Genomic DNA, 57,671 nt, shown 5'->3' with positions numbered 1-57,671 from the left:
CATGCACTCGACGTGCAACTGGTCCTGCTCGTCGAGGGAGAAATCGAACGCGTGCAGCCCATCGATAATCAGCATGTCGCAGGATTCGAGGGCGTGCAGCAGGGTGTCGGTTACGGCAGTCATGGCGATCAGTCGTTCATTGGGAAAGTCATCATGATAACCCAATGTGGGCGTGGGCCTTGGGCCATAAGGTTCGAAAGCCATTTCGACTGGTAGATCGCCTTCGCGAGCAAGCCCGCTCCCACATGGGAACGCATTCCAATGTGGGAGCGGGCTTGCTCGCGAAGAGGCCGGCACATCCAACTTGAATGTAACAACCTCACCGCAACCCTCAGAGCGCCTCGCGCCCCGGCACGCCATCCACCAACCGCAGGATCCCCAGCGGGTTGGCATTCTTCAACGGCTCGGGCAACAGGCTGTCCGGGTAGTTCTGGAAGCACACCGGACGCAGGAAGCGATCGATCGCCAGGGTGCCCACCGACGTACCACGGGCATCGGACGTCGCCGGGTAAGGCCCGCCGTGCACCATCGAATCACACACCTCCACCCCGGTCGGGTAACCGTTGAGCAGGATGCGGCCAACCTTCTGCTCCAGCAGCGGCGTCAGTTCGCTGAAGCGTTCGAAGTCCGCCGGCTCGCCGATCATCGTTGCCGTCAGTTGACCGTGCAGGCCGCTCAGCGCGGCGGTCAGTTGCGCCTGGTCCGCGACTTCGACAAACACCGTGGTCGGGCCGAACACTTCTTCTTGCAGCACCTCGTCACCGTTGATCAGCAGGCTGGCGTCGGCCTTGAACAACTGCGGCTGGGCCTGGTTGCCCTGCTGTTCGCGCCCGGCCAGGTGTTCGATGCCCGGGTGAGCCAGCAGCTTCTGCAGGCCGTTGCCGTAGCTTTGCAGCGTGCCGGCGTTGAGCATGGTCTGGGGTGCCTGGTCGCCGATCAACGCGGCCACCTGCTGGGTGAAAGCGGTGAACTGCGCCGAACGAATGCCGATCACCAGGCCAGGATTGGTACAGAACTGACCGCAACCCTGCACCACCGAGGCGGTCAGGTCACGCGCGACGCTCTCGGCGCGGGTCTCCAGCGCTTGGGGCAAGACGATTACCGGGTTGATGCTCGACATCTCGGCGAACACCGGGATCGGCTGCGGCCGTGCGGCGGCCATGTCGCACAGGGCGCGCCCGCCCTTGAGGGAACCGGTGAAGCCCACGGCCTGGATCGCCGGATGCTTGACCAGCCATTCGCCAACGCCACCACCGTAGATCATGTTGAACACACCCGCCGGCATCGCGGTCTTTTCAGCCGCGCGGATGATCGCATCGGCCACGTGCTCGGCGGTCGCCATGTGGCCACTGTGGGCCTTGAACACCACCGGGCAACCGGCCGCCAGGGCTGAAGCCGTGTCGCCACCGGCGGTGGAAAATGCCAGGGGGAAGTTACTGGCGCCGAACACCGCCACCGGCCCCAGGCCAATGCGGTACTGACGCAGGTCCGGACGCGGCAACGGCGCGCGCTCAGGCAACGCCCGGTCGATGCGCGCACCGTAGAAATCGCCACGACGCAGGACCTTGGCGAACAGGCGCATCTGGCCGCTGGTGCGACCGCGCTCGCCCTGGATCCGTGCCGCCGGCAGCGCGGTTTCACGGCAGACCACGGCCACGAACGCATCGCCCAAGGCGTCCAGCTCATCGGCAATGGCCTCGAGGAACTCGGCCCGGCGCACCGCACTCAGGCTGCGGTAGGCGGGATAAGCCGCCGCGGCAGCCTTGGCGGCGGCGTCGACTTCTTCTGCCGTGGCCTGGACGAAGTCATGGGGCAAGGCTTCGCCGGTGCTGGCGTCGACGCTCTGCAGGCGAGTCTGGCCGGCGGCGCTGCGCGCCCCGCCGATGTAGTTGTGGCCAAGGATCTGGTTCATCGCAAGTCTCCTTTAAAGTGTGCCGATAGTACCCGGGTTGAACACCGCGTCCACCGGGGCAATGCCGTTGACCAGCGGCGCGCCGAATTCAGCCTGGCTGATTTCGAACACATCCCCCGGCTGCGTGCGGATGCCATCGGCGAACGACAGGGTCGCGGTGCCGAAGAAGTGAACGTGGACATCCCCCGGGCGCAGGAACTGACTGTACTTGAAATGGTGGAATTCCAGGTTTTCGAGGCTGTGGCACATGTTCGCCTCGCCGCTGAGGAATTCGTTCTGCCACAGCACTTCGCCGTTGCGCAGGATACGACTGGTCCCGGACAGATGTTGAGGCAGTTCACCCACGCGAAGTTCCGGGCCAAAACTGCAACTGCGCAATTTCGAATGGGCCAGGTACAGGTAATTCTTGCGCTCCATCACGTGGTCGGAAAACTCGTTGCCCACGGCAAAGCCCAGGCGATAAGGCTTGCCGTCGTGGCCGATGACATACAGGCCGCTGATTTCCGGCTCTTCGCCAGCGTCTTCGGCAAAGGGCGGCAGCGGGAACGGATGGCCCGGGCGGACCACAATGCTGCCGTCGCCCTTGTAGAACCATTCCGGTTGCACACCAGCCTGCCCGGCCTGGGGCTTGCCGCCCTCCACGCCCCACTTGAAGATGCGCATGGTGTCGGTCATGGCCGCTTCGTCACCGGCCTGCTGGTGCATCTTGTCCCGGGCCGAGGCACTGCCCAGGTGAGTCAGGCCAGTGCCGCTGACCAACAGGTGCGCCGGGTCCGGGTGGTCCAGCGGCGACAGGATGCGCAGGTCACCGAGCAACCGGACGTAGTCATGGCTCGTCCCCAGGCCCAGGCTATTGACCTGTTGCTCAAGCTTCACGCCCGCTTCGATAGCCGCCAGAGCCAGGTCGCGCACGGTGCGAGCGCCCTGCACTTCGCGCACCTGATCGCCCTCGACCACACCGACGCGGCGTTCGCCGTTTGGCAATTCGAACTGAACTAAACGCATATCTTTCTCCTTGTAAGCAAAACTTGAATAGGCGTAGCAGGCTTTTGTTGTGTAGGAGCTGCAGAAGGCTGCGATCTTTTGATCTTTCGCTCAGGACTCAATTGTCTGGAACAAGATCGCAGCCTCGTTGCACTCGACAGCTCCTACACGCAGTCGAGCGGGAGCAAGCTCCCTCGCCACAAAAGCTCTCTTCCACAATTGCAATAAGTTCAGGTACGCGTCGCCCCGCGGGCGCTGGCGGCGAACTGGTCCGCCGGCAACACATGCTTGCGCTCCAGCAGGCGATAGACCACGCCGGTCAACACCAGGCCGAACACCATCACACAGGACAGGAAATACAACCCCGAGGCCAGGTTGCCGGTGTACTCCTTCAGCGCGCCGATCACGAACGGGCCGATGTAGCCGCCCAGATTGCCCACCGAGTTGATCAACGCGATACCCGCCGCCGCACTGGCGCCGGCAAAGAAACGCCCCGGCAAGGTCCAGAACACCGCCGTGCAGGAAAACAGCGCGAACGCCACCAGGCACAGCGCCGCCAATTGCAACACCGGCACCGACAACCAGGCGCTGAGGAACAGACCGATGGCGCCCAGCACGTACAACACCGCCAGGTGACCGTAGCGGTCGTTCAAGCGGTCGGAGCTGCGGGGAATGATCAGCAAACCGATGATGCCGAAGATGTACGGCACCGACGACACGAAACCAGTCACCAGGTCGCTGCCGCCGAACTGCTTGATCAGCGTCGGCAACCACAGGCCCAGGCCGTAGATGCTCAAGGTCACCGGCAGGTAGAACAGCGCCAGCAGCAAGACACGCTTGTCCTTGAGGGCATGCAGCGGATTGCCGTGGCGGGTCTGGCCGTATTCCTGCAGGTCTTTTTTCAGTTCACCGGTCAGCCAGTCCTTCTCGGCCTGGTCCATCCATTTCACCTGTTGCGGGCCGTCCGGCAAGTAACGCAACACCGGCCAGGTCAACAGCACCGCCGGCAGGCCGATGACGATGAACAGCCACTGCCAGCCGTGCAGGCCAAGGATCCCGTCCATGCCCAGCAAGCCGCCGGACACCGGGCCGGTGATCATCATCGCGATGGGTTGGGACAGAATGAACAGGCCCAGGATCTTGCCGCGATGGCGCACCGGGAACCACTGGGTGATGTAGTACAGCACGCCCGGGAAGAACCCGGCTTCGGCCGCGCCCAGCAGAAAGCGCATCACATAGAAGCTATGCGGGCCTTGTACGAACGCCATGCCGATGGTGATCGCGCCCCAGGTGATCATGATCCGGGCGAACCAGCGCCGGGCACCGAAGCGCTCCAGCATCAGGTTGCTGGGGATCTCCAGCAGGAAGTAACCGATGAAAAACAGCCCGGCACCCAGGCCGTAGGCGGCGTCGCCGATACCGAGGTCGGCACCCATGTGCAACTTGGCAAAGCCCACCGCAGAGCGGTCCACGTAGGCGATCAGGTACAGCAGGATCAGGAAGGGAATCAGTTTCAGCGTGATGCGACGTATAAGCCGCAATTCCTGGCTCATGGGACCGGTCTCCGATTGTTGTTGTTATGGAACCTCGGGGGATTTCTCTCGCGAATGACCGCCAGGACAATCCCTCCATTGAATCGGACTATATAGTAATACTATTTACCCAACAACACTTCCAAACCGCACAAATAGCGCTTATTTTACCCTTCAGCTAGAACAATATAGTCATACAATAAGAGAATCGATCATGTCTGATAAGAAACCCTTCCTGCGCTCGGCCCAATGGTTTGGCACCGCCGACAAAAACGGCTTCATGTACCGCAGCTGGATGAAAAATCAGGGCATCGCCGACCATCACTTCCACGGCAAGCCGATCATCGGCATCTGCAACACCTGGTCGGAGCTGACGCCGTGCAACGCGCACTTCCGGCAAATCGCCGAACACGTCAAGCGCGGTGTGATCGAGGCCGGGGGCTTCCCGGTGGAATTCCCGGTGTTCTCCAACGGCGAGTCGAACCTGCGCCCCACCGCCATGCTGACCCGCAACCTGGCGAGCATGGACGTGGAAGAGGCGATTCGCGGCAACCCGATTGACGGCGTAGTGCTGCTCACCGGCTGCGACAAGACCACCCCCGCCCTGCTGATGGGCGCCGCCAGTTGTGACGTACCGGCCATCGTTGTTACCGGCGGGCCGATGCTCAACGGCAAGCACAAAGGCCAGGACATTGGCTCCGGCACCGTGGTCTGGCAATTGAGTGAACAGGTCAAGGCCGGCACCATCACCCTCGACGATTTCCTTGCGGCCGAGGGCGGCATGTCCCGCTCGGCCGGCACCTGCAACACCATGGGCACGGCCTCGACCATGGCCTGCATGGCCGAAGCCCTCGGCACCTCCCTGCCGCACAACGCGGCGATTCCGGCCGTGGACGCGCGGCGCTATGTGCTGGCCCACATGTCCGGCATGCGCGCCGTGGAAATGGTCCGTGAAGACCTGAAACTGTCGAAGATCCTTACCAAGGAAGCGTTCGAAAACGCCATCCGCGTCAATGCGGCCATCGGCGGTTCGACCAACGCGGTGATCCACCTCAAGGCCATTGCCGGGCGCATCGGCGTGCAACTGGACCTGGACGACTGGACCCGCATCGGGCGCGGCATGCCGACCATCGTCGACCTGCAGCCATCCGGACGCTTCTTGATGGAAGAGTTCTACTACGCCGGCGGCCTGCCTGCCGTGCTGCGGCGTCTCGGCGAAGCCAACCTGATTCCCCATCCGAACGCCTTGACCGTCAACGGCAAGAGCCTCGGCGAAAACACCAAGGACGCGCCGATCTACGGCCAGGACGAAGTCATTCGCACCCTGGACAACCCGATCCGCGCCGACGGCGGTATCTGCGTGCTGCGCGGCAACCTGGCGCCACTGGGCGCGGTGCTCAAGCCGTCCGCCGCCACCGCCGAACTGATGCAGCATCGCGGTCGCGCGGTGGTGTTCGAGAACTTCGACGAGTACAAGGCACGGATCAACGACCCGGAACTGGACGTCGACGCCAACTCGATCCTGGTGATGAAAAACTGCGGGCCGAAGGGTTATCCGGGCATGGCCGAAGTCGGCAACATGGGCTTGCCCGCCAAGCTGCTGGCCCAGGGCGTGACGGACATGGTGCGGATTTCCGATGCACGCATGAGCGGCACCGCCTACGGCACGGTGGTCCTGCACGTGGCACCGGAAGCCGCCGCCGGCGGCCCCCTGGCGGCGGTGAAGGAAGGCGACTGGATCGAACTCGATTGCGCCAGCGGCCGCCTGCACCTGGACATCCCGGACGCCGAACTCGCCGCGCGCCTGGCCGACCTGCCGCCACCGCAGAACCTGTTGGTGGGCGGTTATCGCCAGTTGTACATCGAGCACGTGCTGCAAGCGGACCAGGGCTGCGACTTCGACTTCCTGGTCGGCTGCCGCGGCGCCGAGGTGCCACGCCACTCCCACTGATCCACCCATCCCCTGTGGCATCCCCCTGTGGGATGCAAGCTTTTGTGGGAGCTGAGCTTGCTCGCGATAGCGGTGTAACAGACAACAGAGATGTTGACTGGAAGGACCTCATCGCGAGCAAGCTCAGCTCCCACAAAAAGCTCACTCCCACAATGGGTCTGTATCTCCCACAATGGGTCTGTATCTAAATCAAAAATCGCACTAGCGACCCGCCATCGCCGCGCCTGCTATCATGCGCAGCACTCCCCTCGCACAGGATCGCGCCGCGTCCCATGGATTACCGTAAACCTTCCGACCGCAAAAGCATGCACGCGCGCATCGTCCAGGAACTGGGCATGCAGATCGTTTCCGGGCGCTTCAAACCGGACGATAAACTGCCCGCCGAAGCCCTGTTGTGCGAAGAGTACGCGGTCAGCCGCCCAGTGCTGCGCGAAGCCACCCGGGTGCTGGTCGCCAAGGGCCTGGTGTATTCGCGCCCGCGCGTGGGCACGGTGGTCAAGGCCCGGCGGGAATGGCACATGCTCGATCCGGATGTGCTGCATTGGCTGATGCAGAGCAGCCCGCAGAATGAGTTCTTCAACCTGCTGACCAGCGTGCGCAGCATCATCGAGCCGGCCGCCGCCGCCCTCGCCGCACAGTTCGCCAACGAGGCCGACATCGCGTCCATCCGCGAGGCCTACCAACGCATGGAAGCGGCACCGACCCCCGAGGCCGTGCTGCAACCGGACCTGGACTTCCACAGCCGCATCGCCGACGCCACCCACAACGACCTGCTCGCCAACCTCTGCAACATGTTGTCGGTGGCCATCGCCGAGGCGCTCAAGCATTCCAACCAGCGGCCCAACCTGCATGAGCTGGCGATGCCACGCCACAAGGCGATCCTCACCGCCATCGAGAACCGCGACGCCCTCGGTGCCCGCCATGCCACGCTGGTGCAACTGGACGATGCCCGCAGCGCGCTGAATGTGGTGCTGGGCAGCGATCCCGACCAGGCCTGACATAACGCAGGCCCAACGGGTGGTATCTATATACCGCCCGCAGAGCAAGGAAATCCCGACACTTGACTCTCGCCGTCATCCCGACGGCCATGAGTTCAGGAAAAGGACTTCTTATGACCTCGCCCACACCGGCCGACACCCCCTCCGAGTTGGCACAAAACGTCAGCCAGCAATTCGCCAGCCGCCCGACCTTCGAGCAGGTCGCGCAACAAATGCTTGAACAAGCCATCACGGCAAAATACCCCTCGCTGACCATCGACCTCTCCAAGACCCAATTGGCAACGCCGAATGCAGCCGTTCACGCCTGGAACTTCCAACCCTTCATGCCCCTCGTGCTTGACTACCTGGCCCTCGACACACCCGTGGATTTCAGTTCACGGGGTCATCTTGACTGTTATCTTTCCGACTCGATTCCACACCGCCTTTGGTCAGGCGATGAAAAGCTGGACATGCAGGTCATCAAAAAGCTGTTGCTTGAACTGCCCTGGACCCTACCGATCGGGCTGGAGGATGCGCTGACCCGCTATTGGAACACCGACATCAGCACCCACGCCCAAACCGACACCCGTACCAGCCGCTGGCAATGGCTCAGCGACACCCTCAAAAACCTGCTGCATATCCGTGGGCTGCAACAGCCAGGCCTCACGGAACCAGCACGCGAGACCCTGGAGCAGATCGTCCGCTGGCCGGACCGTGAGCAACGCTTCAGCCGCAATACGCCCCCCGTCTACGCCTACAGCCTGGAAAGTACCGTCACCCAGGGCACCTCCAGCACCGTACTGCCCAGCAACGAGATCCTCCTGCTTCATTACACACGCTACGGGCTCATCATTCTGCTTTGCAGCCCCGGCAGCGCCGTGCAGTCCTTCGCATCGATGGACGCCTTCAATCGCCATTGGGGCGAACGGATCGCCAGCCGCTACATTGTCGACACCGTCACCTGCCAACGCTACGAGATCGGCGGCAATGCCTTCGACACCCAGGCCGCCCTGATATTGGAGCAGCAATTGGCCGACCTGAAGGCGGTGCAATTGCCCTCCCGAATTGGCCTGCAAAACCTCAAGACGCTCTACAACGAGTTAAGCGACCCGGCCCGCTCTCTGCGCGACGCGCCAGGCCTCACGCCTGAAACATCGACACGACTCGAGCCGCTACTGCCCGAATGGTTGAAACAGGCGTCCCTGGCCGATCAAACAAGGTTCCAGCGCTACAGCCTGGCGCTGGCCAGTGCCAAGAAACGCGATCAAGGGCGAACCTCTCTCAGTGACCTCAAGACTTTTACGGCTGACGCTTTACTCACGCTGATGAGCAAAACCAATGACAGCAGCCCGGCCAAGGCTCCCCCCAGCCAGTTCCAACCCGACGATGTGACGCTGGTTTTCACCGTCTCCGCGGGGTATCCGGGGACCGTCGGCATCAGTGAGAAAAGAACGATGAGCCTGACTCAGCTGGCCATCGACAATCTCGTTGCACGCCCCAGTGGGCACCTGACACTCAGCCATCGCCTGGGCCTGGCGTTGCCTGCCTGGTTAACGCCGGACTTCATTACCCGCAAGGACGGGCTGATCGAACAGGCGGACATCGGCATGACCTATCCGCGTTATCTGCAACAGGAACTGTTGAGCGACTCGCCTCAAGCGCAGGAATACCAGCGAATGTTTGCCGAACAGCTCCCGGCGCAGTTGCCGCTTGAGGCACTGCAGCAAACGCTCAACGACGAAAACGGCATGACCCGCCAAGGGCTGCGTCTCATTGAGGCCCTGCTGCAACCCGACACGGCTGGTCGGCAGGTTGACGGCCGCCCCGTGGTCATTCGACACCTGGCCTTCCTGCGCAAGCCCCTGGCCCGGCCCGACATCGTGACCAACATGTTCATCGTCGAGGCACAGGACGTCGAAACGGGTCCACACCTTTTGTATCGCCCCCTGTACGCGCCGTCGCTGCTGGCGTTCCCGACGCGCCAGGCCCTGTTGCAGGCCGTCGCCGCCAAAGGGGATTTGCAAGACAGCATCCTGACCTGGATGTCCGACAGCGCACGCCCGGTGTATGCCAATGGTGGTTTCGCGGAGCCACACATTGTGCGTTTTTTCCAGGGTGACGAATTCAATCGTCCCGAAAAACCCGCTCCGGCGACACTCGCCACCCATGGCGCCAACGACGAACTGCTGCAATACCTGCACAAAGGCGAACTGATGCAGTACCTCTATGGCTGCAACGCCCAAGCGCTGGTCACCCAGGCCGACCGCCATTCAGTTTCCAACAGCGAAAGCCGCTGGGCGGTGTTTCTCCAGGGCGGCAGCCTGCTGTTCAATACGCTGCTGTTTCCGTTGCTGCGTGGCCCGGCCATGACCGTCGCCTGGCTATGGAGCCTGATGGCCAGCGCCAGTCATGATATCCCGGCCCTGAGCAGTGAAGATCCGACGACACGGGAACTCGCCGCCGTCGACTTGCTGGTCAACCTTGCCATGCTGGTGAGCCAATTTCCCTCCGCCCGTGCGCCCTCTCGTGCATCCGTGCCCACATCGGTCAAGGAACAAGCGATGCGCTCCCCCGCACCGCGTGTTGTCGAGCAGCAGTGGCCCGCACCCGCCTCGCCGAGAATCTTGGAAGGGTCCGTTGCCTTGCCTGGCGAACAATCCGAAGTCGCCAGCAGGACCCTCGATCTCAGGTACTCCACTCCCCGTTTCAATTTGACGCCAGAGCAACGCACCCGCATAAGGCGCATGCAGGTACTGCGCCCTGCGTCACTGCCTGAGCCGATTCAATATGGTCCTTTCAAGGGCTTGTACGTGATCGGCAACAAATGGCACGTATTCATGCAAGACAGCCTGTATCAGGTCAGCCCGGATCCGGACGGCAGCACCACGATTGTCGATCCGCTCGACCCCGCACGAACGGGTCCTGCGCTGCAATCAGACATTGACGGTAACTGGTCTATGGACCTGCGTTTACGCCTGCTGGGAGGCTCTCCCCCCAAACGCGTGGCGGACCAGCGTCGTCTCAATGCCCAAAGAGCCGCCGATTTGACCGGTGAGTTAACGGAATACCTCTCCCAGGAGTCCGGACGGGGAAAAGCCCTGGACATCGCCCAGCAAGTGATGACGAGGCTCGAAGAAGCAAGCGCTTATACCGAGGAGCAGCGCGCACCCAAACGAAAGGTGTTTTATGACCTGCTCAACGAGCAGACCGACATCTATTTGAAACTGCTGGACAGTGCGCCCGAACGCGCAAGGCTGGGCATTGGTTTGCCTTCCGCAAGCGTCCGCGGGCTGATGGAGAATGTCGTCAACAATGCCCGCAAGGCCTTCCTGATGGTGGAAATGGATCAACGGGCCCTCAATACCGCTCACCCGCAGTTTTTCGGAACGTTTGTGGAAGAAGACGTGGCTCGCGACATGCAGCGCTACGTGGTGTTCCTCGAAGCCATGAGCGACATCAATGATCGCGCCATCCATTGGCTGCAACTCAAGGATGAGTACCTGGAGAAGCTATTGAACCTGGATTCGGTGGGGGCCCAAGCGTTCGACCGCCTGACCCGCGGCCGTCCGCAGAATGAAAGGAATGTCATAGGCACCAAGGCCCTGCAGTTGGCCGCCCTGCCGATACTGGCCATCAAACACCCGGAAACCGACTTGCCCGATAGCCTGTATCGCATTGTCAAGCCATTGGCCGAGCAAGTACGCTCCCACGCCGACCTGCAACTGTACGACCTGAGCGCCTCTGAGCAGCTTGAGGTACTGACCAGCCTGACCGAGCATTATGGCGAAGCCCTCGACGCCTTGCAGGGCATGAAAACCCTTTATGCCGACGATATCAACGACGCCTATTTCGAGAAGCTGACCACGCTGCTTGACAGCCTGTACCAGGATGCGTCCGGCAAACTGGCGGCAGAAGTCAAACCCGAACCGACACCGCGCAAGCGCGCGCCCAAACGTCCCAAAGCACCTTCCGGAAGCCCTCAGAAAAAGGTGATCAAGACCCGAAGGAGTGGCGTTCTGATTGGTGACCTGAAACCTGCCGGCACCTCCTTGCCGATTGAAGTCGTCGAGTTGCGCTCCCAAGTCGACGATCAGGTGCTGTCCACCTATTCGCGTCACGACGACGTCTGGGACGTTGTCGACGTACGCCGACCGGCTCGAGCCCCCAGGACCCGATCGGTCAACGCGATCAAGGGCGATGCGCGAACACTGCTGGAGGAGCTGGAAGAACGTCTTCGCCGCGCTGAAAGCTATAAAAAGCGTTGCCGTCATCCTCAGGAAATCGAAGAGATCATGAACAATGAGGCCAGTCGCTTCCGTACGCTTTCTGAAGAACTCGACAGGGCCTTCTCAGCCTCACAAACGCCACGCACGCCGGCCGATCAAGCGCTGGGCAGGCAGTTGACCGAGGCCATTTCCAGACTGACGTCCAGGGGCAGCGCCCTGCGTGTCGAATTGAGCCTGCACCTGCCGCCCACCGACGGCAACCTCCAGTACCTGTTCGAACAGAACCTGATACAAGTCGCGCGACTGGGTGAGCGCAAAGCGTTGAAAGGCGCCCGCAAGGACTTCCTCCAGGAATATGCCATCAACAACCGTGACGGCTTCCCCCTCTGGTACGCGCATTTTCACTACGAAAAAATCGATACGCCGAAAGCCGACTACAGCGTCGCCCACCTGAAAACCAAGGCACAACGCCGGGAAGACTATCACTCGCTGCTCGCCAAGGCGGATAGCCCCTACGCGGTGGTGAATGTGCATCGAGGGAACATCGGCAAGCTCATGGCGCAGAGCAAGTTCTTGCCGTTGGCGACCTGATGACAACGCAAGCGTAAGGGTTGTGATGCCGCTCACCCAAGGCGGGGTCATTCATTGTGGCGAGGAATGATCAGCGTCTGAGCACCAGAAAAACCTGTGGGAGCGAGCTTGCTCGCGATTACGCACTGACATTCAACACCGTCATTGACTGTCACACCGCTATCGCGAGCAAGCTCGCTCCCACATTGGGCAGGTTCTATCGTCGATCAATGAGCAAACAATGAATTGCCCTTCTGCCCCGCCAGTTTCTCAGGCTTGATCAGGAACCGCGCCAGCGCCGGCAACAGCCACAACGCGCCGAACATGTTCCACAGCAACATGAACGTCAGCATCAACCCCATGTCCGCCTGGAACTTGATGGCCGAGAAGATCCAGGTGCACACGCCGATCGCCAGGCACAAACCGGTGAACAGCACCGCCTTGCCGGTGGATTTCAGTGTCTGGTAGTAAGCCTCCTGCAACGGCAACCCGGCCCGCAGGAAACTTTCCAGGCGGCTGTAGATGTAGATGCCGTAGTCCACGCCGATGCCCACACCCAGGGCCACGACTGGCAAGGTCGCGACCTTCACGCCAATGCCCATGAACGCCATCAGGGCGTTGCCCAGCACCGAGGTCAGCACCAGCGGCAGCACGATGCACAGCGTCGCCGCCCAGGAACGGAAGGTGATCATGCACATGGTCGCCACGCAGATGTACACCAGGACCAGGATGGTCAGCTCCGATTCCTTGATCACTTCATTGGTGGCCGCCTCGATGCCGGCGTTACCGGCGGCAAGGATGAATTCCAGGCCATCGCGGTTGTTTTCCTTGGCAAAGTCCTGCACCGCCTTCACCGCGCGGTCCAGGGTCTCGGCCTTGTGGTCGTTGAGGAACACCAGCACCGGCGCCAGGGAGCAACTGTTGTTGTACAGGCCATCGGCCCGGGCAATGGAGTTGTTCAGCACGTCAGGGTTGCGCGACAGGGTCTCCCATTTCAGGTTGCCCTCGTTCATGCCCTTGATCATTTGCTTGGACACAGTCACCAGGGAAATCGCCGACTGCACCCCCTCGGTGTTCTGCATCTTCCACATCAGCTCGTCGATGGGGGCCATGGCTTCATAGCGCGAGCAACCTTCGGTCTTGGTCTTGACCATCACCACAAGTACATCGGAGCTGGTGGAATAATTGCTGATGATGAAATTGTTGTCCTGGTTGTAGCGCGAGTCCGGACGCAATTCCGGCGCGCCCTGGTCCAGGTCACCGATCTTCAGGTTCTGGCTGTACCAGAGGCCACCGCCAAAGGCGACCACCGCCAGGGCAATGGACACCGGCGCGACCTTGGCGCTGGCGAAGTTCGACAGCAGGCGCCAGAACGGATGTTCGCGGGTCGCGTCTTTCTTGCTGCGCTCGACCGCACGCTTGCTGATGCCGGCGTAGGAGATCGCCACCGGCAGCAGGATCAGGTTGGTGAACACGATCACCGCCACGCCGATGGAGGCGCCGATGGCCAGTTCGCGGATCACGCCGATGTCGATGATCAGCAAGGTGATGAAGCCCACGGCGTCCGCCAGGATCGCGATCATCCCCGGCAGGAACAGCTGCCGGAAGGTACGCCGTGCCGCCGTCAGGGCATTGTCCGCCTCGCTGGACTGCAAGGCGATGCCGTTGATTTTCTGCACCCCATGGGAAATGCCAATGGCGAAGATCAGGAACGGCACCAGCATCGAGTACGGATCCAGGCCGAAACCGGCCGCATGCATCAACCCCAGTTGCCAGACCACGGCCACCAGGGTGGTGGTCAACACCGCCACGGTGCTGCGCATGCAGTTGGTGAACCAGTACAGCAGGACCAGGGTGATGACGAAGGCCACGCCGAAGAACAGCACCACCATGATCAGGCCGTCGATCAGGTCGCCGACCTTCTTGGCGAAACCGACGATGTGGATCTGCACGTTGGGGTTCTGGGCTTCGAACTTGTTGCGGATCTTGTCTTCAAGCTCGTGGGAGAACTTCTGGTAATCCAGGGCGAGCAACTTGCCCTGGTCCTGCGGGTCGGGATAAGACTCCAGCAGCGGGATGTCGATGATGCTCGACTTGAAGTCGTTGGCCACCAGGCGCCCGACCTGGCCGGACTTGAGCACGTTGTTGCGCAGCAGGTCGAGGCTGTCGGCCGAACCGTTGTAGCTCTGGGGGATCACCTCACCACCGGCGAAGCCCTCCTCCGTCACTTCGGTCCAGCGCACGCTGGGGCTCCACAACGACTTGAGCCCGGACCGGTCGACGCCGGAGATGTAGAAGACCTCGTCGTGGATCTGGCGCAGGGTCTCCATGTATTCCTTGGAGAAGATGTCGCCGTTGGTGGCTTCCACGGAAATGCGCACCGTGTTGCCCAGGTTCGCCAGGTCGTTGCGGTGCTCGAGCATCTTCTGGATGAAGGGGTGCTCGAGGGGGATCATTTTTTCGAAACTGGTGGAGGGCCGGATCAGCGTGGCCTGCCAGAACAGGAAAACGCTGACCAACAGGCAAATGATGATCACTGCCGGGCGGTTGTTGAAAATCAGGCGCTCGAGGAACGTCGCCTTGTCTTGGTGATGACTGCTCATGGGTTCCGCCTTCTTGTTTTTGTGCCCGTCTTGCAGGACTGACTCATTTGCTCAGTTCGGCGCCGGTGGACGTGGTGGCACGCACGCCGCCTTGCCCCGCCAGGATCAGGTTGCCGTTGCCTGCCGCCGTGACGGCTGCCACGGAAATCCGGTCCGGGCGGTTGAACACGCTGAAGGTCTCGCCGTCGTCGGTACTGCGCACCACGCTGCCGCCGTTGCCGACAATCACGATGGAACCGTCCGCCAGCAGCGTGGCGCCTGACAGGCCGAACTCCAGGGCACCGCGTGCGGCCTTGAGCTCGACCTGCTCCCACGTGCCGCCGAAGTCAGTGGAACGATACAGGTTGCCGCGCAAGCCGTAGGCCAGCAGCGTCGACGGCTGGGCGGTGCCGATGACCCCGAACAGCGAGCCTTCGTACGGGCCTTCGACTTTTTCCCAGGTCTGGCCCCCGTCGGCGGAGCGGAACATGCTGCCGGCCTCACCGACAATGAACAGCCCGGCGTCTTTCACGGCGGCTATCGCATTGAGGTGGAACTGGTCTTCGTTTTCGAGGCGGTCGCTGGCGTCTTCCCAGTGCTTGCCGCCGTCGGTGGTTTCCAGCAGTGCGCCGTAGGCACCCACGGCGAAACCGTTGCTGGCGTCCTTGAACCAGACATCCAACAGCGGCGCTTCACGGGTGAGGTCTTCGAATTGCTTGGTCCAGGTGCTGCCACCGTCATCGCTGGCGAGGATCTGCGCGTCGTGCCCCACGGCCCAGCCGTGTTTGTCATCGACGAAAAATACCGCGGTGAGCAGTTGGCGAGTCGGCACCTTGGCCTGGGTCCAGGACGTGCCCTGGTCGTCGGAATAGACAATGTGCCCACGGTCACCGACCGCCACCAGGCGCTGGCCGGCGTGGACCACATCGAGCATCAGGGTTTTGCTGGCCTTGGCCGACTCGACGGAATAGATGACATCGGACGTCGACGCCGCAACAGCCATCACCGGTGCCGACAATACCGCAGAGCCCAGCAGCGAGAGCGCCGAAGCCAGCAACGCAACTCTGCGCAGCATCGGCGGCCGGCTGCGGCCCACAGCCATGACAGGCTCATTCATAGACCTTTCCCCCATTATTATTGTTATGGCTTGGTGTGTTGCCAGTCCTGGAGCATAGTCCTGAAACCTGCAATCTAGAGCCACTTCGGAAGCTGATCTATCCTATCGGGCTTTCGAAAGGTCTGACAATCGACGCCGCGTTATCTTTTGTTAACCACGGGGCTATTGGCCAAGGGTGAATCAGAAGACATTCGCGAAGGTGATGAATGTGGCGAGGGGATTTATCCCCGTTGGGCTGCGCAGCAGCCCCAAAGCAGTGAACTCAGTTTTCCTGACACACCGAGTTGCATGGTTTGGGGGCTGCTTCGCAGCCCAGCGGGGATAAATCCCCTCGCCACAAAAAGGCAATGCGCAGCCCGGTCACGCCAGGCTCTTGCTCACCACTTCGAACACATCGGCGGAAAGCGCGCCGGAGGCCAGGATGCGCTCCAGCTCGGCTTTCATCAGCGCCTGGCGGGCGCTGTCGTATTTGCGCCAGCGAGTCAGCGGCGCCAGTTGCCGGGAGGCGATCTGCGGGTTGAAGCCATTGAGCTGGATGACCAGGTCCGCCAGGAAGCGATAACCCGAGCCGTCAGCGGCGTGGAAGTTGATCAGGTTCTGCCCGGCAAACGCCCCCAGCAGCGCCCGCACCTTGTTCGGGTTCTTGATATTGAACGCCGGGTGCTCCATCAATGCCTTGACCCGCGCCAGGCCACCCGGCAACGGGCTGCCGGCCTGGACGCTGAACCATTGGTCCATGACCAGTGGGTTGCCCTTGAAGTTTTCCGCAAACACTTCCAGGGCCTTGGCCTTCTCGGCTTCGAATGGCGAGTTGACCAGCACCGCCAGCGCGGTCAGGCGCTCGGTCATGTTGTCGGCGGAGTCGAACTGCTCAAGCGTCGCACTCAGCACCTCAGGCTTGCCGGTGAGCATCAGGTACGACAGCGCGATGTTCTGCAATGCGCGGCGGGCGAAATGCTCGGCCTCGGCCACGTAAGGCGTTTTCTTCGACAGGTCGCGGTTGGCTGCATAACGCAGCCAAAGGGCTTCGAACAGGTTCTCGGCCAACTGCTGACGGGCGAAGTCACGGGCGACATGAATCGCCTCGACGTCGGCCACTTCGCTGATCTCCGTCAGGTAGGCTTCGCTTGGCAGCGAGAGCATTTCGGCGACCATGGCCTGGTCCAGGGACTCGTCCGACAGCACGCTGCGCAGTGCACTGACCAGGCGCGGATCCAGCGTCAGGCTGGCGCCCTGCTGATGCTGGGCGATCAGTTCCTGCAGCACCTGTACCGACAACTGCTGGCCGGCATCCCAGCGGTTGAAACCGTCGCTGTCGTGTTGCATGAGGAACATCAACTGGTCGCGGTTGTACGGGAAGCTCAGCTTCACCGGCGCCGAGAAACCACGCAGCAACGAAGGCAGCGGCTGTTCAGCGACATCGACGAAAGTGAAGGTCTGCTCGGCTTCGGTCACCGAGATCACTCGGGACGTGCCATCTGCCGCGGCTTCACCGACCAGGCGCAGAGGGATTTCAGCACCCTTGCTGTCCAGCAGGCCGAGCTCCACGGGAATCACGAACGGCAGCTTTTCCTGCTTGTCCGGGGTCGGCGGGCAACTCTGGCTGAAGGTCAGGCTGTAGGTCTTGGCAGCGGCGTCATAAGACTCGCTCACCGCCAGCCGTGGTGTACCGGCCTGGCTGTACCAGCGCTTGAACTGGGCCAGGTCGACGCCGTTGGCATCTTCCATGGCCTTGATGAAGTCGTCGCAGGTCACGGCCTGGCCGTCGTGGCGTTCGAAGTACAGGTCACTGCCCTTGCGGAAACCCTCAGGCCCCAGCAGGGTGTGGATCATGCCAACCACTTCCGAGCCCTTTTCGTACACGGTCAGGGTGTAGAAGTTGGATATCTCGATAAAGCTGTCCGGACGCACCGGGTGCGCCATGGGGCCGGCGTCTTCGGCGAACTGGTGGGTACGCAGGTACGCCACGTCCTGGATGCGCTTGACCGTGGCAGAGTTCATGTCGGCCGAGAACCCGGCGTCGCGGAACACCGTGAAACCTTCCTTGAGCGACAATTGGAACCAGTCGCGACAGGTCACGCGGTTGCCCGACCAGTTATGGAAGTATTCGTGGGCAACGATCGCCTCGACCCGCTGGTGCGCGGCATCGGTGGCGGTTTCGGCGCGGGCCAGCACGGCGCTGGAGTTGAAGATATTGAGGCCCTTGTTCTCCATGGCACCCATGTTGAAGTCGTTGACCGCGACAATCATGAAGATGTCCAGGTCGTACTCGCGCCCGTATACCTCTTCGTCCCAGCGCATCGACTTCTTCAGGCTGGTCATGGCGTGCTGGCATTTGTCGATGTTTTCCGGCTCGACATAGATGCGCAGCGCTACGGTGCGCTCGCTCAGGGTGGTGAAGGTGTCTTCGACGCACCACAGGTCGCCGGCCACCAGGGCAAACAGGTAGGCAGGCTTCTTGAATGGGTCTTCCCAGGTTGCCCAGTGCCGGCCGTCTTCGCCGGGGCCGCTGGCAATCGGGTTGCCGTTGGACAGCAGCACCGGATAGCTGTGCTGCTCGGCCACCACGGTGGTGGTGAACGTGCTCATCACATCCGGGCGGTCGAGGTAATAGGTGATCTTGCGGAAACCCTCGGCCTCGCACTGGGTGCAGAACATGCTGCCGGATTTGTACAAACCTTCCAGGGCGGTGTTGGTTTCCGGGTGGATCCGGACGGTGGTGTCGACCGTGAAGGCCTGGGCCTTGGGGTGAACGGTCAGGTGACTGTCGTCCAGTTGATAGTCGCCCTGCCCCAGGTCGGCGTCGTCGAGCTTGAGCGAGAGCAGTTCCAGGTGCTGGCCATCGAGCACCAGCGGCGGCAGCCCGGCACCGCGCTCGGGGTTGCGGCGCATCACCAGTTGCGCATGGACCAGGCTGTGGTCCTCGAACAACTCGAAGGTCAGGTGTGTTTCGTCGATCAGGTACTCGGGCGCCTGATAGTCCTTGAGGTAAATCATCTTCGGTTGTTCGGTGCGCATGGGTCGAATCCTTCTACTGATGCACGGCGAGCTGGTAGGCCGTGTATTTACGAATGTTGATCACGCCGGTGTCAAAAATCAGGTACTGGCCCTTGACCCCCAGCAGCGTGCCTTCGGCAATCGGGTTCTTGTCCAGGTTGAAGCTGACGATCTTGGCCGGGTATTGCTCCACCGGATAACGGATCTCGATGGGTTCGACGTCCGCTATGGTCTGGATCGCTTGCAGGCCGAATCGTTCCTGCAAGCCCTGCAATCCCTCGGCGCAGCTTTCGAACAGCGCGTCGCGGATCGCCGGCAGGTCCACCGCCACGGCGTCGCCCTTGAGCAAGGCGCGCCAGTTGGTCTTGTCCGCCACCTGGCTGCGGAACAGGTCCTCGACAAACCCCGATTGCTGGCGGGTGGCGACCCGCAGGATCGGCAGCGCCTGGCTGGCGCCCTGATCCAGCCAACGGGTCGGCAACTGCGTGGCGCGGGTGATGCCGACTTTCACGCCCGAGGAATTGGCCAGGTAGACCACATGATCGGTCATGCAGAACTGCTCGCCCCAAGCTGGATCACGGCAGGTGCCGGCGTCGAAATGGCAACGCTCGGGGCTCATGATGCACAGGTCGCACTGGGCCAGCTTGGTCATGCACGGGTAGCAATAACCCTGGCTGAAGCTGGTCTTGGTCCGGCGTCCACAGTGGGTGCAGTGGATCGCACCGAGGTACTCCAGGCGTATCGTGCTGCCAATCAACGGGTTGACCGGCACCTCGACGTCGTCCAGGCGAAAGGCGTATTGAACGGTCGGCCCGTCAAGGCGCGCCGACATCTTGCTGATTGCACCGCGGCCAATCTCGATCAATGGATGGCGTCCGACTTGAACAGGATATTTGGCACTTCGGTCGATTTCGAATGGCATTCCTGCGCGCCCATGTAACCGGTGCGCTCGTCTTCGGGCAGGTTCTGGATTTCCCAGGCGATCATAGCCTGCAGCGACAGCTCGCGCTGCTCGGCGGTGAGTTTGTTGCCATCGGCCCATTTACCGATTTCCACCGCCTGTTTCAGGCTCTGGTAGATGTCGGGGGTGATGTTCTTGATCATTTCGTTGAAGGAAGACATGGGTTCTCCGCGCAATCGCGCATTTTCAAAAGGCACAGGCGCCGGTCAAAGGGCCATTTTACGGCGAGCGAACAGTCCGCCCAACAACCCCGTGAAGCAGCCGACGAGCAGCCCGCCGACGTGAGCCGCATTGGCGATTTCACCGAAACCGATCAGCGAAACCAGCCCGGACAGGCACAGCAGCAACCACACCAGCATCATCACCAGCACCCCACGGGGCAAGTGATAGGCCGGGTTCGGTGCAAGCAGTTGGTAGATCCAGCAATGGCCCAGCAGGCCGTACAGCACCCCCGACAAGCCGCCGAACAACGTCGGGCCGCTGAAAAAGTACTGGGCGAAATTGGAGACGAGGCTGAACAGCAGCGTCAGCCCCAACAAGTTGATACCACCCTGGCGCGCTTCGATCCGTCGTCCCAGTTCCCAGTACCACATGCCGTTCATGGCGATGTGCAGGAAGCCAAAGTGAATCAGCATCGGCGTTACCAGCCGCCACCACTGCCCCGCCGCCAGGCTATCGGCCAACGGTGTGAACTGGATGTAGTCGCCAACGATGCGAAATTCGAGGAAGGTCAACCAGCGCAGGGTCTCGAGATTATCCCCCAGCAGGGTGACCGCGCTGACGATCAGGCTCAGCAACAGCACCAGGGCCGTCACTGGACTGCGGGTCAGTTGCTGGACGAACCCCGCTCGCCGGGAAGTGCCGCCCGTGTCCGGCAGTTCCAACTGCTGATCGGGATCGCCGGCGGGAAAACGTGCGTACAACGAACGCACATCCTCACTGATTTCATCCGGCACCCAGAGCACCTGCTCGCCCGCCTCTTCGCTGACACGATGGGGGACCTGCATGCGTTGCAGCAGCTTGACGAAGCCGCTCAGGTCGACTGCCAGGGGCAGGCGCAGAACCGCGACGACACTCATTGCACCACCTCCGGCCGCTCGACATCGACCCAGACAAACTTGTGCGGATCCAGGCGGGTTTCCTGGTCGAGGCGGTAGGCGACCAGCTTGCCGTAGAGCACCGCACTGTAATCCAGGCAGGCCAGGTTCAGGCGAATGGGCGCGGGCTTGCCGCTGCGCCAATAGTGGCCGACGAACAGCAACGGTTCATGGACGCCATAGCGCAGCAGGTTGTTTTTTTCATCCGGCGACAGTGGCGTGCGGGCCACCGGTTCCGGCAAGGCGTCGGGCTGGAACACGATGTCGCCGTAGGTCTGCGGGTTGTCTTCCCAGAACTTGGTGCGGAAAAACGAACGGGTCAGGCCATCGCCACCGGTCAGCGTCAGGCCATGGGGCAGGCGCATGTCCGTGCCGCGCAGCAAACGGTCGAACACCGTGCAGGCAAAACTGCCCGGTTGCGCCGAGGCCTGGAGGAAATGTTCGTCGACACAACCATCCGGGAACAGGCCACGCAGCGGTTCGATCAGGCCCGCATCCCAACAGGCATGCACCACCCGGAACCGGCCGGCGTCGACAAACAGCGGCAGCTCATAGAACCACTTGAGAAAGTCATGCCAGTCGCCGGGATGCTGCTCGAACTGGGTCAGGGTTTCGTTGAGCAGGCGGGCGTGGCGTGGCGTGTGTTCGCGCACGTAGCGCTGGCCGCTGCCCGGCAACGCCGGTGTGCTCCAGCCCAGGGCGTTGAACTCGTGGTTGCCCATGATGCACAGTGCCTGGCCGGCCACGACCATGTCGTGGACGATGTGCAGCGCCTCGCGAATCCGCGGGCCACGGTCGATGATGTCCCCCAGGAACACAGCCATGCGCGACGGATGCCGCCAGACCCCGCCCTGCTTGTGGTAACCGAGTCGGTCCAGCAGGTGTTCCAGGGTCAGGGCGCATCCGTGCACGTCACCGATCAAATCGTAACTGCGCGCAGGATCGAGCATCAGTCGCCTCCACCCCCCAACCGACTGCCCCAGCCGAGCTTGGTCCGGCAGACTTCATAGTAATTGTGATCCAGCGGATGGATCAGACGCAGCTTCTGCGCTTTTTTGCTGACGGTGATGGTGTCACCCGGCGCGCAGGTGAAATGGTTCTGGCCGTCACAGGACACTTGCGGGTAGATCTGCATATCCTTGGACACGACGATTTTCAGCTCACTGTTGCCATCGACCACAATCGGTCGCCCAGACAAGGTATGGGGGTACATGGGCACAATCACAATAGCGTCGAGCTTGGGGTGCATGATCGGTCCGCCGGCCGACAGCGCGTAGGCCGTGGAACCGGTCGGGGTCGCGACGATCAGGCCGTCGGCCTTCTGGCTGCAGACGAACTGGCCGTCGATGTACAGCTCGAACTCGATCATGCGCGTGGATTTACCAGGGTGCAGCACCACGTCATTGAGGGCATCGCCCTGGCCGATGGCTTCGGCGTGACGACGGACCTCGGCCTGCAGCAGGAAGCGGTTTTCCACCAGGTAGTGGCCGTCCAGCACCTCGGCGACCTTGGTTTCCAGCTCATCAGGACGAATATCGGTAAGGAACCCCAGGCTGCCCCGGTTGATCCCCAGCACCGGGATATTGTGCCGCGCCAGGGCCCGGGCGGCCCCCAGCAGGCTGCCGTCGCCGCCGACCACGATGACCATGTCGCAGACCTCGCCCAGCATCTTGCGCGACGACGTCTGCAAGCCATGGCCCGGCAAGACTTCGGCGATGGTATCTTCGAGGATCACATGCAGGTGCCGCTCCAGGAGGAAACGTTTGAGACGGCGAACGGTGTCCAGCACCTGCGAACTGCCCAGGCGACCGATGATGCCGATATTGCGAAATTGCTCCATGAGGCTCCTGCGAGGGTCTGCGGCGGGCGAAAAACACGATTATGGGCGAAAGCGCTCCATAGACAAAATCCTTTAAGCCTTCGTCGCAGCAGCTATGCTCGCAAAATGATCCTGTTCCCTGAATTGCTGGACTTGCCCCGCCGCCTTCGCCATCCCGAAGTGCGCGACCTCGCGTGGGCGATCATCGCCCCGCCGATGCTCATCGACACGCCCTGGCCCCAGCGCCATCCCCTGGCCGGCAGTGACTGGGTACAGGAGCCTGGTCGACTGGAGCACTGGCTGCGGCAACTGGACCGTGACAGCTACCCACTGCTGCACTGCCTGTCCCAAGGGCGGACACGCCGCCTGGGCCTGTATTACGAAAGGCTGTGGCAGTTTGCCGTGCAGCAGGCCCCGGGTATCGAGTTGATCGCCGCGAACCTGCCGATCCGACGCGAAGGCCATACGCTAGGTGAATTGGACCTGCTGCTGCGTGATCGCGACGGCATCCATCACCTGGAACTGGCCATCAAGTTGTACCTCGGCCCCCAGCACGGTAACGGCCTGGACGCCGCGCAATGGCTGGGCCCGGGTTGCCATGACCGGCTCGACCGCAAGCTGGCGCATCTGCGCGAACACCAATTACCAATCTCGGCCCGCCCGGAAAGCCGCGACGCCCTGGCGGCACTGGGTATCGAGCCCTCAGGCATCGAACTGTTTCGCTCCGAACTCTGGCTGGGCGGGTATTTGCTGTACCCCTGGCCGGGCGAGGCCGAACCGCCGGCCGGCGCCCACCCCAGGCATTTGCGCGGTCACTGGCTGCATCAACGGGACTGGCTTGCGTTCATCGCCCAACATCCGCCGGGTCGCTGGCAACCCCTGCCCCGCGCCGCCTGGCTGGCCCCGGCGCATTATCCGGCCGAGCAGACCTGGAGCACTGCGCAACTGGAGGCCTGGCGACTGGACCTGGACCCGATGGCGCCGGCACAACTGATGGTGCGCCTGACTGAAAATACCGAGGGCGAGTGGGAAGAAGCTGAGCGGGTGTTCCTGGTGGCCGATCTCTGGCCGAATGTGCCGGGTAATGGTTGAGTCTTGTACTGCCTGAACGGCCGTCTTCGCGAGCAAGCCCGCTCCCACATTGGAATGCACTCTCCTGTGGGAGCGGGCTTGCTCGCGAAGGGGCCGCTACGGTTTAGAGTGACAACCGCACCGCCAGCGCCGCCAAGGTCACCAGCAACACCGGCAGCGTCAGCACAATCCCGACCTTGAAGTAATACCCCCAGCCGATCTGGATGTTCTTGCGTTCCAGCACATGCAGCCACAGCAAGGTCGCCAGGCTGCCGATCGGGGTGATTTTCGGGCCCAGGTCGCTGCCGATGACGTTGGCGTAGATCATCGCCTCCTTCACCACCCCGGTGGCCTGGCTGGCGTCGATGGACAGGGCGCCGATCAGCACCGTTGGCAAATTGTTCATGACCGACGAGAGCAACGCCGTCAGCAGGCCTGTCCCCATGGCCGCACCCCACACGCCATATTCGGCGAAACCGTCGAGCCATTGGGCCAGGTAGCCGGTCAGCCCGGCATTGCGCAGGCCATAGACCACCAGGTACATGCCGAGGGAGAAGATCACGATCTGCCAAGGCGCTTCCTTCATCGCCTTGCGGGTGGAAATCTTGTGGCCACGGGCCGCGACGGCCAGCAGCAGCGCAGCGCAGACCGCCGAGATCGCGCTGATGGGAATCCCCAGTGGCTCCAGGGCAAAGCAGCCCAGCAGCAGGATCACCAGCACCACCCAGCCGGCATAAAACGTTGCCTTGTCGTGGATCGCCGTCGCCGGATCGTCCAGTTGCTCGGGGTCGTAGTCACCCGGAATGTCGCGACGAAAGAACCACATCAATATCGCCAGGCTCGCCGCCACGCTGACCAGGTTCACCGGCACCATGACCGCCGCGTAGCGGTTGAAACCAATGCCGAAGAAGTCCGCCGAGACGATGTTCACCAGGTTCGACACCACCAGCGGCAGGCTCGCGCTGTCGGCAATGAAACCGGCACCCATCACGAATGCCAGGGTCGCCGCCGGGGAAAACCGCAACGCCAGCAGCATCGAAATCACGATGGGCGTCAGGATCAACGCCGCCCCGTCATTGGCAAACAGGGCCGACACCAGCGCCCCCAGCAGCACCATGAACGCAAACAGCTTGTGCCCGCTGCCCTTTCCCCAACGGGCCACGTGCAAGGCCGCCCAGGCGAAAAAGCCGGCCTCGTCCAGCAGCAGGCTGATGATGATCAGCGCGACAAACGTACCGGTGGCGTTCCAGATGATCTGCCAGACCAGCGCAATGTCGCCGACCTGCACCACCCCGCTCAACAACGCCAGCAGCGCGCCGAGCGTCGCGCTCCAGCCGACGCCAAGCCCCTTGGGCTGCCAGATCACCAGCGTAATGGTCAGCAGGAAAATCAATGACGCGATGAGCATGCACAACAGCCTTGGAAGGTTGATTGAAAAGAGGGAGTCAGACGTGACAAAGAACGGTCTGGTGGTGCGACGGGGCGAATATATCCCACTGTGGGAGCAAGGCTTGCCCGCGATGAAGATATCGCGGTTCGACTGTTAAACCGCGGTGCGGCCATCGCGGGCAAGCCTTGCCCCCACAGAACATCACTTCGCCACAGAAGTGATTGGCTTGAAGTTGCGCAAAGGTATCAAACCTTCTTGTGTTGCTCGACCCACTTGCCGTAGGCATCGATGAATTTCTGCAGGATGGGCCGTACCGAGTCCGACAGGTTGCCCGCCTCGTCAAATGCCGTCCCGGCACCGCTCAGGTAGGCTTCCGGCTGCTGCATGCAGGGCACGTCAAGGAATACCAGCGACTGGCGCAAATGGTGGTTGGCACCGAAACCACCCATGGCGCCCGGTGAAGCACTGATCACCGCGCCCGGTTTACCGCTCAGGCAACTCTGGCCGTAGGGACGCGAGCCGACGTCGATGGCGTTTTTCAACGGCGCCGGCACCGAGCGGTTGTACTCAGGCGTGACGAACAACAAAGCATCAGCCGCACCCACCTGCTGACGGAATGTGGTGTAGGCTGCCGGCGGTGTCACATCAATGTCTTCGTTATAAAGTGGCAACTCGCCGATCTCGACAATGTTCAGCTTGAGGTTGGCGGGCGCCAGGTCAGCCAGTGCCAGCGCGACCTTGCGGTTGATCGATGCCTTGCGCAGGCTGCCCACCAAAACGGCCACTGTGTAGACATTACTCATGAGAGGCTTCTCGACTATCGGCTCAAAGGAGCCTGTAGTTATAGATGATCGGGGTGACAATTGGACCAGTGGAGCGACGAAAACCTGTCGGCTGGACTATTTTTTTCATGTAGGAAAACTTACCACGCTTGACCAGGGTCTACAGAACCGCAAATCGAGTGATTTATTTCCAGAGGTTCTAAGCAATGGCAGCAGTACTTGTCGGACAATTTCATGCGCGGGACGCCGAAGGTCGCGTCTATTCGGTGCATGAGTTCCAGGAATCGACCCCGTCACCCGACGGAAACGGCAAGGAGCCTGTCACCACTTACAAGCTGGCGATCGGTGATCGAGTCAAGAAACTCAACGAGGACGAGTTTGAATTGGTGCAGACCGGCATCAAGTTGACGCGCGAACCCGAAACACAAATAGCGCTATAACCTGTTGGTTATTAGCAGAAGTCATGCCCGGACTTGGGTTAGGATTCAGCCACTCAATGGCTCACCCGCCGAACATGGACTTCTTGCATGCGTTTACGCCACATCGAAGTGATCCAGGCGCTGCTGCAGACCGGTCACCTCGGCACGGCGGCCGAATGGCTGCAACTGCCGGTGACAGAGGTCGAGGCGATCCTGCGCGATGCCGAGGCCCAGCTGGGCTTCATGCTGTTTGCCAGCGTGCGCGGGCGCCTGCAGGCCACCCGGGAAACCCTTGAACTGCGCGACGGCATCACGCGGGTGTACGACACCCTCGAACCGGTGCAGCGCCTGGCCAGCAGCCTGAAACACTATCAGGCACCACCCTTGCGCATTATCTGCACCCCGCCACTGGCCCAGCAGTTGTTGCCCCAGAGCATCGCCGCCTTGCGTCGCCGCCATCCGGATGCGCCTTGCACCCTGCTCAGCCAACCGACCCGCGACATCGTCCACAGCCTGCTGTTGCGTGAAAGCGACCTGGGCCTGAGCCTGCACGACCCTGAACACCCCGACATCCATTGCCAGATGATCGCCCAGGGCAAACTGCAATTGCTGGCACCTCACGGCTGGCTGCAACCACGACAAAAATACATTTCGCTCCAGGACCTGGCGGGCCAGCCGTTGGTAGGCCTGGATGGCCATGACCCGTTGAGCCCTGCGTTCGAGCATAAATTGGCGGCACTGCGTCCGGCGCCGATGATCCAGATCCGCGTCCAGACCCATCAGATGATGCGCGCCATGGTCGAGGCCGGCGAGGGCCTGGCCATCGTCGACCCGTTCACCGCCTCGGGGGCCAAGGGCAGTGGCCTGGACGTCTGCCCGGTATCGCCCGCCATCGCGATTGGCCTCTATGCCCTGAGCCTGAACGGCACGCCGCCCTCACCCACCCTCCAGTCGCTGCTGGAACGGGTTACGGAACAAGCCGAGGCGTTGTTGAACCACTGATCGACATGCCCAGCGGATCGTCGAACAGTCGGTACCAGAACAGCGCCACTTCGGCGGTATGCCGGTCAATGCCGCGATAGCGCAGGTGATCGATACCGCCGAGCACGTAACCGCAACGCTCATAGAGTCGGCAGGCGCCCAGATTGTTGTTCTGGGTCTCGAGCATGATGCCCGGCAGCTTTTTCTTGCGGCTCCAGAACTGGGCGACATCGAGCAATGCCTTGGCTACTCCGTGGCGACGGGCTGGGGCGTGTACCGCCAACTCGTCGATGTGGGCATAGCCGTTCCAGTTGGTACTGACCACCAGATGCCCCACGGGCTGATCATCGAGATAAGCCATGAAGATCTCGCTGTCCGGGGCATCGCGGAAGCTGCTGAACTCCTCGGGATCGATGCCATAGCACTTGCGATAGGGAACAATAGGTGTCACCGCCCACTGGCTGACGGGCCGGCCGATCTGCGCCGTCCCGTAGTCGTTGACTTCGAAGCTGAAGTCACTGCCCCAGATATAGGCGGCAAAGCCGTCATCGACGACGCGCACCGACAACCCGGGGTGCTTGGGATTCATGACCGGTTGCATACTGGGGAAGGTCCTCATTCCTTGAGACAACCAACGGCGTGGTGCCATCCATTGCCCTTGCCTTTCAAATCTTCACACATCAAGCGGGATCCGTAGCCTGCCCGTTACCTCAGGGTAGAAGGTCGTGGCGATTGTGGCGAGAAATGAACGATGGATAACCTTGTGGGAGCGAGCTTGCTCCCACAGGAAGGGTTTCATCAGTGCGTGGCGGCCTGCGCCTCGGCCAACTGCGTCCACAATGCCGGAGCACCTGCGGACTTGGCGATGGCTTCCAGACGCGCGGCATGTTCGGCCAGGTCGCTTTCGCTGGCGCGGATAATCCGCGATGGCTGGCGCTCAGCGGGCAAACGGCGAATCTCCGAGGCCTGGTTGCCGGAGCCTTCGCCAGTACCGTTGCCGTCCGAGGCGTTGCCGGCCAGGGACAGGCTGGTCTGGCCGCCGGTCATGGTCAGGTAGACGTCGGCCAGGATCTCGGAGTCGAGCAAGGCGCCGTGCAGTTCACGACCGGAGTTGTCGACGCCGTAGCGCTTGCACAAGGCATCGAGGCTATTGCGCTGCCCAGGGTGGCGTTCCCGGGCCATCATCAGGGTATCGAGAATGGTGCAATGCTGGGTAATGTCGGCCCGGTCGTGCTGGCCCATCAGGGCGAATTCGTTGTTGATGAACCCGACGTCGAACGCCGCGTTGTGGATGATCAACTGCGCGCCCTGGATGAATTCGAAGAACTCATCGGCCACTTCGGCGAAACGCGGCTTGCCCACCAGGAATTCGTTGGTGATGCCGTGGACGCCAATGGCGCCCTCGTCGCTTTCGCGGTCCGGTTGCAGGTACACATGGAAATGGCGACCGGTCAGGCGTCGGCCGATCAGCTCGACACAACCGATTTCAATAATCCGGTGACCATCGGTCACCGGCATGCCGGTGGTTTCGGTATCCAGTACTACAGATCTGTTGGCCATCAGTGTTCAGCTCTCAGCGGGCAGTCTTGCAAAAGCGCGGATGTTAACACGCTCTTGTCGCAAGGGGATTTACCTGGGAGCCAGGCTCTTGCAAGCAAGTGATGAACGAGAGCAAACACTGTGGGAGCAAAGCTTGCTCGCGATGAAGATCATGCGGTCTTTCAGGAAAACCAGGGCGCCTGTGTCGCGAGCAAGCTTTGCTCCCACACAAGCGCCCTGGCCACAGGGGCGCAACCGAGAATCAAGCCTGCTTGTAGCCCCGCACCTCATCGACCCCACGATTGGCCAACTGGTCGGCCCGTTCGTTGCCGTGGTGGCCGATGTGGCCGCGCACCCATTTCCAGGTGACGTTGTGGCGGTTGACCTGTTCATCCAGCAGCTTCCAGAGGTCGGCGTTTTTTACCGGCTCCTTCGCCGCCGTCTTCCAGCCACGTTTCTTCCAGTTGGCCATCCACTCGTTGATGCCTTTCATGACGTACTGCGAGTCGGTCACCAACAACACATCGCAGGACCGCTTGAGCTCTTCCAGGCCTCGGATGGCGCCCATCAGCTCCATGCGATTGTTGGTGGTATTGGCTTCGCCGCCCCAGAGTTCCTTCTCCACGCCCTTGCACACCAGCAACGCGCCCCAGCCGCCCGGACCGGGGTTGCCCTTGCAGGCGCCATCAGTGAAGAGTTCTACGCTATCGCTCATGCCAATCTATCCAGAAAAAATGCAAAGGCCCGCCGATCGGGCCCGACAACACCCGCAGCCCATTACCGGCAAGAACCCTCGAAAAAGGTTACGGCTCGATGTGGCGACGATTGACCTTGGCCATTGGCAAGGGAATCAACTTGCCCATCGGCTCGCGTCGCACCTGACGCACCGGGCGCAGTCCGACCGCGATCTTGCGCGCCACCAGCAGGTAGAAACCGCCGCCGGACAGCTGCCAGTCACCGGCCTTGCGCTCCCAGCCGGCCAGGCGCGCCTGCCACTTGGGCGACGCAAGCGGCGGACGATAGCACCCGAAGCGGCGTTTCTCCAGCGCAAAACCCAGCAGGTTGAGCCAGTCACCGACCCTCGACGCCGAGATGCAGCGGGCCTGGCGCAAGGCGTCGTGGGCAAACACATGACGCAACCCCCAAGTGCTCCAGGGGTTGATGCCGATGATCAACAGATGCCCGCCGGGGCGCACGCTGCTGGCGGCTTCACGCAACAAACCGTGGGGTGACAGGCAGAAATCCAGGCCGTGCTGCATGACCACCACATCGGCGGCATGTTCGCTCAACGGCCAGGCCTGCTCCTCGCAGACGATTTCCACCCCGGGCAACGGCGCCCCCAGGCGTACGTTGCGCTGGACTTGCGGTGCCGACGGCGGGGTTTGCGCCGAGGGCCCGTAGTGCACCAGGTAGCCGCCGAAGAACCGGCCCAACTCGTCTTCGAGCATGCGCCGTTCTTCATCCAGCAAAAATTGCCCGACAGGGCCGGACAGCCATTCACGGGCGGCGCTGATCAACGCCAGCCAGTCAGGATCAGCCTGAGCGAACGCTTCATCGGTCATTGCATTCTCCAACGCGTCAGGAAGTTCTAAGATGCGCCTTTGTTTTCCGCTTGGCGAATTCCACGATGATACAGATCAGTGCCCTGCCCGCATTCACCGATAACTACATCTGGTTGTTACAGGACCACGCCACCCAGCGCTGCGCCGTGGTCGACCCGGGTGACGCCGCACCGGTGCAGGCCTGGCTCGAGGCCCATCCGGGCTGGGTCCTGAGCGATATCTTGATCACCCATCATCACCATGATCATGTCGGCGGCGTCCAGGCGCTGAAGCATGCGACGAACGCCACCGTTTACGGCCCGGCCAGCGAAAACATCCCGGCGCGGGACCAGGCCCTGCATGACAACGACCAGGTCAGCGTGCTCGGCTGGGACTTCGATGTCTACGCCGTGCCTGGCCATACCCTGGGGCACATCGCCTACTACCACCACGGCCTGCTGTTCTGTGGCGATACCCTGTTCGCCGCCGGTTGCGGTCGGCTCTTCGAGGGCACGCCTGCGCAAATGCACCACTCGCTCAGTCGCCTCGCCGCCCTGCCTGAAGATACGCTGGTCTACTGCACCCACGAATATACCCTCAGCAACCTGAAGTTCGCGGCCGCCGTGGAGCCCGGCAACCCGGACATCGTCGCCCGCCTGGAAAAAGTCAGCCGGCAACGCAGCGAAGGCATCATGACGCTGCCCTCGACCCTGGCCCTGGAAAAACTCACCAATCCGTTCCTGCGCACGACTGAAACATCCGTTAAACAAAAAGCAGACGAACGGAATGGCCAGCGAAACCAGACGCCGAGTGAGGTTTTTGCGGCCTTGAGGGCTTGGAAAGATACGTTCTAAGGCAGCTATCGATTGATACAAAAATTCTGAAAGGTTGACCTGTTGGGGTGCGCTTCCTAGAATCGGCCGACATTTTTGCCCGGAACTTACTTCCAGCCAATGTCGTCATCTATACGCAGGTCCGTCCAGTCAGACACATTGACCCGCTTGGCTCAAGCCATCGCGGTGGCTGTGTCCGCCACCTTGGCGGGCTGCCAGAGCACGAGCCAGCCGCCGCAGACCGACGCGGCGCACACCCCGAATATCGCCGCTCGCGCCAAACAGAAGCCGGTATGGCTCACCGAGAAACCCAGCCCCCAAGTACCCCAGGACGTCTGGGAACGCATGCGCCAGGGCTTCCAGCTGCAGGAAACAGCCGGCGTCAACCCGCGTATCGAGCAACAGCGCCTGTGGTTCGCCAGCAACCCCTCCTTCCTGGAGAACGCCGGTGAGCGCGGCAGCCTGTACATCCATTACATCGTCGAACGCCTCGAAGAGCGCAACATGCCGCTGGAGCTGGCGCTACTGCCGGTGATCGAGAGTGCCTACAACCCCATGGCCTATTCCCGGGCCAACGCGGTGGGCCTGTGGCAATTCATCCCGTCCACGGGGCGTTACTTCAACCTGCGCCAGACCCGCTTCTATGACGGGCGTCGCGACATCACCGCTTCCACCACGGCCGCCATGGACTACCTGACGCGCCTGCACGACATGTTCAACGGCGACTGGTTGCTGGCGCTGGCGGCCTACAACGCCGGCGAAGGCACGGTCAGTCGCGCCATCGAGCGCAACGAGAAGCTTGGCCTGCCCACCGACTACTGGAACCTGCCGCTGCCCAGCGAGACCCAGGCCTATGTGCCGAAGCTGCTGGCGCTGTCCCAGGTGGTGCTCTCGCCCGATGCCTATGGCGTGAACCTCAACCCGATCGCCAACGAACCCTATTTCCAGGTCGTCGAGATCAACCAGCGCATGGACCTGTCCAAGGTCGCGGCGGTGGCCAACATCGATGAAGACGAGCTGTTCCAGCTCAACCCGGCCTTCAAGCAGCGCACCACCATCGACGGCCCGCAGCACCTGCTGGTACCCACCTCCAAGGCTCAATTGCTGACCGCCAGCCTGTCGACCATGCGCCCGGAAGAGCTGATCAGCCAGCGCTCGCTCAAACCGGTCTTCGAATCGGCCGATGACAGCGACGTGGCAGGTGCGAAGCGCACCTACCGCGTCAAGCGCGGCGACAACCTGGCCCAGATCGCCAAGGCCAACAACGTCCAGACCAAGGACCTGCAACGCTGGAACAGACTCAGCGGCAACAAGCTCAAGGTCGGCCAGACCCTGGTGATGCAGGATGCCAAGGCCAGCAAGGCCACTGGCAAGCGCATCAGCACCGTGGTGGCCGCCAATAGCAAGGACCCGAAGAAGCAGACCCAGTACAAGGTCAAGCAGGGTGATTCGCTGTACGTCGTCGCCAAACGCTTCAACGTGGAAATGCAGCACCTCAAGCGCTGGAACCCGCGGATGGGCAAGGCACTCAAGCCTGGGCAGATGCTGACGGTCTATTCCCCGCACTGAGATGACCGGGGAGCTTTGTGTGGTGAGGGGCCCCATCTGTGGGGGCAAGGCATGTGGGAGCAAGGCATGTGGGAGCAAGGCTTGCCCGCGATGGCCGCACCGCGGTTTAACAGTTGAACCGCGATATCGTTCATCGCGGGCAAGCCTTGCTCCCACAGGTATCCGCTTAGCTGACTGGCATCCCCTCTAAACCCCGCCTTTTTCCTGCCGATACAAGCTGTTACTGTACAGGCCATAAAAGCCCAAGCCGCCTGGATCGGATCTCATACTTGATACGTCCCCTCCTCCTGCTCCTGATCAGCCTGGCCTTGAGCTCTCCCGCCAGCGCAGCCATCAGCGAAAGCCATGGCTATGCGCAGTTCGGCACGCTCAAGTACCCGGCCAGATTCACCCACTTCGACTGGGTCAACCCGCAAGCGCCCAAGGGCGGAGTCTTGCGGGTCATGGCATTCGGCACCTTCGATACGCTCAACCCCTACACGTTCAAGGGCAGCAGCCCGGTTTCCACGCCCAACTTCCTGCAGTACGGTATCAATGAGCTGAACGAACCATTGATGGTCGGCACTGGCCAGTACGCCCCCTCCGGTGACGAACCGACGTCGAGCTATGGCCTGATCGCCCAGTCGGTGGAATACAGCGAAGACCGCAGCTGGGTGGTTTTCAACCTGCGCCCCGAAGCGCGGTTTCACGATGGCGTGCCCATCACCGCCTATGACGTGGCGTTCTCCTACAGGACGCTGCTCAAGGACGGCCACCCGCAGTACCGCACCAACCTGCAGGAAGTGCTGCGGGTCGACATTCTCAACCCGCTGAAAATCCGCTTTGTCTTCAAGCGTGCGGGCAATCCGCTGCTGATCCTGCGCCTGGGTGAACTGCCGGTGTTGCCCCAGCATTACTGGAAAGACCGCGATTTCAAGGCGACGACCTTCGAACCGCCCCTGGGCAGCGGGCCGTATCGCATCATCAAAGTGCAACCAGGCCGCCAACTGGTGTTCGAGCGGGTCAAGAACTACTGGGGCAAGGACCTGCCGGTCAATCGCGGCAAATACAACTACGACCGCATGGACGTGGAGTTCTACCGTGACAGCGAAGTCGCCTTCGAAGCCTTCAAGGCTGGCGAGTTCGATATCTACATCGAACACCAGGCCAAGAACTGGGCCAACGGCTATCAATTCCCGGCGGTCAACCGGGGCGATGTCATCAAGGCGCAAATCCCCCACCAGATCCCGACCCAGACCCAGGGCCTGTTCATGAACACCCGGCGCAGCACGTTTGCCGAGGTCAAGGTACGTGAAGCCTTGGGGCTGATGTTCGATTTCGAGTGGACCAACCGCACCCTGTTCAGCGGCGCCTACAAGCGCACCCTCAGTTACTACCCCAACAGCGAATTCTCCGCCACCGGCCTGCCGGTGGGCCATGAATGGCTGTTGCTCAAGCCGTATCGGGAACAATTGCCGCCCACACTGCTCACCGAGCCCTTCAGTTTGCCCAAGACCGACGGGCGCGGCATCCCCCGGGAAACCTTGCGCAAGGCCCTGGGTCTCTTGAAGGAAGCCGGCTGGAGCCTTAGCGGCCAGCGCCTGCTCAATGCCGACAGCCAGCCCCTGAGTTTCGAAATCCTGCTGGTGAACCCGAACCTTGAGCGCATCCTGCAGCCCTACGTCGAAAACCTCGCCAGCATCGGCATCCAGGCCCGGTTGCGCACAGTGGATCGCGCCCAGTACAAACAGCGCCTGGACCAGTTCGATTTCGACATGATCCTGCTGACCTTGGGCCAGACCCTCAGCCCGGGCCTTGAGCAATGGCAGTACTTCCACTCCAGCCAGGTCGGGGTCAAGGGCAGCAAGAACTACGCGGGGATCGCCAACCCGGTGGTCGACCACCTGCTGGAAAAATTGCTCGCCGCCCAGACCCGCGACGAACAGGTCGCCGCCGGCAAAGCCCTGGATCGCGTGCTGTTGTGGCAGCATTACTGCATTCCCAACTGGTATCTCAATTATCATCGCCTGGCGTACCGCAACCGGTTCGCCTTCGTCACCACGCCGCCCTACACCCTGGGCCTGAGCGCATGGTGGCTGAAATCTTCGGAGAAAGATCAATGAAGCCTCTACGTGCCCTGCTTCTGCAGGCCAGCAGCCTGTTATTCGCCGGGTTGGCCTGCGCCGCGCCACAGCACGCCTTGACCTTGTACAACGAGCCGCCGAAATACCCGGCGAACTTCAAGCATTTCGACTACGTCAACCCGGATGCGCCCAAGGGCGGCATCTTCCGCCAGGGCGGCTTTGGGGGTTTCGACAGCCTCAACCCATTCATCAGCAAAGGCGTGCCGGCCGATGACATCGGCCTGATCTACGACACCCTGGCCAAGCAGGGCCTGGACGAACCTTTCACCGAATATGGCCTGATCGCCGAAAAAATCGAGAAAGCCCCGGACAATGCCTGGGTGCGCTTCTACCTACGCCCCGAAGCCCGCTTCAACGACGGCCACCCGGTACGGGCAGAAGACGTGGTCTTCAGCTTCCAGACCCTGACCAGGGACGGCGCGCCGATGTTTCGCGGCTATTACAACGATGTTGCCGACGTCATTGCCGAAGACCCACTCAAGGTCCTGTTCAAGTTCAAGCACACCAACAATCGCGAACTGCCGTTGATCCTCGGCCAACTGCCGGTATTGCCGAAGCACTGGTGGGCCGAGCGCGACTTCAGCAAGGGCAACCTGGAAATCCCCCTGGGCAGCGGCCCCTACAAGGTTGCCGAAGTGAAGGCCGGTCGCTCGATCCGCTATGAGCGGGTGAAGGACTATTGGGGCAAAGACCTGGCGGTCAATCGCGGCTTCTACAATTTCGACGTACTGGTCACCGACTACTACCGCGACAACACCGTCGCGGTCGAAGCGCTCAAGGCCGGTCAATTCGATTTCTGGTTGGAGATGACCGCCAAGAACTGGGCCAATGCCTACAACATCCCGGCCGTGACCGAGGGCCGGCTGATCAAGGAACAGATCCCCAACGGCAACCCCACCGGCATGCAGGGCTTTATCTACAACCTGCGCCGGCCGATCTTCCAGGATGTCCGGGTACGCAAGGCCTTGAGCCTGCTCCTCGATTTCGAGTGGACCAACAAACAACTGTTCAACGGCGCCTACGCTCGCACCCGCAGCTACTTCGAGAATTCGGACATGGCCGCCACCGGCCTGCCCGGCGAAGACGAACTGAAGATTCTCGAGCCCCTGCGCGGCAAGATTCCCGAGCAAGTCTTCACCGACGCCTTCCAGCCTTCAATGTGCGACGGCAGCGGCATGATCCGCGACCAGCAGCGCAAGGCCTACCAATTGCTGCAGGAAGCCGGCTGGCGCATCGTCGACGACAAGATGGTCGATGCCCAGGGCAAACCGGTGGTGCTGGAGTTCCTGCTGGCCCAGACCGAGTTCGAACGGATACTGCTGCCGTTCAAGCGCAACCTGAGCGACCTGGGCATCGAGCTGATCATCCGCCGAGTCGACGTCTCCCAGTTCGTCAACCGCGTACGCTCCCGAGACTTCGACCTAGTGGTGGGCAGCTTCCCGCAATCCAGCTCGCCGGGTAACGAACAGCGCGAGTTCTGGATGTCGGCCGCCGCCGACAAGCCCGGCAGCCGCAACACCATGGGCCTGAAGGATCCGGCCGTGGACCAACTGGTGGAACAACTGATCAACGCCGATTCGCGCAAGAGCCTGGTGGCCCACGCCCGAGCACTGGACCGGGTTTTGCAGTGGGGCTACTACGTGATTCCCAACTGGCACATCAAGACCTGGCGCGTGGCCTACTGGAATCACATCGGTCATCCGGAAATCACGCCAACCTATGACATCGGCACCACCACCTGGTGGGTCAAGCCGGAGGTCAAGCCGGCCGATGAAGTTGAGAAGCAGGTCATCGAGCAGCAAATCGCCGCCCCTGCGAGCGTGGAGTAACAAGATGCTGGCTTATATTTTTCGGCGACTGCTGCTGATCATCCCGACCCTGTTCGGCATTCTGCTGATCAACTTCGTCATCATCCAGGCCGCGCCCGGCGGGCCGGTGGAACAGATGATCGCCAAGCTCGAGGGCTTCGAAGGCGCCACCAGCCGCATTGCCGGCGGCGGTGCCGAAGTGGCGGTGGCCGGCTCCTCGTACCGCGGTGCCCAGGGCCTGGATCCGGCACTGGTCAAGGAAATCGAGCACATGTACGGCTTCGACAAGTCGGCGCCCGAACGCCTGTGGATCATGATCAAGAACTACGCCCACCTGGACTTCGGCGACAGTTTTTTCCGCGATGCCAAGGTCATCGACCTGATCAAGGAAAAGATGCCGGTGTCCATCTCCCTCGGGTTGTGGAGCACGCTGATCATGTACCTGGTGTCGATCCCGCTGGGGATCGCCAAGGCCACGCGCCACGGCAGCCATTTCGATGTCTGGACCAGCTCGGCCATCATCGTCGGCTACGCGATCCCGTCGTTCCTGTTCGCCATCCTGCTGATCGTGGTGTTTGCCGGCGGCAGCTATTTCGACTGGTTCCCCTTGCGCGGGCTGACCTCCAACAACTTCGACGAATTGAGCATGGGCGGCAAGATCCTCGATTACTTCTGGCACCTGGCCTTGCCCGTGACCGCCCTGGTGATCGGCAACTTCGCCACCATGACCCTGCTGACCAAAAACAGCTTCCTCGACGAAATCAACAAGCAATACGTGGTCACCGCCAAGGCCAAGGGCCTGACCCGCCATCGGGTGCTCTACGGCCACGTATTCCGCAACGCCATGCTGCTGGTGATCGCCGGCTTCCCTTCGGCCTTCATCGGGATCTTCTTTACCGGCTCCCTGCTGGTGGAAGTGATCTTCTCCCTCGACGGCCTGGGCCTGATGAGTTTCGAAGCGGCGATCAACCGCGACTATCCGGTGGTGTTCGGCACCCTGTTCATCTTCACCTTGCTGGGGCTGGTGGTGAAACTGATCGGCGACTTGACCTACACCTTTGTCGATCCGCGCATCGACTTCGAAAGCCGGGAGCATTGAGATGAACCTGTCCCCTCTCAATCGCCGCCGCTTCGAACTGTTCAAGGCCAACAAGCGTGGCTGGTGGTCACTGTGGCTGTTCCTGATCCTGTTCGGGCTGAGCCTGGGCGCCGAGTTGATCGCCAACGACAAGCCGCTGGTGGTGCATTACGACGACGGCTGGTACTTCCCGGCGCTCAAGCGCTACCCGGAAACCACGTTCGGCGGCGAGTTCCCGCTGGAAGCCAACTACAAGAGCCCCTACATCCGCGAACTGCTGGCGACCAAGGACGCCTGGGTGCTGTGGGCACCGATTCCGTTCAGCTACCAGAGCATCAACTACGACCTGAAGGTCCCGGCCCCGGCGCCGCCCTCTTCGGTGAACTGGCTGGGCACTGACGACCAGGGTCGCGATGTCCTGGCCCGGGTCATCTATGGCTTCCGTATCTCGGTACTGTTTGCCCTGACGCTGACCGTGCTCAGCTCGATCATCGGCGTGATCGCCGGCGCCCTGCAGGGCTTCTATGGCGGCTGGGTGGACCTGGCCGGCCAACGTTTCCTGGAAATCTGGTCGGGGTTGCCGGTGCTGTACTTGCTGATCATCCTGGCCAGTTTCGTGCAGCCCAACTTCTGGTGGCTGCTGGGCATCATGCTGCTGTTTTCCTGGATGAGCCTGGTGGACGTGGTCCGTGCCGAGTTCCTGCGCGGGCGCAACCTGGAATACGTGCGCGCCGCCCGGGCCCTGGGCATGCAGAACGGCGCGATCATGTTCCGCCACATCCTGCCCAACGCCATGGTCTCGACCATGACGTTCATGCCGTTCATCCTCACCGGCGCCATCGGCACCCTCACCGCCCTGGATTTCCTCGGCTTTGGCCTGCCGCCGGGCGCGCCGTCGCTGGGCGAGCTGGTGGCCCAGGGCAAATCCAACCTCCAGGCGCCGTGGCTGGGCATCAGCGCGTTCGCCGTGCTGGCCGTGATGCTGAGCCTGTTGGTGTTCATCGGCGAGTCCGCTCGCGATGCCTTCGATCCGAGGAAGTGATATGAACCAGGATAATCTGATCGAAGTGCGCGACCTGGCAGTGGAGTTCATTGTCGGCGAGCGTCGCCAGCGCGTGGTCGAGGGCGTCAGCTTCGATATCAAGCGCGGCGAAACCCTGGCCCTGGTGGGTGAAAGTGGCTCGGGCAAATCGGTCACCGCCCACTCGATCCTGCGGTTGCTGCCCTACCCGCTGGCCCATCACCCCACCGGCACTATCCAGTACGCCGGCCAGAATTTGCTGGGTTTGAAGGAAAAAACCATCCGGCATATCCGTGGCAATCGGATCGCGATGATCTTCCAAGAGCCGATGACCTCCCTCAACCCGCTGCACTCCATTGAAAAACAGATCAATGAAGTGCTCGGCATCCACAAGGGCCTGAGCGGCAAGGTCGCGACCCGCCGCACCCTCGAGTTGCTGGAACTGGTCGGCATCCCCGAGCCCCACAAGCGCCTCAAGGCCCTGCCCCACGAGCTGTCCGGCGGCCAGCGCCAGCGGGTGATGATCGCCATGGCCCTGGCCAACGAGCCGGAACTGCTGATCGCCGACGAGCCGACCACCGCGCTGGATGTCACCGTCCAGCTGAAAATCCTCCAACTGCTCAAGGAATTGCAGGCGCGATTGGGCATGTCGCTGCTGCTGATCAGCCACGATTTGAACCTTGTGCGAAGAATTGCGCATCGCGTATGTGTCATGCAGCGCGGTTGCATCGTCGAACAGGCATCGTGCGAAGAGTTGTTCCGCGCACCGCAGCATCCGTACACTCGGGAGCTGCTGGGCGCCGAGCCCAGCGGCACCCCGGCGAACAACGTTGTCGGCCCGCCGTTGTTGCAGGTCGAGGACCTGAAAGTCTGGTTCCCGATCAAGAAAGGCCTGTTCAAGCGCACGGTAGACTACATCAAGGCCGTGGACGGTATCCGCTTCAGCCTGCCCCAGGGCCAGACCCTGGGCATCGTCGGCGAAAGCGGTTCCGGCAAATCCACCCTGGGGCTGGCAATCCTGCGGTTGATCGGCAGCCAGGGCGGGATCCGCTTCGAAGGCAAGCAGCTGGACAGCCTGACGCAGCAACAAGTCCGGCCGCTACGCCGGGAGATGCAAGTGGTGTTTCAGGACCCGTTTGGCAGCCTGAGCCCACGGATGTGTGTAAGCCAGATCGTCGGCGAAGGCCTGCGGATCCACAAGATCGGCACCGAAGCCGAACAGGAACAAGCGATAATTGCGGCATTGAAGGAGGTAGGCCTGGACCCGGAAACCCGGAACCGCTACCCCCATGAATTTTCCGGAGGGCAACGGCAGCGTATCGCCATTGCCCGGGCCCTGGTGCTCAAGCCGGCGTTGATTCTGCTGGATGAACCGACGTCGGCCCTGGACCGTACCGTGCAACGCCAAGTGGTGGAGCTGTTGCGGTCGTTGCAAACCAAGTACAACCTGACGTACCTGTTTATCAGCCATGACCTGGCTGTCGTCAAAGCGCTGAGCCACCAGTTGATGGTGGTCAAGCATGGCCAAGTGGTCGAACAAGGTGATGCCCGCAGCATATTCGCCGCGCCGCAGCACCCCTATACACAGCAGTTGCTGGAGGCCGCCTTCCTGGCCCCAACAACTGCCGAATAACCTGAAAGAGGAGCAACACATGGGTTTTCTCGCCGGTAAGCGCGTACTGATCGTCGGTGTCGCCAGCAAGCTGTCCATCGCATCCGGCATCGCCGCCGCCATGCATCGCGAGGGCGCTGAGCTTGCCTTCACTTATCAGAACGACAAACTCAAGGGTCGTGTCGAAGAGTTCGCACAGGGCTGGGGTTCGAGCCCTGAGCTGTGCTTCCCGTGCGACGTGGCCAGCGATGAAGAAATCGCCAAGGTCTTCGAACAACTGAGCAAGAAGTGGGACGGCCTGGACTGCATCGTGCACTCCGTGGGCTTCGCCCCGGGCGACCAACTGGACGGCGACTTCACCGAAGCCACCACCCGTGAAGGTTTCCGCATTGCCCACGACATCAGCGCCTACAGCTTCGTGGCCCTGGCCAAGGCCGGTCGCGAAATGATGAAAGGCCGCAACGGCAGCCTGCTGACCCTGTCGTACCTGGGCGCCGAGCGCACCATGCCGAACTACAACGTCATGGGCATGGCCAAGGCTTCCCTGGAAGCCGGCGTCCGTTACCTGGCCGGCTCCCTGGGCCCGGACGGCACCCGCGTCAACTGCGTATCGGCAGGCCCGATCCGCACCCTCGCCGCTTCCGGCATCAAGAACTTCCGCAAGATGCTGGCCGCCAACGAAGCGCAAACCCCGCTGCGTCGCAACGTCACCATCGAAGAAGTCGGCAACGCCGGCGCCTTCCTGTGCTCGGACCTGGCATCGGGCATCAGCGGTGAAATCATGTACGTGGACGGCGGCTTCAACACCACCGCCATGGGCAACATCGAAGAGTAATCTTCACGTTGCAGCAAAAACGCCGCTTGCCCTGGAAAGGCCAAGCGGCGTTTTTTTATGCCCACTACAAATCCCTTGTGGGAGCGAGCCTGCTCGCGATTGCGGTGGGTCAGTTGACATAAATATTGAGTGTGACTCGGTCATCGCGAGCAGGCTCGCTCCCACAGGGATAGGCGGTGGCCTGATCAGTCTATGTTAGCTGCGTAACGCCTGTTTCTGCGTGTACATCGCCGCATCCGCGTCCGCCAGTAGCGTGTCGATCGACTGATGGCGCTGGGCGTCGTACTCGATCTGGCCGACACTGAAACGAATGTCATAGCCACGCTGCAACATCGCATTGCGCTCATCAAGGATTTCCTTGAGCCGCACCATGATCGCCGCTGTCTCGACATGGGAAGAACCGGTGAGCAGTGCCACGAACTCATCACCGCCCAAGCGCCCGATCACGTCACTTTCGCGAAAGGCGATACGCAGCACATCGGCGAAGGTTTTCAGCGCGCTGTCACCCTCGGCATGCCCATAACGGTCGTTGATCGGCTTGAAGTCGTTGAGGTCGAAGAACAGCAACGTCGCCGGCCGCGACAAGCGATCACATACATTCAAGGCATGCTGGGCCAACGTCTTGAAGCCGCGCCGATTGGACAACAGCGTCAGCTCGTCCATGCTCGCCATCTGCACCGCGACCATTTCCTGCTCGGCCATGCGCGCCAGGTCGCGCAGCAGCTCGCGCTCTTCGTCATTGAGCTTGCGCGGCCGGGTGTCGAGCAGGCACAACGTGCCGAGCTTGCTGCCGTCCTCGAGCCCCAGCGGATACCCGGCGTAGAAGCGAATGCCTGGCTTGTCCGTGACCAACGGGTTGTCGTGGAAGCGCTCGTCCTGTTCCGCGTCGCAGATCTCCAGGATCTGATCCTGCAAAATCGCATGCCCACAAAACGAAACGTCCCGCGGGGTTTCGCTGGCTTCCAGGCCGGCGCTGGACTTGAACCATTGCCGGTTGGCGTCCACCAGGGACACCAGGGCGATGGGCACGTCAAACAGGCGTCGGGCAAGGCGGGTCAGGCGGTCAAACCGCTCTTCGGGTGCGGTATCCAGCAGCTTGAGCGAGTGCAGATTCTTGAGGCGATCGGCTTCGTCGTCCGGTTTGCGTGGCACAAGCATCGGAAACTCCATTGGCAGGACTTCATGAAGTCTAGCCCAGGACCAATGCCGTTCAAACCGAACGGCTAAATCCCACGGGCATTTGCCGGCCAGGGCTAATACACTGCCACTCAAGGTTCAAGACGAGGACGCTGACCGATGAAGCACGCCCCCCATGACGACGCCCCACGCTTCTGGCGCGACGCGGCCCTGCCCTTCATCGAAGCCCGGGCCATCGGCGACGGGCGCAAGGTCTGCTACTCGCGCCATTCCCATGACCACTTTTCCATCGGCGCGATCACCGCCGGGCGCAGCACCTACCTTCACGAACGCTCGAACTTCCAGGTGGAGAGCGGCACGGTGGTGCTGATGAACCCCGGCGACGTCCACGCGTGCAACCCGATCGACGATCAGCCGTGGTCCTACGTGATGCTGTACGTCGACACCCAGTGGCTCAGAGACTTGCAGCGCCGTATCGGCTTTGACGAAAACCTGGATTTCCAGGGCTTCGCCACCACGCACAGCCGCGACGTGGAACTGTTTGCCGCGCTGGGGAAGCTGTATGAGCAATTGGTGGACGCGCAACTCGACACCGCCCACAAACACGCCGCCGCCGAGGCGTTTTTCATCGACCTGCAACAGCGGCTCAACCCAGCCGGTCGTCCGGACCGGGGCAGCCATCCGGGGCTGATGCGTGCGGCGCAATTCATCCACGACCATTGCAGCGAAGCCTTGAAGCTCGAAGACATCTGCACCGCCGCGCAACTGTCGCCGTCCTACCTGAGCCGAGCCTTCAAGCGCCATTACGGGATGACGCCCCACGCCTTCCTGGTCAACCGCCGGATCCAGTTTGCCCGGCACCAATTACGCGAAGGCAAGCTGATCGCCGACGTGGCGCTGGACAGCGGGTTTGCCGACCAGGCGCATTTCCAGCGCGCATTCAAGCAACACCTGGCGGCTACGCCCGGCCAGTATCGCGGCTGACCACCTCGCCGTTGTGGCTAGGGGGAGTTATCCCGCTGTTGTGGCGAGGGGATTTATCCCCGCTGGGGCGCGAAGCGACCCTAAAACCTGACAACTCGGTGCATCAGATAGATCCAGGGGCTGCTGCGCAGCCCAGCGGGGATAAATCCCCTCGCCACAACAGCGTTCCAACCGCAAGGACGGGTTGGCTCACGGCAACAACAGATACACCGCACTGGCCACCAACAACACCGCCATCGCCCGATTGAACAGGCGCATGGTCGCCGGATTACCCAGCCAGGTGCGCAGAAAACTCCCGGCATAGGCCCAGCAGCCCACCGAGACGTAGCAGATCACCAGGTAGATCGCCGCAAACTGCCACACCAGCCGCGCCTCGCCATCGGCCACGAATGCCCCCATCCCCGCCACGCAGGCCAGCCACGCCTTGGGATTGAGCCATTGCATCAGCGCGCCATAGAACATCGAAGGCGCCCGCCCCTCGTCTTCGCCGCCCAGGTGCCCGCTGTCCATCGCCAGTTTCCAGGCCATGAACAACAGGAACGCCACGCCGCCCAGTTGCACCACTCGTGTGAGACCAGGCCAGCGCTGCAACACTTCATGCAACCCCAGCCCCATCAGCACCAGCAGCAAGACAAACCCGAGGGTGGCGCCGGCCACATGGCGCAGGGTGGCACGAAACCCGTACCGGGCCCCAGAGCTGAGGGCGACGATATTGACCGGGCCGGGTGTAATGGAAGCCACCAAAGCAAAAGTGGCCATGGAAAGTATCAAGCTCATCACTTATCTTCTTCATTCCAGGAAAGAGCCCCCAAGGTAATGGGCCCGGCTTCGGTGGTATTGAAGAAAACTGCCTTGTCGACGAGCGCGACCGCTCATTTTTTTACGCAAACTTTACGCGCCAGTCGATTCACCAAATCGATACTGTGCGGCTCATTGAATCAGGCGTTATTCATGTCCATTGCGGTTCTGCGTCTCATCGGTTTCATCCTCGGCATTTTCCTGATTACCCTGGCGATCAGCATGGCGATTCCGCTGTTCACGCTGATGCTCTACGAGCGCAACGATGACTTGTCGGCGTTTCTCTGGTCGAGCCTGATTACCTTCGTCTGTGGTATCGCGCTGGTCGCCCGTGGACGACCGGAACATGTCCAGATGCGCCCCAGGGAAATGTATCTGCTGACCACCGCCAGCTGGGTTATCGTGTGCGCGTTCGCCGCCCTGCCGATGGTGTTCATCCAGCACATCAGCTATACCGATGCGTTTTTCGAGACCATGTCCGGTATCACCACCACGGGCTCGACCATCCTGACCGGGCTGGACACAGCGTCTCCCGGCCTGCTGATCTGGCGCTCGATGCTGCATTGGCTCGGCGGGATCGGCTTTATCGGTATGGCCGTGGCGATCCTGCCGCTGCTGCGGGTCGGCGGTATGCGGCTGTTCCAGACCGAATCATCGGATTGGTCGGAAAAAGTCACGCCGCGCTCCCATGTCGCGGCGAACTACATCCTGTGGATCTATATCGGATTGACCGCCCTTGCCACCCTGGCCTTGTGGTTGGCCGGCATGACGCCCTTCGAGGCGATCAACCACGCAATGTCGTTGATTTCCACCGGGGGCTTCTCAACCTCCGATGCGTCCCTGGCGCACTGGCCTCAACCGGCTATTCATTGGGTATCAGTCGTTGTCATGATGGCCGGATCGCTACCCTTTACGCTGTATGTAGCGACACTGCGGGGAAACAGGCGCGCGTTGCTCAAGGATCAGCAAGTTCGGGGCTTCATCGGATTTCTGGTCATTACCTGGCTCGTGGTAGGTACCTGGCTGAGCCTGAACAGCGACCATGAGTGGTGGGACGCGGTCCGCATCGTGGCCGTCAACGTTACCTCTGTCGTCACGACCACCGGCGTGGCGCTGGGTGACTACACGTTGTGGGGCAGTTTCGCCCTGTTGCTGTTCTTTTACTTGACGTTCGTTGGCGGCTGTTCGGGATCCACGGCCGGCGGGTTGAAAATCTTTCGCTTTCAAGTCGCCGGGGCGCTGCTGATGGGCAGCCTGAAACAACTGATCCACCCCCGGGCGGTGATCCGAAAAAAATACAACAACCACCCCATCGACGAAGAGATCGTCCGCTCGCTGCTGACGTTTTCGTTTTTCTTCACCATCACCATCGGCGCTATCGCCCTGGGGCTGGCGCTGATCGGCCTGGACTGGACAACCGCCCTGACCGGCGCGGCCACCGCCGTGTGCAACGTCGGTCCCGGACTGGGTACGATCATCGGGCCAGCGGGTAACTTCTCGACGCTGCCAGATTCGGCCAAATGGCTGCTGACCGTTGGCATGCTGCTGGGTCGACTGGAAATCCTGACGGTACTGGTGTTGTTCACGCCGGTGTTCTGGAAGTATTGAAGACTTCGGGCACAAGAACAAAAAAAGCCGCGATGCCCTGAACAGGCGTCGCGGCTTTTTTTTCAAGCGATCAGCGGTCGTTCTTGATCGAAGAACTGGTCGCGTTGGTCAGGCCCTTGGTGTTGTGGGTACCTGGCGTAGCGGTGGAAATCGCCGACGCCTTGGTCAGGCCGCGTGTATCACGGTCCTTGGCGATGGTCGAAGTCAGCGAGGACTTGCTGGTGCGATCGGTGCGGGTGGTGCCGGTGTGCTTGCCGCTCAGGCCATGATCGCGGGTGCGGGTGCCGACATGGTCGCTGGCCAGTCCCTTGCCAAGGCCGCTGGAGTCACTGGACTTGCCATTGCCCTGGCCTCCACCGATGCCACCACCATGGCCGCCGCCGTTTCCTCCACCGTGACCGCCACCCCCACCATTGCCACCACCGCCACCACCGCCGCCGCCATTGCCTGCGGCATAGCTCGAACCGATAGGCGACAGGTCGGCAGGCAGCAAGGCCGAGGCACCCAAGGCCAAGGCACAGACAGCAACGGCAATGAGGGATTTCTTATGTTTGGACATGATGTCTCCGAAAGACAAAAACAACGGTGAACCTTTAAGACTCAAAGGTTCCACTTTTGTTCGTGAGCATCCGACCAAGTGCGCGGAAATTCCCTGTCGATTTTTCGGTGGAGTCGTTCCGGGCACGGTTCTATGCTCAGCCCCATGAACCTACACGACTCGCTGCTCCCGCCCCATGCCGAGATGGTCCGCGCCATGCTCGAACGAGACACCGCCTATGAGGGGGTGTTCTTCACTGCGGTCAAGACCACCGGCATTTTCTGCCGCCCCAGTTGCACCGCGCGCAAGCCGAAGCCGGAGAACGTGGAGTTCTTCGCCCATGCCGACGAAGCCATGTCGGCCGGCTACCGGGCCTGCCTGCGCTGCAAACCGCTGGACGCCGCCGCCATCGCACCCGACTGGATCCAGGCCCTGCTCAAAACCGTGGACGCCGAACCCGACCTGCGCTGGACCGACGCCCTGCTACTGGAGCAAGGCATAGAACCGCTGAAATTGCGCCGCTGGTTCAAGCAACACTTCGGCATGACCTTTCACGCCTACCTGCGCACCCGCCGCCTGGGCATTGCCTTGGGCGGCATCAAGGACGGCACGTCCATCGATAATGCCGCGTTCGATTCCGGCTATGAATCGTTGAGCGGGTTTCGTGACGCCTTCGTGAAATCCTTCCACATCACCCCGGGTCGTGCGGCCCTCAGCGAGCCCTTGCTGTTCACCCGCCTGACTACGCCATTGGGACCGATGCTGGCCATGGCCGAGCGACGGGGCCTGGTGCTGCTGGAGTTCCTTGACCGCCCGGCCCTGACCAAGGAGCTGGAAGAGCTGCAGCAACGCTACGGCTACACGGTTGCGCCGGGCCACAACGCTCATTTGCAGCAAATCGAAACCGAACTGGCCGAGTATTTCGCCGGCAAGCTCACGGCCTTCAACGTCCCGTTGCACATGCCTGGCAGCGCCTTCGCCGTGCGGGTCTGGGCTGAACTGCAAAAGATCCCCTACGGCGAAACCCGCAGCTATGGTGGCGTCGCCACGGCCCTCGGCAGCCCTGGCGCCAGCCGCGCCGTGGGCCTGGCCAACGGGCAGAATCGCCTGGCCATCGTCATTCCCTGCCACCGGGTGATCGGCGCGGATGGCTCGTTGACCGGCTATGGTGGCGGACAACCACGCAAGGCGTTTCTGCTGCGGCTGGAAAAAGCCGCCGTGCAGGTGTCGCTGCCCCTGGCGTTTTGAACGCCCCGGAGAACGAACCCCTGATGCCTGTGCCCTACCACGACGCCAGCGCCTTGCTGGCAAGCCTCGATGAAGACTGGCGACGTCACGTCGAGACGATCGGCCCTTGCCTGCTGCAGCCCAAGCCGGCCCGCGATCCCCATGAAGCCTTGGTGCGGGCGATTGCCTACCAGCAACTGCACGCCAAGGCAGGCGATGCCATCCTCGGTCGGCTGCTGGCGTTGTTCACGCCGGGCCCGTTTCCCAGGCCTGAGCAGATACTGGCAACGGACTTTGCGCAACTGCGCAGCTGCGGATTTTCCGCCAGCAAGATCGCGACTATCCAAGGCATCGCCCAGGCGACGCTGGACGCAATCGTGCCGGATTACGCCACAGCACGGGCGATGGAGGACGAAGCGTTGATCGAGCGCCTGATCAGCTTGCGTGGCGTCGGACGCTGGACCGTGGAGATGCTGTTGATCTACAGCCTGGAGCGGCCAGACATCCTGCCGGCCGATGACTTTGGCGTACGCGAAGGCTATCGACGGCTCAAAGGGTTGGAGCAACAGCCCAGCCGCAAGCAGATGGTGGAGATCGGCCTGGCCTGGAGCCCTTATCGGACGGTGGCGGCGTGGTATTTGTGGCGGGTGCCCGGCCGCTAGACCGTGTCATCGTTCATCGCGAGCAGGCTCGCTCCCACAGGGGATTTCCTGTGTAGATACAATGTGTGGACACTGAAGATCAACTGTGGGAGCGAGCCTGCTCGCGATGGCGCCCGCACATTCAGCATAAATCCAACTGCCAAAAAAACCCGACCGTCTAGGCTGCCCAGAGTCATTACAGTCCCCAATCGGAGGTTCCCCATGCAACTAGAAGGATCCTGCCACTGCGGCGCGGTGTCGTTCACCCTCGACAGTGCCCACCCCTACCCTTACCAGCGCTGCTACTGCTCGATCTGTCGCAAGACCCAGGGCGGCGGCGGTTTTGCGATCAACCTGGGAGGCGACGCCCGAAGCCTGAAGGTTCACGGTCGCAAGCACATCTCGATCTATCATGCGCGGCTCAAGGACGAAGGCGATAAGCGCGCCCACCGCAGCAGCGCCGAACGGCACTTCTGTTCCTTGTGCGGTTCAGGACTATGGCTGTTCAGTCCTGAATGGCCGGACCTGATTCACCCCTTTGCCTCGGCCATCGACACACCGCTGCCGGTACCGCCGGAGCACACCCACCTGATGCTCGGTTCCAAGGCACCGTGGGTGGAAGTCGAGGTGCATCCCGGCGACCAGCCGTTCGAGGTCTATCCCGAGGAATCCATTGCCCAGTGGCATGAACGCCTGGGTTTGAGTCGTTAGGTCGCTTCACACTCTTTGACAATTTCCCGACAAAACTGTCAAAGATTGCCCGCCAGCAACTGCCTAGCATGGGCGCATCCAACTTCCATCCGGGTGCTCCCATGTTTCGTTCGCTGTGTCTGTCGTTGACTTCATCTGGCCTGCTTCTGCTCTGCGACTCATCGCAAGCCGAAGACTGGCGTTACAGCTTGCGGGCCGGCGCCGCCAGCGTGCCCCGCTACAGTGGCAGTGACGAACGCGTCGTGGCGCCACTGTTGGGCGCGAAGATCGTCAGCCCCTATGGCGTTTTTCTCGATACCGACAAGGGCGTGGGCTGGGTGTTTGACGAAGAAGACTTCGGTTTGCGCGTGTACATCGGTGCCAGCGATGTGCGCAAGGATCGCAAGAGCGGGTTCAAAGGCTCGGATGAACTCAACGGCATGGGCTCGATCAAGTCCAGGCCGGTGCTGGGGCTGGATGGGACCTATCAAATGGGGCCTATCGTCCTTGCGGCCAGCTTCGAACATGCGCTGGAAGAAAATGACGACAACCGTGATACCGGCTCCGCCTGGAACCGGCTGAAACTGAGCATCAGCATGCCGTTTTACGAGGGAAGCCATGGCAAGCTCATGGGCAGCCTCAACAGTCAGTTCGGCGACGGCGACTATGTCCGCACCTGGTATGGCGTCAGCGCCGCCCAGGCTTCGCGCAGTCAGTTCCGGGCCCACGACACCCATGGCGGGCGGGTGAGTCGCGGGGCGGATTTGACCTGGTCATTGCCGTTCAACGAACAGTGGAGCGTATCGACGGTGCTGGCCGTGCAGTACCTGGCCGGCGACGCAGCTCGCAGCCCGATTGTGGCTCGACGGATGCAAGCGTCGTTGGTCGGACAAGTGGCTTATGCCTTCTGAAGAGAAGGCTCCCTCGCGAATGCGCCCGATCTAATCGAGGTGCGACCAGGTCATGCGAAACGATGCTCCGCCCCAGGGCGAGTCCGCCACTTCCACGTGCCCGCGGTGAGATTGCGATACTCGTCGCACCAGCGCCAGGCCCAGGCCAAAACCCCCGGTGCGACGGTCGCGGCTGGCGTCCAGGCGCGCGAACGGCTCGAAGATCTTCTCCCGACCGTCCAGCGGCACACCCGGCCCGTCGTCGTTGACCCGCACTTCATAATGATCACCCGCACGCGTCAATGACACCTGCACTCGCTCATCAGCGTAGCGAATGGCATTGCGCAGCAAATTGATCACCGCGCGAGCCATGAAACGTGGCTCGATACGGACCACCTCGACCGGACACTCGCAAATCAATAGCTGTACCCCGGCGGCCTCCGCCTCCAGCGCCACACTGCCCACCACGCTGTCGAGCCAATCGCGAGCGCGGATGTCCTCCCGGACAATCACCGTGGCGCCCTGTTCAAGGCTGGCGTAAGTCAGCAGCTCGGAGACCATTTCTTCCAGCTCGCCGAGATCGGCGTACATGTCGGCAATCAATTCGCAGTTCTGGCTCGGATCGGGCTGCTGCTTGAGTTGATCCAGTTCAAACGACAAGCGTGCAATGGGCGTGCGCAGCTCATGGGACACCGCATTGGTGAGCTCGCGTTGATTGGCGATCAGGCCCTCGATGCGCGCCGCCATCAAATTGAAATGCTCGGCCAGGTCGCGAATGTTCGAACGCTTGGACAGCTGAATACGCACCGACAGATCGTTGCCGCCAAAGCGCTCGGCCGCCAGGCGCAGCTTCTCCAGGTCGCGCCAGTGAGGTCGCACCCAGAAAAACAGCACGAAACCGATCATGATCGCGATCATCAGGTAGGCCACGGCGAGATAGAACGTCATCAGGCTCGGCTCTGCCGGCAGCTTGATGCTCAGCAACTGCGAACCGTCGTCAATGCGCGAGATGAACTGTGTGTACTGCTCACGCATCACCACACGCCCCTGGGCCAACTCGGCTTGCTCCTGAGGGGTCAGGGCCACCTGATCGCGCTCGACCAAGGCCAGGCCCAAGCCGTAGTGAGGCCGCACGGTTTCCAATTGTCGCTCCCGGGCCGAACCGTCCAGGCCACGCAGTTGCTCGACCAATGACCAGGCCTGACCACGAACCGCCTCTTGGTTGTAATGCTGCATCTCACCGTCAAGAAGCGCTGCGAAGGTGCGATCAACCGTTTGCAACGCCAGCACCAAGCCAATCGTCATGACCAGGAACAATCCCAGGAATAACCGCAGCATCTACAGCTCCCACCCAAACGGATTGAACAGGTAACCCTTGCCCCAGACGGTTTTGATCCGCATCGGCTCCCGGGGATTGTCGTTGAGCTTGGCCCGCAGCTTGCTGACATAGACATCGACGCCACGGTTGAGACCATCGAAGGCAATGCCACGCATGCGGTTGAGAATGTCATCGCGCGACAGGATCTTGCCTGCCGCGCTTGCCAGCAGCCACAACAGCTCGAACTCCATGGTGGTCAGCTCGACCAAGTCACCGGCCAGTCGCACCTCCCGACTGCTGCGGTCGAGGGACAATCGTCCGAATTCAAGGGCACCGCGCACGGTGGTATCTGGCAATTGCCGACGTTGCAGCGCCCGCAGGCGGGCCAGGAGTACCGCAGGCTTGATGGGTTTGATCACGTAGTCGTCGGCACCGGATTCCAGGCCGAGGATATGGTCCACGTCATCTTCCTTGGCCGTCAGGATCACGATCGGGGTATCAGCAACGTTGCGAATCCCGCGGCACACCTGCAACCCACTCTGCCCCGGCAGCATCAAGTCGAGCACCACCACTTTGGGCTCGAATGCCAGAAACGCCGCCAGCGCCAGGTCGCCTCGGTGCTCGATACGCACCTCGAAGCCATGTTGAGAGAGAAAGTGCGCGATCAGTCCGGCGAGCCTTTCGTCATCCTCCACCAGCAACACTTTGCCCGAACCCAGGTTATCCATAACAACCGCCCGCCAACCCATAATTGAAGTGGCCGCATTATGGCGCCAAGCGACCACGGGACGGGTAGTGCAGACAGCAAAAACCGGCCTCATGGGCCGGCTTTCAACGAAGTTTCATGTTTTTAAGAGTTTTTAACAATTCAGGCCGCCATCGGCACACCACTGTGGAAACGAAACTCCACATCCGGTGATTCGATCAGCTCCCGCTCGGCCTCACGGACCTTGTCGATGACCTGGGCAATGTCCTTGGCGTCGCCGTACTGGTAAGCCAGTTTCAGGTACCCCTGGAAATGCCGGGCTTCGCTTTTCAGCAAGCCGAAATAGAACTTGCCCAGCTCTTCATCCAGATGTGGCACCAAGGCCTCGAAACGCTCGCAACTGCGGGCCTCGATGAAGGCACCCACCACCAGGGTATCCACCAGCTTGACCGGTTCGTGACTGCGTACCACCTTGCGCAGCCCCGAGGCATAACGCCCGGCGGAGAGCTGGCGCAAGCCGATCTTGCGCTTTTTCATCAAGCGCATGACCTGCTCGTGATGCACCAGCTCTTCCCGGGCCAGGCGCGACATCAGATTGATCAGGTCGACGTGGGAATGGTACTTGGCGATCAGGCTCAGGGCGGTGCTGGCCGCCTTGAATTCGCAGTTCTTGTGGTCGATCAGTAACGTTTCCTGGTCGGCCAGCGCGGCCTGGACCCAGGCATCGGGGGTGCGGCAACCAAGGAATTCGTGAATTTCGGGAAGATTCATGGGGCTCACGGGAAAAGGTAGTCGAGCGAAGGGCGCCGATTATACCGGCCTGCCCCCAGACCACCAGCTACCGCCGTTGATATGCATCAAGTCGACGACTCACCCACAGCGACTAGACTGCTCCACAACAACTATAGTTGAGCAACGCCAGCCTTTTTATTGCAGGAGAACGCCGATCATGCAAGCCATTCGCAGCATCCTGGTGGTCATTGAGCCCGAACATGCGGAAAGCCTGGCGCTCAAGCGCGCCAAACTGATCGCCGGAGTGACCCAGGCCCACCTGCACCTGCTGGTGTGCGACAAGAAGCATGACCATGCTGGCCTGCTCGGCGTGCTCAAGGCCGCACTGCTGGCCGACGGCTACAGCGTCACCACCGAGCAGGCCTGGAACGAAAGCCTCTACGAAACCATCATCGACGTGCAGCAGGCTGAAGGTTGCGGGCTGGTGATCAAGCAGCACTTCCCCGACAGCCCGTTGAAAAAAGCCCTGCTGACCCCGGCGGACTGGAAGCTGCTACGCCATTGCCCAACCCCGGTGCTGCTGGTGAAAACCGCCGGCTCCTGGAAAGACAAGGTGATCCTGGCGGCCGTCGACGTAGGCAATGCCGACGGCGAGCATCGCCACCTGCACACCACCATCATCGACCATGGCTATGACATCGCCCTCCTCGCCAAGGCGCACCTGCATGTGATCAGCGCCCACCCCTCACCGATGCTCTCGTCCGCCGACCCGACGTTCCAGCTCAAGGAGACCATCGAAGCCCGTTACCGCGAACAATGCCGGGCGTTCCAGGCCGAATTCGACATTGATGACCAACACCTGCACATCGAAGAAGGTCCCGCGGACGTCTTGATTCCGTACATGGCGCGCAAGCTGCAGGCGGCGGTGACGGTGATCGGCACCGTGGCCCGCTCGGGGTTGTCCGGGGTACTGATCGGCAACACCGCCGAGGCTGTGCTCGATACGCTGGAAAGCGATGTGCTGGTGCTCAAGCCGCAGGAGGTCGAGGACCATCTGGTGGAGTTGGCGGTCAAGGATTGACATACCAACCTGTGGCGAGGGGATTTATCTGTGGGAGCAAGGCTTGCCCGCGATAAAAACGACGCGGTCTCTCTGGAACCGAGGCGCCTGCATCGCGAGCAAGCTTTGCTCCCACAGTGGGGCGGTGTGACGTTTCGCTAAATCCCCTCGCCACAAAAGCTCTCTCTTTCAGCCGCCGAACGCATCCTTCAGGAACCCCGGCGCGATATAACGCTGGTAATGGGCTTCGGACAGAAGGAAAAACTCCCGATCAATGGCATCGCGCAGATCCGGCAGATCCCAGTCGCGAAACTCCGGCATCAACACCATGCCGTAGGCTTCCAGGTTGTTGATCACCCGCGCGCCGCGGGCAATCAGTTGATAGGCCCAGCAATATTGCGACTGGTGCGGCACAAAGCGGATCTTGCGCGACTCCAGTTGCTGACGAAGCAATACCGGGTCGAAAACCTCCAGTTTGGCCACCATCACCTGCACCAACAACTGCTCGAGCCGCATCCACACCGCGCGTTTTTCGTCCTCGTTGTAGCCGTTCCAGTGAATCACTTCATGGTGGAACCGCTTGCAGCCGCGGCACACCAGGTCACCGTAGACAGTGGAGCAAAGGCCGACGCAGGGGGTCTTGATGAGCTGGTTGGGCATAAGGAAACGCACACGCAAAAGCAGGACAGGCCGGCATGTTAGCCCTTTGTCTAAGATTGATCACCCCTCAAACTTCCAGGCCCAACTTACCTTTAATTTTTTTTTCCCGTAGAATCAGCCAGCCTTTTAAGGCGCCAATGTCCGTTAGAAGCTGTTTTCAAAGCGTCACGAGCACAGTCGTTCCTTCAGAGCGGTGTTGGCGAAGGGTCTTTCCAGCGGGGAAAGCCCAACGCCAACCCTCATCAGCTCCCCGTTCTGCAGGCGTAAAACTTTGAAAGCAGCTTCTGTGAGGAACGTGCGGAAACTCTGGCGTGGTGGCTCAAAAAGCCGCCGACGCGCATGAGTACCGTGGGTTCCTGGATGAGCGTCCCGGACACCCATTTGGGACCACTGATGAGGGTAATAACTGTGCTTGAAGCCTACCGCAAACATATCGAAGAGCGTGCAGCCCTGGGTATCGTTCCCCAGCCGCTTAACGCCGAACAAACCGCAGGCCTGATCGAGCTGCTGAAAAATCCTCCGGCTGGCGAAGAAGTTTTCCTCGTTGACCTGATCACCAATCGCGTTCCGCCTGGAGTCGACGAAGCCGCCTACGTCAAGGCCGGTTTCCTGTCCGCCCTGGCCAAGGGCCAGGCCCAATCCCCTCTGCTGGACAAGAAGCGCGCTGTTGAACTGCTCGGCACCATGCAGGGCGGCTACAACATCGTGACCCTGGTGGAACTGCTGGACGACGCCGAACTGGCGCCGGTAGCTGCCAAGGAACTCAAGCACACCCTGCTGATGTTCGATGCCTTCCACGACGTGGCTGAAAAAGCCAAGAACGGCAACGTTCACGCCCAGGGCGTGCTGCAATCCTGGGCCGACGGCGAGTGGTTCAAGAACCGCCCTGTGCTGGCCGACAAGATCAGCCTGCGCGTATTCAAGGTCACCGGCGAAACCAACACCGACGACCTGTCCCCTGCCCCGGACGCCTGGTCCCGCCCGGACATCCCGCTGCACGCCCTGGCCATGCTGAAAATGGCCCGTGACGGCATCGTTCCGGACGAGCAAGGCAAGACCGGCCCGATGAAGCAGATCGAAGAAATGCGCGGCCAGGGTTTCCCGATCGCCTACGTCGGTGACGTGGTCGGTACCGGTTCCTCGCGTAAATCGGCGACCAACTCGGTGCTGTGGTTCTTCGGCGACGACGTTCCTTTCGTTCCGAACAAGCGCGCCGGTGGTTTCTGCTTCGGCAGCAAAATCGCTCCGATCTTCTACAACACCATGGAAGATGCCGGCGCACTGCCTATCGAGTTCGACGTTTCGAACATGAACATGGGCGACGTGATCGACCTGTACCCGCATGCCGGCAAAGTCTGCAAGCACGGTACCGATGAAGTCCTGACCACCTTCGAAATGAAGACCCCGGTCCTGTTGGACGAAGTCCGTGCCGGCGGCCGTATTCCGCTGATCATTGGCCGTGGCCTGACCGAGAAGGCTCGCGCCGAGCTGGGCCTGCCAGCGTTCGACCTGTTCAAGAAGCCTGAAGCACCCGCTGAAAGCACCAAGGGTTTCACCCTGGCGCAGAAGATGGTCGGCAAGGCTTGCGGCCTGGCAGAAGGCCAAGGCGTCCGCCCTGGCACCTACTGCGAACCGAAAATGACCACCGTGGGTTCCCAGGACACCACCGGTCCCATGACCCGTGACGAACTGAAAGACCTGGCATGCCTGGGCTTCTCGGCTGACCTGGTGATGCAGTCCTTCTGCCACACCGCGGCCTATCCAAAGCCGATCGACGTGACCACCCACCACACCCTGCCTGACTTCATCATGACCCGCGGCGGCGTTTCCCTGCGTCCGGGCGACGGCATCATCCACTCGTGGCTGAACCGCATGCTGCTGCCAGACACCGTGGGTACCGGTGGTGACTCGCACACCCGTTTCCCGATGGGCATCTCGTTCCCGGCCGGCTCCGGCCTGGTCGCGTTCGCCGCAGCCACCGGCGTCATGCCGCTGGACATGCCGGAATCGATCCTGGTGCGCTTCAAGGGCAAAATGAAACCTGGCATCACCCTGCGTGACCTGGTTCATGCCATTCCGTACTTCGCCATCCAGAATGGCCTGCTGACCGTCGAGAAGAAAGGCAAGAAAAACGCCTTCTCCGGCCGCATCCTGGAAATCGAAGGCCTGGAAGGCTTGACCCTGGAACAGGCTTTCGAATTGTCCGACGCCTCGGCCGAACGTTCGGCTGCCGGTTGCACCATCAAGCTGTCGAAAGAGTCGATCACCGAGTACCTGCAATCGAACGTCACCCTGCTGCGCTGGATGATCGGCGAAGGCTACGGTGATGCACGTACCCTGGAACGTCGCGCCCAAGCGATGGAAGCCTGGATCGCCAACCCGCAACTGATGGAAGCCGATGCCGACGCCGAATACGCCGAAGTCATCGAAATCGACCTGGCCGACATCAGCGAGCCTGTGCTCTGCGCGCCAAACGATCCGGACGACGCCCGTCTGCTGTCCAGCGTTGCTGGCGAGAAGATCGACGAAGTGTTCATCGGTTCGTGCATGACCAACATCGGTCACTTCCGCGCTGCCGGTAAGCTACTGGAGCAGGTCAAGGGCCAGCTGCCAACCCGTCTGTGGCTGTCGCCGCCGACCAAGATGGACGCTCACCAGCTCACCGAAGAAGGCTACTACGGCATCTACGGCAAGGCCGGTGCACGGATGGAAATGCCAGGCTGCTCGCTGTGCATGGGTAACCAGGCACGCGTCGAGCCGAACGCCACCGTGGTGTCGACTTCGACCCGTAACTTCCCGAACCGTCTGGGTGACGGCGCGAACGTCTACCTGGCTTCGGCCGAACTGGCGTCCGTTGCTTCGATCCTGGGTCGCCTGCCGACCGTCGAGGAGTACATGGAATACGCTGGCAAGATCGACAGCATGGCAGCGGACGTGTACCGCTACCTGAGCTTCGACCAGATCGCCGAGTTCCGTGAAGCGGCTGCAAACGCCAACATCCCGGTCGTCCAAGCCTAAAGCTTAAGACGCCCGACTGAAAACGCCGCCCTTCTTGCTAGGGGCGGCGTTTTTTTATGCCTGTCTATTTCGGGGAATGCCTTTTTTTGTTGGGGACATATCCGTTGCTGCGGTAACGGCGGCTTAGGGTTCCGCTCTTACAGCGGGTCACTTTTGGAAGAGCGCCAAAAGTAACCAAAAGCGCTTTGCCCCACCACTTGGTGCCTCGCTTAGGCTCGGCATGCCCTCACTCCGGCATTGCTCCGTGGGCCGCCGCGAAGGGCCATCCATGGCCCAGCGCGGCTACCTCGGCATCCATGCCGAGGTGCCCGCTGGGCAATGCCTGCGTTCGGCCATC

General features: G+C 61.6%; 47 protein-coding genes (1 of these 47 running past the window's edge). 22 read left to right on the top strand and 25 right to left on the bottom strand.

Annotated features, from left to right (window positions below; all coding sequences use genetic code 11):
• The 4 genes from B0E42_RS18805 to B0E42_RS18790 form a co-directional block, all read right to left on the bottom strand.
• Nucleotides 1-123 carry the 5' portion of a DUF5629 family protein gene (locus B0E42_RS18805; RefSeq protein WP_024617654.1) on the bottom strand. The gene continues 177 nt to the left of window position 1, outside the view, so 123 of the gene's 300 nt are visible here — the first part of the coding sequence; it begins with the start codon at nucleotides 121-123; its stop codon lies off the left edge, out of view.
• A 208-nt stretch (nucleotides 124-331) separates the two neighbouring features.
• The gene (locus B0E42_RS18800) at nucleotides 332-1,912 is read right to left on the bottom strand and encodes an aldehyde dehydrogenase (NADP(+)) (RefSeq protein WP_053180189.1); all 1,581 of its coding nucleotides are present in this window, start codon (nucleotides 1,910-1,912) and stop codon (nucleotides 332-334) included.
• Nucleotides 1,913-1,924: 12 nt separating this feature from the next.
• Entirely contained in the window at nucleotides 1,925-2,917 is a 993-nt protein-coding gene (gene araD1 / locus B0E42_RS18795) for an AraD1 family protein (protein ID WP_077507016.1), read from the bottom strand.
• A gap of 209 nt (nucleotides 2,918-3,126) precedes the next feature.
• Nucleotides 3,127-4,449: an MFS transporter gene (locus B0E42_RS18790; RefSeq protein WP_046062765.1), complete on the bottom strand. Its 1,323-nt coding sequence runs from the start codon at nucleotides 4,447-4,449 to the stop codon at nucleotides 3,127-3,129.
• A 193-nt stretch (nucleotides 4,450-4,642) separates the two neighbouring features.
• Between B0E42_RS18790 and B0E42_RS18785 the strand changes: the two genes are divergently transcribed.
• The 3 genes from B0E42_RS18785 to B0E42_RS18775 all read left to right on the top strand — a co-directional run bounded on the left by B0E42_RS18785 (nucleotide 4,643) and on the right by B0E42_RS18775 (nucleotide 12,173).
• Nucleotides 4,643-6,379 (top strand): IlvD/Edd family dehydratase, encoded by a 1,737-nt coding sequence (locus tag B0E42_RS18785; protein WP_077507015.1) that lies wholly within the window; start codon nucleotides 4,643-4,645, stop codon nucleotides 6,377-6,379.
• Between the two features lie 272 nt (nucleotides 6,380-6,651).
• Nucleotides 6,652-7,377 carry a FadR/GntR family transcriptional regulator gene (locus B0E42_RS18780; protein WP_018605822.1) on the top strand — a complete coding sequence of 242 codons (726 nt, stop codon included), beginning with the start codon at nucleotides 6,652-6,654 and terminating at the stop codon, nucleotides 7,375-7,377.
• 113 nt (nucleotides 7,378-7,490) lie between these two features.
• Entirely contained in the window at nucleotides 7,491-12,173 is a 4,683-nt protein-coding gene (locus tag B0E42_RS18775) for a dermonecrotic toxin domain-containing protein (RefSeq protein ID WP_077507014.1), read from the top strand.
• A 206-nt stretch (nucleotides 12,174-12,379) separates the two neighbouring features.
• Here B0E42_RS18775 and B0E42_RS18770 read toward each other — a convergent pair whose 3' ends face one another.
• From B0E42_RS18770 to B0E42_RS18735, 8 genes are all read right to left on the bottom strand, one after another.
• The gene (locus tag B0E42_RS18770; RefSeq protein WP_053180199.1) at nucleotides 12,380-14,755 is read right to left on the bottom strand and encodes an RND family transporter; all 2,376 of its coding nucleotides are present in this window, start codon (nucleotides 14,753-14,755) and stop codon (nucleotides 12,380-12,382) included.
• A gap of 43 nt (nucleotides 14,756-14,798) precedes the next feature.
• Nucleotides 14,799-15,851 carry a YCF48-related protein gene (locus B0E42_RS18765; protein ID WP_033062598.1) on the bottom strand — a complete coding sequence of 351 codons (1,053 nt, stop codon included), beginning with the start codon at nucleotides 15,849-15,851 and terminating at the stop codon, nucleotides 14,799-14,801.
• Nucleotides 15,852-16,211: 360 nt separating this feature from the next.
• The gene (pepN, locus tag B0E42_RS18760) at nucleotides 16,212-18,869 is read right to left on the bottom strand and encodes an aminopeptidase N (protein WP_077507013.1); all 2,658 of its coding nucleotides are present in this window, start codon (nucleotides 18,867-18,869) and stop codon (nucleotides 16,212-16,214) included.
• A 13-nt stretch (nucleotides 18,870-18,882) separates the two neighbouring features.
• Nucleotides 18,883-19,713 (bottom strand): DUF2797 domain-containing protein, encoded by an 831-nt coding sequence (locus B0E42_RS18755; protein ID WP_077507012.1) that lies wholly within the window; start codon nucleotides 19,711-19,713, stop codon nucleotides 18,883-18,885.
• The gene (locus tag B0E42_RS18750) at nucleotides 19,710-19,970 is read right to left on the bottom strand and encodes a YeaC family protein (RefSeq protein ID WP_018605813.1); all 261 of its coding nucleotides are present in this window, start codon (nucleotides 19,968-19,970) and stop codon (nucleotides 19,710-19,712) included. The genes B0E42_RS18755 and B0E42_RS18750 overlap by 4 nt, the downstream gene beginning before the upstream one ends.
• Nucleotides 19,971-20,015: 45 nt before the next feature.
• The gene (locus B0E42_RS18745; protein ID WP_018605811.1) at nucleotides 20,016-20,888 is read right to left on the bottom strand and encodes a rhomboid family intramembrane serine protease; all 873 of its coding nucleotides are present in this window, start codon (nucleotides 20,886-20,888) and stop codon (nucleotides 20,016-20,018) included.
• Nucleotides 20,885-21,859 (bottom strand): metallophosphoesterase, encoded by a 975-nt coding sequence (locus B0E42_RS18740; RefSeq protein WP_371915899.1) that lies wholly within the window; start codon nucleotides 21,857-21,859, stop codon nucleotides 20,885-20,887. Before B0E42_RS18740 ends, B0E42_RS18745 begins: the two co-directional genes overlap by 4 nt.
• The gene (locus tag B0E42_RS18735) at nucleotides 21,856-22,746 is read right to left on the bottom strand and encodes an NAD(+) kinase (protein WP_003202709.1); all 891 of its coding nucleotides are present in this window, start codon (nucleotides 22,744-22,746) and stop codon (nucleotides 21,856-21,858) included. The genes B0E42_RS18740 and B0E42_RS18735 overlap by 4 nt, the downstream gene beginning before the upstream one ends.
• A gap of 105 nt (nucleotides 22,747-22,851) precedes the next feature.
• On the opposite strand from B0E42_RS18735, the gene B0E42_RS18730 reads away from it, so the two are divergent.
• Complete coding sequence (locus B0E42_RS18730) at nucleotides 22,852-23,817, top strand: DUF1853 family protein (protein ID WP_018605803.1); 966 nt, start codon at nucleotides 22,852-22,854, stop codon at nucleotides 23,815-23,817.
• Nucleotides 23,818-23,920: 103 nt separating this feature from the next.
• Here the strand turns inward: B0E42_RS18730 and B0E42_RS18725 are convergent, their stop codons facing one another.
• Together B0E42_RS18725 and B0E42_RS18720 are read right to left on the bottom strand one after the other, a co-directional pair.
• Nucleotides 23,921-25,204 (bottom strand): arsenic transporter, encoded by a 1,284-nt coding sequence (locus tag B0E42_RS18725; protein WP_018605801.1) that lies wholly within the window; start codon nucleotides 25,202-25,204, stop codon nucleotides 23,921-23,923.
• A 227-nt stretch (nucleotides 25,205-25,431) separates the two neighbouring features.
• Nucleotides 25,432-25,989, bottom strand: coding sequence for an NADPH-dependent FMN reductase (locus B0E42_RS18720; RefSeq protein ID WP_053180211.1), 558 nt, complete (start codon nucleotides 25,987-25,989; stop codon nucleotides 25,432-25,434).
• A 185-nt stretch (nucleotides 25,990-26,174) separates the two neighbouring features.
• On the opposite strand from B0E42_RS18720, the gene B0E42_RS18715 reads away from it, so the two are divergent.
• Both B0E42_RS18715 and B0E42_RS18710 read left to right on the top strand, forming a co-directional pair.
• Complete coding sequence (locus tag B0E42_RS18715) at nucleotides 26,175-26,408, top strand: hypothetical protein (RefSeq protein WP_014339045.1); 234 nt, start codon at nucleotides 26,175-26,177, stop codon at nucleotides 26,406-26,408.
• A gap of 87 nt (nucleotides 26,409-26,495) precedes the next feature.
• Complete coding sequence (locus B0E42_RS18710) at nucleotides 26,496-27,389, top strand: LysR family transcriptional regulator (protein WP_018605793.1); 894 nt, start codon at nucleotides 26,496-26,498, stop codon at nucleotides 27,387-27,389.
• Here the strand turns inward: B0E42_RS18710 and B0E42_RS18705 are convergent.
• From B0E42_RS18705 to B0E42_RS18690, 4 genes are all read right to left on the bottom strand, one after another.
• The gene (locus B0E42_RS18705; protein WP_018605792.1) at nucleotides 27,355-27,969 is read right to left on the bottom strand and encodes a GNAT family N-acetyltransferase; all 615 of its coding nucleotides are present in this window, start codon (nucleotides 27,967-27,969) and stop codon (nucleotides 27,355-27,357) included. The two genes, B0E42_RS18710 and B0E42_RS18705, sit on opposite strands and share 35 nt — an antisense overlap.
• A gap of 197 nt (nucleotides 27,970-28,166) precedes the next feature.
• The gene (dnaQ, locus tag B0E42_RS18700; protein ID WP_018605790.1) at nucleotides 28,167-28,928 is read right to left on the bottom strand and encodes a DNA polymerase III subunit epsilon; all 762 of its coding nucleotides are present in this window, start codon (nucleotides 28,926-28,928) and stop codon (nucleotides 28,167-28,169) included.
• Nucleotides 28,929-29,169: 241 nt separating this feature from the next.
• Nucleotides 29,170-29,622 carry a ribonuclease HI gene (gene rnhA / locus B0E42_RS18695; protein ID WP_003180633.1) on the bottom strand — a complete coding sequence of 151 codons (453 nt, stop codon included), beginning with the start codon at nucleotides 29,620-29,622 and terminating at the stop codon, nucleotides 29,170-29,172.
• A gap of 88 nt (nucleotides 29,623-29,710) precedes the next feature.
• Entirely contained in the window at nucleotides 29,711-30,469 is a 759-nt protein-coding gene (locus B0E42_RS18690) for a class I SAM-dependent methyltransferase (RefSeq protein WP_018605776.1), read from the bottom strand.
• A 65-nt stretch (nucleotides 30,470-30,534) separates the two neighbouring features.
• On the opposite strand from B0E42_RS18690, the gene gloB reads away from it, so the two are divergent.
• The 8 genes from gloB (at nucleotide 30,535) to fabI (ending at nucleotide 41,327) form a co-directional block, all read left to right on the top strand.
• A complete protein-coding gene (gloB, locus tag B0E42_RS18685; protein WP_077507010.1) occupies nucleotides 30,535-31,302 on the top strand; it encodes a hydroxyacylglutathione hydrolase in 768 nt (255 codons plus the stop codon).
• A 99-nt stretch (nucleotides 31,303-31,401) separates the two neighbouring features.
• Nucleotides 31,402-32,850 carry a transglycosylase SLT domain-containing protein gene (locus B0E42_RS18680; RefSeq protein ID WP_018605773.1) on the top strand — a complete coding sequence of 483 codons (1,449 nt, stop codon included), beginning with the start codon at nucleotides 31,402-31,404 and terminating at the stop codon, nucleotides 32,848-32,850.
• A 269-nt stretch (nucleotides 32,851-33,119) separates the two neighbouring features.
• Complete coding sequence (locus B0E42_RS18670; RefSeq protein ID WP_053189026.1) at nucleotides 33,120-34,952, top strand: extracellular solute-binding protein; 1,833 nt, start codon at nucleotides 33,120-33,122, stop codon at nucleotides 34,950-34,952.
• Nucleotides 34,949-36,802 carry an extracellular solute-binding protein gene (locus B0E42_RS18665; RefSeq protein ID WP_077507008.1) on the top strand — a complete coding sequence of 618 codons (1,854 nt, stop codon included), beginning with the start codon at nucleotides 34,949-34,951 and terminating at the stop codon, nucleotides 36,800-36,802. The genes B0E42_RS18670 and B0E42_RS18665 overlap by 4 nt, the downstream gene beginning before the upstream one ends.
• A gap of 4 nt (nucleotides 36,803-36,806) precedes the next feature.
• Complete coding sequence (locus B0E42_RS18660; protein WP_018605768.1) at nucleotides 36,807-37,880, top strand: microcin C ABC transporter permease YejB; 1,074 nt, start codon at nucleotides 36,807-36,809, stop codon at nucleotides 37,878-37,880.
• Between the two features lies 1 nt (nucleotide 37,881).
• Nucleotides 37,882-38,901 (top strand): ABC transporter permease, encoded by a 1,020-nt coding sequence (locus B0E42_RS18655; RefSeq protein WP_018605767.1) that lies wholly within the window; start codon nucleotides 37,882-37,884, stop codon nucleotides 38,899-38,901.
• Nucleotide 38,902: 1 nt separating this feature from the next.
• The gene (locus B0E42_RS18650; RefSeq protein WP_014339033.1) at nucleotides 38,903-40,513 is read left to right on the top strand and encodes an ABC transporter ATP-binding protein; all 1,611 of its coding nucleotides are present in this window, start codon (nucleotides 38,903-38,905) and stop codon (nucleotides 40,511-40,513) included.
• A gap of 19 nt (nucleotides 40,514-40,532) precedes the next feature.
• Nucleotides 40,533-41,327, top strand: coding sequence for an enoyl-ACP reductase FabI (gene fabI, locus B0E42_RS18645; protein WP_014339032.1), 795 nt, complete (start codon nucleotides 40,533-40,535; stop codon nucleotides 41,325-41,327).
• Between the two features lie 195 nt (nucleotides 41,328-41,522).
• Here fabI and B0E42_RS18640 read toward each other — a convergent pair whose 3' ends face one another.
• Complete coding sequence (locus tag B0E42_RS18640) at nucleotides 41,523-42,485, bottom strand: diguanylate cyclase (protein ID WP_053189032.1); 963 nt, start codon at nucleotides 42,483-42,485, stop codon at nucleotides 41,523-41,525.
• A gap of 138 nt (nucleotides 42,486-42,623) precedes the next feature.
• Here B0E42_RS18640 and B0E42_RS18635 point away from each other — a divergent pair, with 138 nt between their 5' ends.
• Entirely contained in the window at nucleotides 42,624-43,448 is an 825-nt protein-coding gene (locus B0E42_RS18635; protein ID WP_053180223.1) for an AraC family transcriptional regulator, read from the top strand.
• Between the two features lie 189 nt (nucleotides 43,449-43,637).
• On the opposite strand, the gene B0E42_RS18630 is transcribed toward B0E42_RS18635, so the two are convergent.
• Nucleotides 43,638-44,225, bottom strand: coding sequence for a LysE family translocator (locus tag B0E42_RS18630; protein WP_014337925.1), 588 nt, complete (start codon nucleotides 44,223-44,225; stop codon nucleotides 43,638-43,640).
• A 174-nt stretch (nucleotides 44,226-44,399) separates the two neighbouring features.
• On the opposite strand from B0E42_RS18630, the gene B0E42_RS18625 reads away from it, so the two are divergent.
• Nucleotides 44,400-45,854, top strand: coding sequence for a TrkH family potassium uptake protein (locus B0E42_RS18625; RefSeq protein ID WP_077507007.1), 1,455 nt, complete (start codon nucleotides 44,400-44,402; stop codon nucleotides 45,852-45,854).
• Between the two features lie 70 nt (nucleotides 45,855-45,924).
• Here the strand turns inward: B0E42_RS18625 and B0E42_RS31520 are convergent, their stop codons facing one another.
• On the bottom strand, nucleotides 45,925-46,413 hold the full coding sequence (locus B0E42_RS31520) for a hypothetical protein (protein WP_018605763.1): 489 nt from the start codon (nucleotides 46,411-46,413) through the stop codon (nucleotides 45,925-45,927).
• 144 nt (nucleotides 46,414-46,557) lie between these two features.
• Between B0E42_RS31520 and B0E42_RS18615 the strand changes: the two genes are divergently transcribed.
• The 4 genes from B0E42_RS18615 (at nucleotide 46,558) to B0E42_RS18595 (ending at nucleotide 49,861) form a co-directional block, all read left to right on the top strand.
• Nucleotides 46,558-47,640 (top strand): bifunctional transcriptional activator/DNA repair enzyme AdaA, encoded by a 1,083-nt coding sequence (locus B0E42_RS18615; protein ID WP_077507006.1) that lies wholly within the window; start codon nucleotides 46,558-46,560, stop codon nucleotides 47,638-47,640.
• Between the two features lie 23 nt (nucleotides 47,641-47,663).
• Nucleotides 47,664-48,281 carry a DNA-3-methyladenine glycosylase gene (locus B0E42_RS18610; protein ID WP_077507005.1) on the top strand — a complete coding sequence of 206 codons (618 nt, stop codon included), beginning with the start codon at nucleotides 47,664-47,666 and terminating at the stop codon, nucleotides 48,279-48,281.
• 201 nt (nucleotides 48,282-48,482) lie between these two features.
• The gene (locus B0E42_RS18600; RefSeq protein WP_018605760.1) at nucleotides 48,483-48,971 is read left to right on the top strand and encodes a GFA family protein; all 489 of its coding nucleotides are present in this window, start codon (nucleotides 48,483-48,485) and stop codon (nucleotides 48,969-48,971) included.
• Between the two features lie 101 nt (nucleotides 48,972-49,072).
• The gene (locus B0E42_RS18595; protein WP_077507048.1) at nucleotides 49,073-49,861 is read left to right on the top strand and encodes a MipA/OmpV family protein; all 789 of its coding nucleotides are present in this window, start codon (nucleotides 49,073-49,075) and stop codon (nucleotides 49,859-49,861) included.
• Nucleotides 49,862-49,891: 30 nt separating this feature from the next.
• Here B0E42_RS18595 and B0E42_RS18590 read toward each other — a convergent pair whose 3' ends face one another.
• From B0E42_RS18590 to B0E42_RS18580, 3 genes are all read right to left on the bottom strand, one after another.
• Complete coding sequence (locus B0E42_RS18590) at nucleotides 49,892-51,178, bottom strand: ATP-binding protein (protein WP_018605758.1); 1,287 nt, start codon at nucleotides 51,176-51,178, stop codon at nucleotides 49,892-49,894.
• Entirely contained in the window at nucleotides 51,179-51,886 is a 708-nt protein-coding gene (locus B0E42_RS18585; RefSeq protein ID WP_024619205.1) for a winged helix-turn-helix domain-containing protein, read from the bottom strand.
• 140 nt (nucleotides 51,887-52,026) lie between these two features.
• Entirely contained in the window at nucleotides 52,027-52,635 is a 609-nt protein-coding gene (locus B0E42_RS18580; protein WP_024619204.1) for a tRNA-(ms[2]io[6]A)-hydroxylase, read from the bottom strand.
• 178 nt (nucleotides 52,636-52,813) lie between these two features.
• On the opposite strand from B0E42_RS18580, the gene B0E42_RS18575 reads away from it, so the two are divergent.
• Entirely contained in the window at nucleotides 52,814-53,677 is an 864-nt protein-coding gene (locus B0E42_RS18575) for a universal stress protein (protein WP_077507003.1), read from the top strand.
• 168 nt (nucleotides 53,678-53,845) lie between these two features.
• Here B0E42_RS18575 and B0E42_RS18570 read toward each other — a convergent pair whose 3' ends face one another.
• Nucleotides 53,846-54,316: a DUF1289 domain-containing protein gene (locus B0E42_RS18570; protein WP_018605754.1), complete on the bottom strand. Its 471-nt coding sequence runs from the start codon at nucleotides 54,314-54,316 to the stop codon at nucleotides 53,846-53,848.
• A gap of 408 nt (nucleotides 54,317-54,724) precedes the next feature.
• Here B0E42_RS18570 and acnB point away from each other — a divergent pair, with 408 nt between their 5' ends.
• Nucleotides 54,725-57,334, top strand: coding sequence for a bifunctional aconitate hydratase 2/2-methylisocitrate dehydratase (gene acnB, locus B0E42_RS18565; protein WP_024619202.1), 2,610 nt, complete (start codon nucleotides 54,725-54,727; stop codon nucleotides 57,332-57,334).
• Nucleotides 57,335-57,671 lie beyond the last annotated feature (337 nt).

Source organism: Pseudomonas sp. A25(2017), assembly GCF_002001065.1.
In the GTDB taxonomy this organism is placed as follows: domain Bacteria; phylum Pseudomonadota; class Gammaproteobacteria; order Pseudomonadales; family Pseudomonadaceae; genus Aquipseudomonas; species Aquipseudomonas kilonensis.
This window is presented reverse-complemented; position numbering and strand designations above follow the sequence as displayed.

Excerpts from the sequence above, each read along its gene's own strand:
- B0E42_RS18730 (WP_018605803.1), top strand. The coding sequence starts at position 22,852 with ATGATCCTGTTCCCTGAATTGCTGGACTTGCCCCGCCGCCTTCGCCAT.
- B0E42_RS18725 (WP_018605801.1), bottom strand. The coding sequence starts at position 25,204 with ATGCTCATCGCGTCATTGATTTTCCTGCTGACCATTACGCTGGTGATC.
- B0E42_RS18705 (WP_018605792.1), bottom strand. The coding sequence starts at position 27,969 with ATGCAACCGGTCATGAATCCCAAGCACCCCGGGTTGTCGGTGCGCGTC.
- B0E42_RS18790 (WP_046062765.1), bottom strand. The coding sequence starts at position 4,449 with ATGAGCCAGGAATTGCGGCTTATACGTCGCATCACGCTGAAACTGATT.
- B0E42_RS18570 (WP_018605754.1), bottom strand. The coding sequence starts at position 54,316 with ATGCCCAACCAGCTCATCAAGACCCCCTGCGTCGGCCTTTGCTCCACT.
- B0E42_RS18770 (WP_053180199.1), bottom strand. The coding sequence starts at position 14,755 with ATGAGCAGTCATCACCAAGACAAGGCGACGTTCCTCGAGCGCCTGATT.
- B0E42_RS18595 (WP_077507048.1), top strand. The coding sequence starts at position 49,073 with ATGTTTCGTTCGCTGTGTCTGTCGTTGACTTCATCTGGCCTGCTTCTG.
- B0E42_RS18800 (WP_053180189.1), bottom strand. The coding sequence starts at position 1,912 with ATGAACCAGATCCTTGGCCACAACTACATCGGCGGGGCGCGCAGCGCC.
- B0E42_RS18580 (WP_024619204.1), bottom strand. The coding sequence starts at position 52,635 with ATGAATCTTCCCGAAATTCACGAATTCCTTGGTTGCCGCACCCCCGAT.
- fabI (WP_014339032.1), top strand. The coding sequence starts at position 40,533 with ATGGGTTTTCTCGCCGGTAAGCGCGTACTGATCGTCGGTGTCGCCAGC.
- araD1 (WP_077507016.1), bottom strand. The coding sequence starts at position 2,917 with ATGCGTTTAGTTCAGTTCGAATTGCCAAACGGCGAACGCCGCGTCGGT.
- B0E42_RS18680 (WP_018605773.1), top strand. The coding sequence starts at position 31,402 with ATGTCGTCATCTATACGCAGGTCCGTCCAGTCAGACACATTGACCCGC.
- B0E42_RS18785 (WP_077507015.1), top strand. The coding sequence starts at position 4,643 with ATGTCTGATAAGAAACCCTTCCTGCGCTCGGCCCAATGGTTTGGCACC.
- B0E42_RS18660 (WP_018605768.1), top strand. The coding sequence starts at position 36,807 with ATGCTGGCTTATATTTTTCGGCGACTGCTGCTGATCATCCCGACCCTG.
- B0E42_RS18735 (WP_003202709.1), bottom strand. The coding sequence starts at position 22,746 with ATGGAGCAATTTCGCAATATCGGCATCATCGGTCGCCTGGGCAGTTCG.
- B0E42_RS18690 (WP_018605776.1), bottom strand. The coding sequence starts at position 30,469 with ATGACCGATGAAGCGTTCGCTCAGGCTGATCCTGACTGGCTGGCGTTG.
- B0E42_RS18710 (WP_018605793.1), top strand. The coding sequence starts at position 26,496 with ATGCGTTTACGCCACATCGAAGTGATCCAGGCGCTGCTGCAGACCGGT.
- B0E42_RS18720 (WP_053180211.1), bottom strand. The coding sequence starts at position 25,989 with ATGAGTAATGTCTACACAGTGGCCGTTTTGGTGGGCAGCCTGCGCAAG.
- B0E42_RS18765 (WP_033062598.1), bottom strand. The coding sequence starts at position 15,851 with ATGAATGAGCCTGTCATGGCTGTGGGCCGCAGCCGGCCGCCGATGCTG.
- dnaQ (WP_018605790.1), bottom strand. The coding sequence starts at position 28,928 with ATGGCCAACAGATCTGTAGTACTGGATACCGAAACCACCGGCATGCCG.
- gloB (WP_077507010.1), top strand. The coding sequence starts at position 30,535 with ATGATACAGATCAGTGCCCTGCCCGCATTCACCGATAACTACATCTGG.
- B0E42_RS18585 (WP_024619205.1), bottom strand. The coding sequence starts at position 51,886 with ATGGATAACCTGGGTTCGGGCAAAGTGTTGCTGGTGGAGGATGACGAA.
- B0E42_RS18750 (WP_018605813.1), bottom strand. The coding sequence starts at position 19,970 with ATGTCTTCCTTCAACGAAATGATCAAGAACATCACCCCCGACATCTAC.
- B0E42_RS18640 (WP_053189032.1), bottom strand. The coding sequence starts at position 42,485 with ATGCTTGTGCCACGCAAACCGGACGACGAAGCCGATCGCCTCAAGAAT.
- rnhA (WP_003180633.1), bottom strand. The coding sequence starts at position 29,622 with ATGAGCGATAGCGTAGAACTCTTCACTGATGGCGCCTGCAAGGGCAAC.
- B0E42_RS18610 (WP_077507005.1), top strand. The coding sequence starts at position 47,664 with ATGCCTGTGCCCTACCACGACGCCAGCGCCTTGCTGGCAAGCCTCGAT.
- B0E42_RS18715 (WP_014339045.1), top strand. The coding sequence starts at position 26,175 with ATGGCAGCAGTACTTGTCGGACAATTTCATGCGCGGGACGCCGAAGGT.
- B0E42_RS18650 (WP_014339033.1), top strand. The coding sequence starts at position 38,903 with ATGAACCAGGATAATCTGATCGAAGTGCGCGACCTGGCAGTGGAGTTC.
- B0E42_RS18600 (WP_018605760.1), top strand. The coding sequence starts at position 48,483 with ATGCAACTAGAAGGATCCTGCCACTGCGGCGCGGTGTCGTTCACCCTC.
- B0E42_RS18590 (WP_018605758.1), bottom strand. The coding sequence starts at position 51,178 with ATGCTGCGGTTATTCCTGGGATTGTTCCTGGTCATGACGATTGGCTTG.
- pepN (WP_077507013.1), bottom strand. The coding sequence starts at position 18,869 with ATGCGCACCGAACAACCGAAGATGATTTACCTCAAGGACTATCAGGCG.
- B0E42_RS18775 (WP_077507014.1), top strand. The coding sequence starts at position 7,491 with ATGACCTCGCCCACACCGGCCGACACCCCCTCCGAGTTGGCACAAAAC.
- B0E42_RS31520 (WP_018605763.1), bottom strand. The coding sequence starts at position 46,413 with ATGTCCAAACATAAGAAATCCCTCATTGCCGTTGCTGTCTGTGCCTTG.
- B0E42_RS18575 (WP_077507003.1), top strand. The coding sequence starts at position 52,814 with ATGCAAGCCATTCGCAGCATCCTGGTGGTCATTGAGCCCGAACATGCG.
- B0E42_RS18635 (WP_053180223.1), top strand. The coding sequence starts at position 42,624 with ATGAAGCACGCCCCCCATGACGACGCCCCACGCTTCTGGCGCGACGCG.
- B0E42_RS18780 (WP_018605822.1), top strand. The coding sequence starts at position 6,652 with ATGGATTACCGTAAACCTTCCGACCGCAAAAGCATGCACGCGCGCATC.
- B0E42_RS18625 (WP_077507007.1), top strand. The coding sequence starts at position 44,400 with ATGTCCATTGCGGTTCTGCGTCTCATCGGTTTCATCCTCGGCATTTTC.
- B0E42_RS18615 (WP_077507006.1), top strand. The coding sequence starts at position 46,558 with ATGAACCTACACGACTCGCTGCTCCCGCCCCATGCCGAGATGGTCCGC.
- B0E42_RS18665 (WP_077507008.1), top strand. The coding sequence starts at position 34,949 with ATGAAGCCTCTACGTGCCCTGCTTCTGCAGGCCAGCAGCCTGTTATTC.
- B0E42_RS18655 (WP_018605767.1), top strand. The coding sequence starts at position 37,882 with ATGAACCTGTCCCCTCTCAATCGCCGCCGCTTCGAACTGTTCAAGGCC.
- B0E42_RS18630 (WP_014337925.1), bottom strand. The coding sequence starts at position 44,225 with ATGAGCTTGATACTTTCCATGGCCACTTTTGCTTTGGTGGCTTCCATT.
- B0E42_RS18745 (WP_018605811.1), bottom strand. The coding sequence starts at position 20,888 with ATGAGTGTCGTCGCGGTTCTGCGCCTGCCCCTGGCAGTCGACCTGAGC.